We start from the raw sequence: 57671 nt of genomic DNA, 5'->3' as shown, positions 1-57671 counted from the left end.
CGCCCGGCCCGACTGCAGACTGTCGACCATCGCTTCGAAACTTCGCAAGGCAAGCGCCTTGCCCTGCTCGGCGTCGAGCCCCTTGACCTCGGTCGGCAGCCCCGCGAGGAACTGTGCGAATGCTTCGCGCTCGGCCAGTGACTTGGCATCGACGTAGGTCAGCGAGTGATACACCTCGGTGCTGTGTTCGGATGCTCCGTAGTTGATCTCCCGCACCACATAAGGCATCGGCAGAATCCGCGCCTTGGCACTGGCGAGCAGGAAATACACATGGCCGATTTCCTGCCACTGGAAACTGGTGCCTGGCGGCAACGCCGAGTGCCAGGTCTTCATCAAGTCAGTCCGGGTCACTGCATAGAACGGCGGAATGTACTGGCTCATGTAATCGATGACCCGCTCCTCAGCCTGTTCGGAGCAGTAGTCTTCCTGGACCTTCTTGTCGCGGCGGTAGTAGCTGACGCCACCAGCCAGCGCCAGGTACATCAGGCAATAGCCGTGGCACATGCCGTAATCCGGGTTGGCTTGCAGGAAACCGACCGATTCGGTCAGTGAGTCGTGCAGGATGAAGTCATCATCAGCCGCCAAAACCATGTACGGCGTGGTCAGTTGCTCGACGCCATAAGCCAGTTTGGCCTGCATGCCCCAGTACGCGAACTGCGGAACATGATGATAATCGACAGCGGAAAAATCGCCTTCCGGACGTTCCGGCGTGGAGTCCAGCACCATGATTTTGCAGGGCAGGCTGCTGTAGTACTTCACCGCCCGGCGCAAAAACGCCGGCCGATTGTGCGTAATCAGCACTACGGTCAACAGCTCGTTGAGCGGTAGCGCCAGTTCAGAACTGTACTTGCCTTGCATAACTTCTCCCCACAACCGGCGACTTGCCGAAACAACGCTGAGTAATGTTGCGAATTAACGGACGCGACGCAGATAACCGTCCGGCGCCACGGTGATCAGTAGTTTGTTCTGCAACTGCTGGTCGATTTCAAAATCCTGGTTCTCTTCCAGGTATTTCCAGACGGCGGTTTTCGGGTTGTCGCCCGGGCCCCACGGACGATCCGGGAAGAAATCGGCCGGCATGTCTTCGACCACCGTGTCCATGACCACGCAGTAGCTATCGACCGATACCAGCGGTGCGTACAGACGCAGCTCTTCCAGAACATGGTCGTGCGTGTGATTGGAGTCGAGGACCAGAATGACTTTCTTGCCTTTGGCCGCAGCCTGCACCTGGGCGGCAATGCCTGCGTCGATGCTCGAACCTTCGATCATCTTGATGCGCTTGGCCATCGGATGGCTTTCAATCGCTTCGCGGTTGTGCGGGCGGATGTCAAGGTCGATGCCCAGCACTTCGCCGTGGCCTTGCAGCTCCAGCAACGAGGCGTAGTAAATAATCGAACCGCCATGGGCGATGCCGCACTCGATGACTAGGTCCGGTTTAACCTGCCAGATGATCTCCTGCATCGCCATCATGTCTTGTGGCAGCTGAATGATCGGACGGCCCATCCACGAAAAGTGGTAGCTGTACTTGTGTCTGGCCGATTCGTTGAAGAAATCCCGGGCCAGGCCGGTCAGTTTCTGATCGTCACCTTGTTGGGCGATCTGCTCGCGGCACTCGGCTTCGAAAGCCTGGTTGATGCTGTTGTCGGTCATGTTGGTCATCTCAAGGGTCACAGGAACGAAGCGCTGTCGACGGCGTGATAGACGTAGCGTCCACCAGTCATCCGCTTGATCTCTTCGAGGTAATTGGAATTCATTACAAACAGATTGGCGCCTTCAGGCAGCGCGTCCATCGCCTCCTGCGGCGATGACACCCGCGCACCGCTCAACGGCAGATATCGCCCCTGCTTGGCCGGGTTGATATCGACCACGCGATCGACTGCGACACCGGCGCGTTGCAGGAACAGCGAATAGATCACGCCTTTGGACGAGGCGCCCCAGATCGCCGAACCCTGCTCGGGGGCGGACTGAATGATCTGCACCGCGCGGTCGAGGCTGGCGGTGAAGCCGTCCGGCAACGTCAGGCGCGGCACCGTTTGCTGCGGAGTCAGGCGCAAGGTTGCCAGGTCAGCGACGATGTACAGGTATTGGCCACCAAACAGATGACCAGCCTCGTGCACGCTGCCGAACAGACGGCGCAGGTCATCGAGGCGGAAGTAATTGACGTGCTCATAGAACAGGTCGAACCAGGCCTTGTGTTCGAGAATCCAGTCGAAGCACGGCACCTCGATGTAGATCTGCCCGCCTTGATTGGCCTCGGCGATCACGGCGAGGAAGCTCACCGGGTCCTGGATATGCTCCAGCACATGGCGCAGAACAATGGCATCGGCAGCCAGCCCCAGGCCACGGGTGAACGGTGCCTTGATCACGTCGGCGCTCTCGCCTTCGTAAGCAGGGTCAATGCCGGTGATCGAATAGCCCAGGCCCTTGAGCAGCTCGAGAAAATAGCCCTTGCCGCAACCGACCTCGATCAGTTCCTGGCCCTTGAAGTGCCTGGCGATAATGCCTTCGACGTCATTCAAGTGCTTCTGGAACTGGCCGGAATGCGCCTGCTCGTTCTGGTAATCGGCGTCGTAGTTGAGCTTGTCGGCATCGAACGCGGCATTGAAGATCAGACCGGTGTGCGCGTCCTGCACCAACAGCATGTCGGCACTCGCCGACGCCTGCGCCGAATCCGCGTCGGCAAAGGTGCGATTCTGCAACACCGGCAGGTCGGTGACCCGATACAACTCGTGCCTCATTGCGGCTCTCCCAGTAACTGTTGCAAGCGCTCGGTCACCGCCCAGAACGCCAGCGGTTCGTGGCTCGGATAAGGGTAATGACCAAGGTTCAATTCGATTGTCGCGTCGCGTTCGCGTAGACGCTGCTCAACCAGCGCGCGCACCGAAACCGCTTGGCCGCTGGCGCAGTTGATTACGCCGTTGAAATGCTGTTTTTGCACGATTGCAGCGAGGTAACCGGCTGCCTTTTCGATCGGCAGAAAATCGCGCAATTGCTCACCGGCCGACATGTTGAACGACGGCTCAGCGGCATCGATCGCCCGGTCCAGTGCCGCGAGCAGGCTGTTGGGGTTCTGTCCTACGCCGTGCAGATAGAACAACCGCACCCATTGCAGGGTGAACGGCCGTTCCTGCTGCAGATTCTGCAGAAACAGGTGCAGCGTATGTTTAGCCAGACCGTAAGGATTACTCGGGCGTGGCTCGGTTGTTTCACTGAGCGGGCCGCTCTGCATGCCGTACTCGAAGCAGGTGCCCGCGACCAGAACCTGCTTTACGCCGGCCTCGACCGCACTTTTGATAAAGCGATAATCGGCCATCAGGTTGCGCTCGAAGTGAAACAGTGCCCGATAGTTCGGCAGACCCGGCCAGGCCAGATGCGCCAAGGCTTCGATGCCAGCGGTCAACGCGTCGACATCAAGATCGGCAGCATGAATATCTGCGGCAATGAACTCGACGTCGTTAATCCACGGCATGCCTTGCGCGGTTTGCGCATCACGCGCCACCGCGCGCACTTCGCAGCCGCGTGCCAGCAACGCGGCAACCAGATGCCGACCGACAAACCCCGTAGCACCCGTGACCAGAACCTTCACAGCACTTTCAACTCAGGCACGGCGATCACGAAACGCCCGTCCCACTGACGAACCTGCGCCAATTGCTGACTGACTTCGTGCAGCAGGTTCCACGGCAGCACCAGCACGTAATCCGGTTTTTCGATATCGATCTGCGCCGGCGCCATGATCGGAATGCGGCTGCCCGGCAAAAATTTGCCCTGCTTGTGCGGGTTGGCATCGGCCACCCATGCGAGCAGGTCCGGTTTGACCCCGGCATAGTTGAGCAAGGTATTGCCTTTGGCTGCCGCGCCGTAACCGACCACCCGTTTGCCGTCAGCCTTGGCCTGCAACAGGAAGCGCAGCAAGTCATGCTTGATCCGCTCAGCGGCGGGAGCGAGGGTCGCGTAGTACTCGGTGGTTTTCACTCCAGCATCGAATTCGGCCTGGAGCTGCTGAGAAACCGCAGGCTGTACCGGACGGCGCTCACCGTCCTTGCGCTGGACGAACACCCGCAGCGAACCGCCATGGGTGCTCAAAGGGCTGACGTCGAAGACTTCCAGACCATTGCGCTCGCACAAAGTCTGTACGGCGGTCAGCGACAGGTAGGAATAGTGTTCGTGATACAGCGTGTCGAACTGTGCGCCGGCCATCAGCGTCAGCAATTGCGGAAATTCGAAGGTGGCGACGCCGCTCGGCTTGAGCAGCGTGGCGAAACCGCCGAGGAAATCGTTGATGTCCGGCACGTGGGCGAGCACGTTGTTGGCCGCCATCAGGTCGGCACCCCAGCCTTCGCTTTGCAGCTGCGCGGCGGTGTCACGACCGAAAAACAGTTCACGAATCTCCAGGCCCTTCTCACGTGCCGCCTGCGCGGTGCTGCGGGTCGGCTCGACGCCCAGACAGGCAATGCCGCGTGCGGCGACGTATTGCAGCAAGTAGCCATCGTTGGCGGCGACTTCGACTACGCGGCTGTCGGCGTGGAGACCGAAGCGTTCGACCATCTCGGCGACATAACGCTCAGCGTGAGCCAGCCAGGTACTGGAGAACGAACTGAAATAGGCGTACTCGGCATCGAACAGGCTGTCGGCGCTGGTGTAGTCCTCGGTCTGTACCAGCCAGCATTGCTGGCACACGGCGACTTTAAGCGGCACCCATTGCTCGGCCTGCTCCAGACGACCGGCATGCACGTAGGCATTGGACGGTGGCGAGGTGCCGAGGTCGATCAGCGGCAGGCTCAGCGGTGCAGCGCACCCACGGCAGTTCATAGACGCACTCCAGCAAAGTGTTGATTGAGCGCGGGATGGCTGGAATCCCGCGCTGACAAATTATTGACAGGCAGCGGCCAGGCAATCGCCAGTCGGGGATCATTTACCGACAGACCGCCCTCATGCTCCGGCGCGTAATCGGCGCTGTGCAGGTAAAGCAGTTCCGCGTCTTCGCTGAGTGTCTGGAAACCGTGGGCAAAGCCGGCCGGAATCAACAGACTGCGGCCATCGCCAGCTTTCAGATGCTCGGCATGCCAGTGCAGAAACGTCTCTGAATCCGGGCGCAAATCCACCGCCACGTCCCACACTTCGCCGCGCAGGCAAGTGATCAGTTTGGCTTCCGGGGCGTTGGCATTCTGATAATGCAGCCCACGCACACTGCCCTTCTCGCGCGTGCAGGAATGGTTGATCTGGCGGATATGAAACTCACTGCCGAATGCACTCAGACTGCCCTCGCAGAACAGCCGGGCGAAATGCCCGCGCTGGTCTTCGAAACGTTTATGCCGGACGTTGAACAGCCCGGCCAGTGGCAACGCTTCAAGGGAGAGCTCGCTCACAGCGCGCCTCGGTACAGTTTCAGCTGGCCGAGGGTGACGTTGCGCATGTCATCGCCGTTCTGCCACGCCAGATGCCAGTCGAGGGTCTGGGTCAGGCATTGCTGCAAGGTCCAGCGTGGCTGCCAGCCGAGCAACTGGCGGGCGCGACTACTGTCCAGACGCAGCAGGCCGGCTTCGTGCAGTTCGCTTTTTTCGATGCGCAGACCACGCGCCTGCGGCCAGCGGCTGGCGAGCAATTCGACGACTTCGCCGACGCTGCACATATCCGCCTCACCGGGGCCGAAATTCCACGCGCCGGCGTACTCCGGGCCTTGCTCATAAAGGCCTGCGGCCAACTGCAGGTAACCGGCCAGTGGTTCAAGGGCGTGCTGCCATGGGCGCACCGCTTGCGGGTAACGCAGGGTCACCGGCTCGTCTGCACTCCAGGCTTTGAGCACGTCGGGAATCAGGCGCTCCGGGGCAAAATCACCGCCGCCCAGCACGTTGCCGGCACGCGCGGTGGCCAAGGCTAGCCCGTGTTCGGCGTGCTTGTCCGCCGGGAAGAATGACGCGGCATAGGACTGCGCCAACAGCTCGCAACAAGCCTTGCTGCTGCTGTACGGGTCGTGGCCGCCGAGCGCTTCGTCTTCGCGGTACGGCCACAGCCATTCCTTGTTGGCGTAGACCTTGTCGGTAGTCACGAGCACGCAGGCGCGCACACCACCGACCTGACGAATCGCCTCAAGCAGGTTCAGCGTGCCCATGACGTTGCTGGAGTACGTACCGAGCGGATCGCGATAGCCCTCGCGCACCAATGGCTGGGCCGCCAAATGCAGAACGATTTCGGGCTCGGTCTCGGCGATAATCTCGAGTAAGGCGCCGAGGTCGCGCAGATCTCCGCGCTGATCGTTGATGCCCTCGTTGACCCGCGCCAGTTGGAACAGGCTCGGTTCGGTCGACGGGTCGAGGGAAAAACCGCTGACTTGCGCGCCAAGGCTTTGCAGCCACAGGGTCAGCCAGCTGCCTTTGAAACCGGTGTGTCCAGTGACGAGAACGCGTTTGCCGCGCCAGAAATCCGCACTCAGGCCCATTGCTTCCATGGGGCCTCCCCGCTCTGCCACAGCGCTTCGAGATGGTTCTTGTCACGCAGGGTGTCCATCGGATGCCAGAAACCTTCGTGTTCGAAGGCTTTCAACTGTTCGTCCGCGGCCAGACGCGCCAACGGCTCGGCTTCCCAGGTGGTGGCGTCATCGGCGATGTACGGCAACACCTTTGGCGAGAGCACGAAGAAGCCGCCGTTGATCCAGCCGCCATCGCCGCGGGGTTTTTCGGTGAAGCCCAGCACTTGATCGCCTTGACGCTCAAGGGCGCCGTAACGACCCGGCGGCTGCACAGCGGTAACGGTCGCCAGATGCCCGTGAGCTTTGTGATAGGCGACCAGTTGAGCAATGTTGATATCGGAAACGCCATCGCCGTAGGTGAAGCAGAACGCCTCTTCATCCTGCAAGTACCGGCCGGCGCGCAACAGACGGCCGCCGGTCATGGTTTCCTCACCGGTGTCGATCAGGGTGACGCTCCACGGCTCGCTGTAGTTCTGATGTACATCCATGCGGTTTTCACGCATGTTGAAGGTCACGTCGGACGTGTGCAGAAAGTAATTGGCGAAGAAGTCCTTGATTGCGTAGCCCTTGTAGCCCAGGCAGATGACGAAGTCGTGGATCCCGTGGGCGGAATACTGCTTCATGATGTGCCAGAGAATTGGCTTGCCGCCGATCTCGATCATCGGCTTGGGCTTGAGGTGCGACTCTTCACTGATGCGCGTGCCGAGGCCACCCGCCAAAATTACTGCCTTCATCGTCTCCCCTCTTGTTCTTCACCGGGCTGCGCATGGCTTTGTTAAGCGTTGCGGGCCTTGCGGCTACACCTTCTGCCGTTCCGGGCGCGGGTGCAGTGACCGCGGGCGCTCGTTTTATGGCGATTTACAAGGGACTTGCAGGAAACGCGCCAGCTCCATGAGCCCGGCGTCAACTACGTTATGAGGCATGAAAAAAGGGCTGAATCCAGTCGTGGATTCAGCCCTTTCCTTGCCCTGCGTCAACAGGTTTAGCGATTAGCCGAACATGGCGAACGCATCACCGCTGGTGGGCAGGTCATAAACCTGACCGTCGGCTGTCTGAATGTGCTCGATGTTGTTGAACCCGGCGTACCAATCCACCAGCTTCACGCCGTTATCCGGCACGCCGGTGCTGCCGTCGTTTGCGCTGTGCAGATACGCATCATCGCCGATGCGGGTGACGTTGAGCTGGCTGGCATTGGCAACCGTGTTAAGGATCAGGGTGTCATTGATGTCCCAGCCCAGGTCTTGAATGGTCACCAGGCCCGAGGTGTTCACCACGTAAGTGTCGTCGCCATTGCCGCCGTAAGCCGTACCTGCTGACATCGTCCGACCGGCAAGATTGAGGATCAGCGTGTCATTGCCGAAATCACCGGACAACACGTAACCGCTGCCGGTCCCCGTGAGCAAGTCATTACCATCACCGCCGAACGCAGAGCCGCTATTGACTGTAATGGTGTCTTCGCCCTGCTCGCCGTGGGCCACCGTTCCCACGTCATGAGCAGCACTGACGATGACATCATCACCATCGCCGCCCAGCAACGTGTCGGCTTGCGCAACGTCACTGTAGAGAGCCGATGCCAGACCGCCAAAAAGGTGATCAGCCCCGTCTCCCCCTTCGAGGATATCGTCGCCGTTACCCCCCTCCAGAACGTTGCTACTGCTATCGCCATATAAGGCATCGTTGAACTGACTGCCACGCAAGCCTTCGATGTCGTAATACATATCGCCTTCGGCCGTGCCGTTCTGGCCTATTTTCCACAGCCCGGCGATGACCCCGTCGTCACTGTCGCTGTAACTCACAACGTCAGCGCCGGCGCCCCCGAAAAAAACATCCCAGCCCGTGCCACCGTAAAACAGGTCATTGCCGACACCACCTTCGATCACGTCGTTGCCAACACTGCCGTAACCGGTGAAATCGGCTGTACCGGTGTAAGTCATTTTTTCGATGAAAGGATCCATCTTCATGACTGACGCGCTGGTGTATAGCTCGTCGTAACCTTCATCCCCTTCATGCTCGATGATAGTTACACCGGCGCTGTTGACTGTGTAGATGTCGCCGCCTCTGCCACCTTCAAACGTCACACCGCCAAAGCTGCCAGTGAAGTGATCGACAAGAATAGTGCCGACCACTTTTTCAATATTCAGCAATGTATCGCCCTCAGCGTATCCGCCGACGCCGACACCCTTGCCATCGCGCAACTCGATACTGACCGCATCATTGGAGCGGGAGTAGTCGACGGCGTCAAAGCCATCGGCGCCATCCATGACCATTGCACTTTCACCGGCAAACAGCACATCGTCGAAATTCGACCCCTGCACAGCTTCGATACTTGAGTAGGTGTCACCGAAGGCAATCCCCGTTGCTCCCCAAGTGCTCGACAGCTCAGCACTGACGCCTGTGAGACTGTCGGTGTAGCTGACGGTATCAAAACCATCGCCACCGACGAATTGGTCGCCGCCGTCCCCGCCCCACAGCCAGTCATTGCCGGCGCCACCGACAATCACGTTGCTCTGGTCATTGCCGTAACCGCTGAAATCCCCCGCACCGGTGAAGGTCATCTTCTCCAGAAAGTCAGCCATCCCGGTGATGTTAACGCTGGTGCGCAGTTCGTCATATCCACCATAACTTTCTTCAACAATGGTTACACCTGCGCTGTCGACGATGTAAACATCATCACCGTTACTGCCCTCCAGCGTTACACCGGCGATTGAGCTGGCGAGGGTATCGTCGAGGGCACTGCCAATAACTTTTTCAATGCCGACCAACGTATCGACGGAACCGTCCGCCTTGGTCACGAGCGAATGCGCTGCACTCAAATCGACACTGATTCCAGCGGGCATCACTCGGTAGTCAACAGCGTCAAAACCCTCGCCACCGTCGAGCCGATCCGTGCCTGCAGTCCCCCAGATCACGTCGTCCGATTCCAAAGCGTAGACCTCGTCATCACCCTCTGTACCGGATAGATACTCCGCTTCACTCGTTCCGTTTATTACCGCCATTTGCTATTTCCTTGCGTGGTTGTTGAAACCGGGCTTCAGCACGAACAGAGGTCCATCGAGGCGACTCACTCCAGCGACTGAACAAACCAATAAAGAGATATCGACAGGTCGCAAACAAAGCTTGAGCCGCGAGAAAAATTTCCATCGAATTCAAAATGAATATTTATTTCAGACAAAAAAAAAGGCAACCCGGAGGTCGCCTTCTTGTGGATTGATCAGCGGGTCAATCCGCCAACCAGCCATTCTCCCAATACCGCAGGTTATCGCCGCGCAGCACGTAATCGCGCATCACCACTTCACGCAACTCATCGCCCATCCGATAGCTGGCATCCGGGTCAGCCAGATGCATACGGATCGCTTGCAGCCACTCATCCGTGCTATTGGTCTTGACCCGCGTGCACGGCAGGTAACCTTGATAGGCTTCGGTGTCGGTGCAAATCACCGGATAACCGCAGGCGCCGTATTCGAGCAAACGCAGGTTGCTCTTGCAGTCATTGAAAATGTGGAACTCCAGCGGTGCCAGGGCCAGATCGAGATTCAGGCTGGCCAGTTTGGCTGGATAGACGTCCAGCGCAATCACGCCGTGGAACTCATGCATGTAGGGGCGCAGGTCATCCGGGCACATACCGAAAAACACCCAGTCGACTTCATTGGCCAGCTCACGCACGACATCAGCAATCACCGCCAGGTCGCCGTGGTGGCTGGTCCCCCCTCCCCAACCGACGCGAGGTTTTTTCGAAGTACGGCGCTGGCTGCGCAGGCCGGTCCAGAGGTTTTGCGCGAGCATGTTGGGAACCACTCGGATGTCGTGATGCATGTCGGACAGCGCATTGGCCAGCGGCTGAGTCGACACCACCACGCGGTCGCACAAGCTGACCGCCTGGCGCACCATGCGCTCCATCTCCTGCTTGTTGGGCATGTTGCGGATATGGGCGTTGCGATGGGGCACGTCGATCACATAGTCGTCCAGCTCAAAGATACGCCGGGCATGGCAAAACTTTTTCAGCGGTGGAATTTCATCGATGGCGCCTTGCGAGTAGCGCCCTTGCAACACAATGACATCAGGCGCCTGACGCTCGATTTCAATGATCGACGGCAAGCCGTAGCGAATGCACCCTTCGGCCCTGTTGGCCGCTTCCAGCTCGATCAGCGGTTGACTCATGCGGTAATGGCCAATCGCTGAGGCATTGATCGGCACGGCGAGTACATTGGGCAATTGTGGCCTGGAAAAAGCGGTCCACCCCGTACGCAGGCCCGGCTCAAGGCTGAAGCTTGTCGCGCCGACGCCCTGCAATGACAGATTGACGTTGAAGGCTGGATCACGGGCAATACGCGGCAGCCAGCGCTTGTAAAAGGTCTCCTGCTCATGTGAATGCTGCTGGCCTTCTTCGGCTGTCGCCTCGACAGTCGGTCGTACACCCTGGGCCAGCAAAGCATAGGGCGTCCACACTACCAGATAACCTTCCTGGCCGATGCGCAGGCACAGATCCACTACGTTCAGCGCCTGTTTCAAATCCTTTTCGTCGAGTCCTGCGACAGACTCGAAAACCGCCTTGCGCACCATCAGACAATCACCGCCGACAGCACTCAAGTCGTGGGCCGCCTGCAGCCGGAACATGTAACCGTCCGATTGCAGCGATTGCCCGTAAAATGGCAGCCCGACCGCCCCTTGCAACCCCAGAATCATGCCGGCGTGCAGCACACACCCATCCGGGTTGAACAATTTGGCGCCGACCACGCCAACCTCCGGGCGCTGCGCATGATTGAGCAGTTCGTCCAGCCAGTCAGCGTGGGTGATTACCGCGAACGTATTGAGCACCAGCACATATTCGCCGCGGGCCTGGGTCACAGCGAAATTATGCAGTGCCGCCATGTTATCGCGCTGCGGGAAATTCACTACGCGGATCCGATCGCCACCCAATTGCGCCATGCCGTCCAGCCATGCTCGAGCCTCGGCGGTTTCACTGCCATTGTCGACCAGTAGCAGCTCGTATTCGGTGTAAACGGTTTTTTCCAGCACGGTTTCGACACAGCGCTGCAAGGCGGCGGTCTGATCCCGGGTGACAACGATGATCGACACCAGCGGGCGCCGGGCATGCCGATAGTCGACACGATTGAGCAATTCGCAACTGCCACGGCGGATTTCATGCTCAATCCCCAAGCGTTGCAGATGCGCTTGCAGCACACGCGGGTTTTGTTCGATGACGCCCGGCTCGGCTAACCATCGCGACAGATCAAATGGCGACTCCATCAGTACCTCAGCAACATGCCCGACCACCTGGGTACCGTCGTTTTCAACCATGCGCCATAGCATGTCATGAGGTGCCAGCTCGGCAAACGTCGCGTCGAAACCACCCAGTGCCAGAAAGCGTTCGCGCTTGAACGCCAAGGCACGCCCGACATACGGGTAGCTGCGCATGAGATCAAGATTGAAATCCGGTTTGAAAGCGGGCTCGGCTGATTCACCATCGCGCAGACTGCCTTCATCGCTGTACACGCAACTGAGCGTTGACGAATGCGCAATCCGGTCAGCCATGACCAGCAACGCTGGTACCACCGGGCGATCACCGGCCTGCAACAGGTAGAACCAGTCGGCCCCTTCCAGCTGCGGCAACAATGCATTGATCTGCGCCAGCCCGTTATCCTGCAGTGGCATGCGGAACACCCGCCCATCCAGCGTCGCCTCGTTACAGGCAGCGGACAGCACCAGAATCAGTTCTGGCGCATAGTCCTGCGCCGCAAGCGCCGCCAGCGTGCGCTCGACCCCATCGCGACTGCCTTGGCCATCAATGATAATCGGCACTATCCGCGGCTGGTGCGGCCAGGCGGCGAGGGTTTCCGGCAGCAACTTGCGCTGCCCTTCGGTGAGACTGCGGCATTGCAGCCAGTGCGCATAGAGTTCGCCGAAGCTCCAGCTATCGATCCCGACACACCACTCCTGGCGACTCTGCTTGGTGCCCAGCGTACGGCTCAGCGGCAGCTCCTCCCAGACCCGCGGCGATTCGTCAGCCTTAGTCAGCGGGACATAGCGAACCCAGCCCGGCGCCGGCGCTGATTCACCGCTGCGCGCCTTGAGCATTTGCAGAATCCACTCACGTTCGACCTCAACCGCGTCCTTCATCGGCTGCTGTGCACTCAAACGCTCCGGATAAAGCCGCTCGGCACTGAGCACAGTGTTCGACATGGCAAGGTTGCCGCGCCGCAACAGGCAGACGTACAGCGCAAAATCCAGGGTCGCGACAAAGCAGTGGCCGTCCTGAGTCAGCGCCGGCAACAGTTCGGCGAGGTCCGCACGACGGAACAGGGCGTTGGTGAAACCACCCAGCACATTGACCGGGAATTTTTCAAAGATGCCCAGCAGATCGTCACCCTTGAACAGACCGCTGGCAGGTGACAGCGAAGTATTTTCCAGGCGCGCCGGCAGAATGATGTCGTCTGCGTCCCAGAACAGCCGCTGAGCCAGCACGAGGCTGACCTCGTCACGCACCATCTCGTGCGCCTGCTGCTCGATGCATGCGGCATAGAGGTGGTCGTCGTCACACAGGAACTTGACCAGCTCGCCCTGCGCCTGATCGAGACATGCCTTGAGGTTGCCGACCATGCCCAGCGTGCGCGGGTTGCGCACATATCGCACGGCAACGCCCGAACGCTCGGCCACAGCCCTGACAATCGCTTCGATCTCATGGCCACGACTGTCGTCGCAAACAATGATTTCGAGTGAAGCGTAAGTCTGGCTGACAGCACTGTTCAGCGTCCGCTCGAAAAAGCGCGGATTGAACGCGGGAATGGCAATGCTGACGAGGGGAAGTGAATTCACGGCGGGCTCACAGGCGGTACGAGCCCGCTCGGAAAAGCGAGCCCTGATTATCGCGAAAAAACATTGACTGAGGGACAGCGCAAACGGGCGCTGATGCGCCCGCTACACCGTCAGATCTTGTTGAACAGACCCAACTGGCTGATCTTGCTGAACGCCAGTTGCGCGGCTTGTAGCATGGTTTGTTGCAAGGTCAGGCGGGTCATGACTTCGGCCGGATCGGAATCGCGGATCGAGCCTTGCGTCGTGGTGTTCGCCATGCTCAGGCTGTCGTTGGTGGTGGCCTGCATGTCCAGCGCCTGGCCGCGGGCACCAATGGTGGTGACCGAGGCGCCGATCTGATTGGCGGCGGCGTCGATGTTGCCCAGACCCGCCTCCATCGCGCCTTGCAGCTTCTGCTTGGCGACCGGATCGCCATCGACCGGGATGTTCAATGCAGTAATCATCTGGCCCAACGTGTCGAGCACGTTTTGAGTCTGGTGATTGTTCGGCTGGATCGAGAACTGATCGCCAGTCGCCGGTGTACCGCCCAGCGCGAAGGTCACACCCGCCGCAGTCGCGTTGCCACCGACCACGGTGCCCGAGGACACCGGCTTGCTGTCAGCCGTCACCGGCGCTGCGTACAGATCGAAATCGGTGGCGCTGGTGAATTTGAGGACTGCGCCACCCTGCGGGAATGCTGCGGTGTAGGCGGCCTGGTCAGTAATGGTCGAGCCGGTAATTACCGAGGCCGAGGTATTGCCAGGGCTGCGCGTGGTGGTGAACGAGTCAGGCGTGCTCGACAGCTGGAAGCTGTGCCCGGCAATGACCGCATCCGGGTTGGTGTCACCGGCCTTCAGGTTGATGTTCAACTTAAGGTCAACGCCACGGAAGCTGACAGTCTGGTTAGCGCCGCTGCTGTTGCTGACCAGGCCGTTCTGACTGGCCTCGGCGGTCACATCGTTGCCCAACGCATCGGTGATTTTAAGCTGGGTGCTGCTGACGAAATCGACGGTATACGGCTGCCCGGCGGTGAACTTGGCGTCATAAGTGGCGGCAGTGCCGACAGTGCCGTTGGACAGCACGACACGCCCGTCATCCAAAGCTGGAGCGGTCATTTTGGTGTTGGTGCGACCGGTATTGATGGTCTGCTGGAAGGCATCCCAACCGGTGGTATTGGTGCCGACGGTCATGCCATCGCCAATGCCCAGATTGATGGTGGTCTGGTCGCCGTTGTAAGTGAAAGTACCGTCGGCATTTTTCGAGTACGGCGCGGTATCGGTTTTCGAACCTGAGAACAGGTAATTGCCGTTCGCATCCTTGGCGTTCATCAGGCCCAGCACTTGTTGCTGGATCTCGCCCATTTCCGAAGCGTAAGCCTGGCGATCCTTGTCGGTGATCGTGCCGTTGTTGGCGGCCAGCGCCAGCTCTTTGGCTCGCGCCAATGCGGTGGTGATCGAGTCCAGAGTGGACTCCTGCACGTTCAACGCACTCTTGGTGGTATCGACATTAGTCTTGTACTGATCAAGCATCGCCGCCTGCTGACCCAGCTGCAGCAAACGCCCGGCACCGATCGGATCATCCGCCGCGGTGTTGATACGCTGCAGGCTGCTCGCCTCGCTGGCGGTGGCAACGGCCTTGTTGAAGTTACGCTGATAGTCCGAAGCTTGCGTTCCGTAATACTGGGCGGTGGAAATGCGCATGAATTACGACTCCTTAAAGGCTGTTGATCAGCGTGGCGAAAGTTTCCTGCGCAGCTTTGATGATCTGCGAAGACGCTGTGTAGTACTGCTGGTATTTGACCAGGTTGCCGGTTTCTTCATCCAGGTTGACCCCGGACAACGAATCGCGCGCGCCTTTGGCGTTATCCAGAATCGCTGTGGTCGCGGCGCTGTCGGATTTGCCTTGGGCGGTCTTGGTACCGACGTTGGTCACCAATTTGTTGTAGGCGTCGGTCAGGCTGATGCCCTTGCTCGCCGAACCGGTGTCGACTGTCTGCTTGGTCTGCAGGCCGACCAGTGCCTGGGCGTTGCGGTTGTCCGAAGAGGCCGCGCCGGTCAGGTTCATGGTGAAGGTTTCGCCCGTCTTCGGCGTGCCGCCGACGGTGGTCTGCACGCTGAAGGTTTTCTGCACGTTCGGCGTGACGCTGGTGTCCAGCACCGGGTTGCCGTTGGCATCGACGATGCCGACTTTCAGGTCCAGGGTATTCGATTGGCCAGGCACGATGGTGCCGGTGCCCAGCGTCCCGCCCTTGGCGTCGACCAGGGTGTACGACTGGCTGCCGCCGCTGGCCGCGCCGAACACCAGTTTGACCGGCGTCGAATTCTTCAGCGCCGCCTGCATGTCAGCCTGGGCGGTCGGGTTGTAGATGTCGATCTTGTCGCTGAGCGTCGGCTGGGTGTAAGTGCCCAGACCATTGGCGCTGGCGACTCCGGTCAACGGACCTGCGGCAGCGATTTTCTTCGGATCGGTGAGTACCGTCTGGATGCTCGCGGCCGCATTGCGGGTCGGAGTGACCTTGAAGGTGTCACCGGCGCTCAAGGCGCCACCCTTGAGGGCCAGGGTGAAACCGTCGATCACCGGCGGCGGATTGGTCGTGGTGCTGAAAGTGCCGAGGTCGGTGCCGTCGGAGCGCTTGACGGTGTAGTCGGTGGCGCTGGTGAACGTGACCTGATAATCGCTGGTGGTCAGCTTGCCGGTGTCCTTGATGGTCACATCGAGGTTACCGGAGCCAGCGCTGTTGCCATCCTGGGCAATGCTGCGCTGACTGATCAGCGCGGCACTGTTGATGTTGTTGAAAATCGCCGCGCCGAAGTCACCGTTCTTGTCGATGCCCTGGGCTTGCTGGCTGTTGATCTGATCGGCAATCACCAAGGCCACACGGCCCAGCTCATTGAGCGACGGGTCGAGGACTTCCTTGCGATAGGTCAGCAGACCGCCGATTTCGCCACCGTTGATTACCGAGGTGATATCGATGGTGCTCGAACCGCGATCCATCTGGATCGACATGCGCGACGGATCGGTTTTGCTGGCGACCATGCTCAGGCTGTTGGTGGTGTTGCCAATCACCAGCGGCTGACCGCTGCCGACATAAATGTCGAAGCTGGTGCCACGCTCCACGACCTGGGCACCGGTCAGCTCCGAGAGCTGGCGCACGGCTTCGTTACGGCTGTCGAGCAGGTCGTTCGGCGCCCCACCGCTGGTGGAGATCTCGCCGATTTTCTGGTTCAGGTTGGCAATCGAAGTGGCGAGCTTGTTCACCTGGGCGGTCATGTCGCCGAGGCTGCCATTGATCGTGGTGTTCTGATCGTTCAACTGTTTGGCGAGGGTGTTGAAACGGCTGGTCAGCGCCTGCGCACCGGTCAGCACCGATTGACGGGACGTGTCATCGGTGGCCGACGTCGAGACGCCCTGCATCGACGTGAAGAATTTCTGCAGCACACCGGTCAGGCCGGTGTTGGTGTCGGACAATATGGCGTCCAGCGGCGTAGCCTGCGCCAGGTACGACGCCGCTTCGCTGTTGAGCGAGGTCGCCGTGTGCAGCTGGCTTTCCAGATACGAGTTGTACACCCGGCGCACGTCAGCCAGGGTGGTGCCCGTACCGATGAAAACGGTGCCGTACTGCTGCGACGCCTTGGTGCCCTGTACGGTTTGCTGACGTGAATAACCGGCGGTGTCGACGTTGGCAATGTTGTTGCCTGTCGTAGCCAGAGAGGACTGGCTGGCCGACAGTCCCGACATCCCGATATTGAGCAAACTCATGGTTCAGACCTTATTACCTGGTGCCTTATAAAGGCGTGGTGGAGACACCCGCCGCAGCGTAGTTTTCAAAACTGTTCATCTGCTTGGCAATTTGCGAAATCTTCGTCGCGTAGTTCGGGTCGGTCGCGTAACCGGCCTTTTGCAATTCGCGTACAAACTGTTCTGGGTTATCGGCGGACTTCAGCACTTCTTGATAGCGATTGTTGCTCTGCAACAACGTCACCAGATCGTGGAAGCTGTCCTTGTACGAGGCATAGGAACGGAACTCGGCCGTCTCCTTGACCATCGCGCCATTGCGGAACTCGCTGGTGATCGCCCGCGCGGAATCGCCCTTCCAGTTGCTGCTGGCCTTGATGCCGAACAGGTTGTGACTGCTGCTGCCGTCCTGGGCGCGCATGACCGATTTGCCCCAGCCGGTTTCCAGCGCGGCCTGGGCCACCAGATAACGCGGATCGACACCGATACGCTCGGCGGCTTCCTTGGCCATCGGCAGCATGGTGTTGACGAATTGGTCGGCGGAACTGAACGCCTTCTTCGCCGGCGCCAGCGGAATCTGCGCCATGGCGCGGCCATAAACCTGCATCTGCCCGCCCGCAGCTTTCTGCTCTTCGGCGCGGGCCAGCCAGTCGCCGTTGTACAGCGGACCGGTGCCGGTTACGGCGCTGGTCGCGGCGCGCGATGGCAGCGCGTTGGTCGGCGCCGTGGTGGCGTTCGTCGGCGCCGACGGCACCAGTCCGGCGAGCAAGCGATCGGCCAATTTCGGCGGCAGCGCCAGACGCCGCTGATTGATCAGCGCCATATCATTGCGATGAGAAATATCGGTGTTCGGCGCATTCACCGAGCGTGACGCCCACAATGGACGTTCGCCATTGAGGCGCGACAACGGACCGTTGGTGGCGACGGTGCCAGCGGCAATCGGTGTTGGCACGGCCGCAGCCTTGGCTTTGGCTTCTTCCTGCTTGGCAGCAGAAGCGGCAGCGGCTTCACCCGGCGCCATGGGTTTGTTCTTCGACATCTGGCGCATAAGCACGTCGGCCAGGCCGATACCACCGCCCTCGCGGGACATGGAAACCGCCAGTTGCTGGTCGTACATTTCCTGATACTGCTTGGCCGCCGGGGTGTTGAGCGGATTGTCCTGACCGAGCGCATCGGTGGCCGAACGCATCGACTTGAGCATCTCACCGAGGAACAGCGATTCGAACTCCTGCGCCACTTTGCGCATGTTCGCTTCGCTGTTCTTGTCGCCGACCTTGAGCTGGCTCAGACGATTGAGGTCCGAGTAAGACCCCGAATCGCTGCTGCTGACCAGACCGCTTTTACGTATATCCATGGTGAGCAGCCTCAGATCACGATCAGGTCGGCTTGCAACGCGCCGGCCTGTTTCAGTGCTTCGAGAATTGCCATCAAGTCACCTGGCGCTGCGCCGACCTGGTTCACCGCCCGGACGATTTCATCCAGCGTGGTGCCCGGGCCGAACTTGAACATCGGCTTGGCTTCCTGTTCGGCATTCACCCGCGAACGCGGCACGACAGCAGTCTGGCCGTTGGACAGCGGGCCCGGCTGACTGACAATCGGGTCTTCGGTGATGGTCACGGTCAGGCTGCCGTGGGTGACGGCGGCCGGCGAGACCTTCACGTTCTGGCCGATGACGATGGTGCCGGTGCGCGAGTTGATGATGACTTTCGCCACCGCCTGCCCCGGATCGACTTCAAGGTTTTCCAGGATCGACAGGTAGTCGACGCGCTGGCTCGGATCGAGCGGTGCGGTGACGCGGATCGAACCGCCGTCGATGGCTTGCGCGACACCCGGGCCGAGCATGTCGTTGATCTTGTCGACGATACGTTTGGCGGTGGTGAAGTCGGAACGGTTGAGGTTCAGCGTCAGGCTGTTGCCCTGGTTGAAACCGCTCGGCACCGAGCGCTCCACCGACGCACCGCCGGGAATGCGACCGGCCGAGGGAACGTTGACGGTGATCTTCGAACCGTCACGACCTTCGGCGTCGAAACCACCGACCACCAGGTTGCCCTGGGCCACGGCATAGACGTTGCCGTCGATGCCCTTGAGCGGGGTCAGCAACAGGGTGCCGCCGCGCAGGCTCTTGGAGTTACCGATCGAGGACACAGTGATATCGACCTGTTGACCCGGCTTGGCGAACGCCGGCAGATCGGCACTGATCGACACCGCCGCGACGTTCTTCAATTGCACGTTGCCCGATCCCGGCGGCACCTTGATGCCGAACTGCGAGAGCATGTTGTTAAAGGTCTGCAGGGTGAACGGGGTCTGCGTCGTCTGGTCACCGGTGCCGTTAAGCCCGACCACCAGGCCGTAGCCGATCAACTGGTTGGAGCGCACGCCGGAAATGCTGGCGATGTCTTTCAGCCGCTCGGCGTGGGCGTTGAAGGCCGCCGACATGAACAGCGCAGCGACCATAAGGCTTTTCAGATTCAACGTAGCCACCTAGAAAGGGAACAGCGGGCTGAGGAAGAAACGGTCGAACCAGCCTGGCTGACTCGCATCGGCAAACGCGCCAGTGCCCGAGTAGGTGATGCGTGCATCGGCGACACGGGTCGACGACACGGTGTTGTCGGTGGCGATGTCATCGGCGCGGACCAGACCGGCGATGCGCACCAGTTCGTCACCGGTATTGAGCGTCAGCCACTTCTCGCCACGCACGGCGATGATGCCGTTGGGCAAAACGTCGGCCACGGTCACGGTGATCGAACCGGTCAGGCTGTTGCTCTGTCCGGACTTGGCGTCGCCCTTGGTCGAACGGTCGGCGCTGTAGCCGGCGTTCAGGCTCAAGTCACCGCCACCAATCGGGTTGTTGGTGGTCAGGCTGGAGCCGAACAGCGAGGTCAGGCCGACCGAGTTATCGCTGTTCTTGTCCATCTGCGAGTTGGCGTTCTTGCTCGCCTGGGTGCGCTCGTTCAGGGTGATGGTGATGATGTCACCGACGCGGAACGCCTTGCGGTCGCTGTACAGGTTCTGCTCGAAGCCGGCCTGATAGATCGAGCCATTGTTGGCCGCCGCCGGCAACGGCGTGCGCGGCAACACCGGCGCGTAGTAAGGGTCATTGGGCTTGGGCGTCGGAGCGACGCAGCCCGCGAGCGAGACGACCCCACTCAATGCCAGAACAGATACAAAGCGATTCATGACCCTACCTCACGGTGTTGCCGGCGACCCTGCGGTCGCCCCAAAGACTTGATTACAGATTCTGCGTTACGAACGAGAGCATCTGGTCGGCGGTGGAGATCACCTTGGAGTTCATCTCGTAAGCGCGTTGCGTGGTGATCATGTTGACCATCTCTTCCACGGTGCTGACGTTGGAGGTTTCCAGGGTGTTCTGCAGCGTGGTACCGAAACCGGCCAGGCCAGGTGTGCCGACTTGCGGTGCGCCGGAAGCCGCGGTTTCGAGGAACAGATTGTTGCCCACGGCTTGCAGACCGGCCGGGTTGATGAAGTCGGCGGTTTGCAGGTTGCCGATCACTTGCGACGCCGGGTTGCCGGCGATGGTGACGGAAACGGTGCCGTCGCGGCCGACGGTGAAGGTCTGCGCGTCGTTCGGGATAACAATCGCCGGCTCCAGAGCGAAACCGCTGGCGTTGACGATCTGGCCATTGGAGTCGAGGTGGAAAGTACCGTCACGGGTGTAGGACGTGGTGCCGTCCGGCTGCAGAATCTGGAAGAAACCGCGACCGTCGATGGCCATGTCCAGCGGCTGCTCGGTGGTTTGCAGGCTGCCGGCAGTAAAGTTTTTCTGCGTGCCGACAATGCGCACGCCGGTACCCACTTGCAGGCCCGACGGCAATTCGCTGTCCTGGGTCGACTGGGCGCCTGGCTGACGCTTGATCTGATAGAGCAGGTCCTGGAACTCGGCGCGGTCACGTTTGAAACCCGTGGTCGAGACGTTCGCCAGGTTGTTGGAAATGGTGGTCAGGTTGGTGTCCTGGGCGGACAGACCGGTTTTGGCAACCCATAGAGCCGGAAGCATTCGATTCTCCTCGTGCGCCTGTTTTACGGCGCGACGTTCTGATAATTAGCTGATCTGCAAGACCCGAGCCATGGCCTGGTCGTCGTCTTTGGCGGTGTTCATCATCTTGACGTGCAACTCGAACTGCTTGGCCAGGGCCAGCACCGAGGTCATTTCTTCCACGGCATTGACGTTGCTCGATTCAAGGAAACCCGAAACCAGTTTGACGTTGGCATCGGCCTGGGCCGGCTGGCCGTCCTTGGTGTAAATCGAACCGTCGAGGCCTTTGTTCATGTTCTTGATGTCCGGGTTGACCAGCTTGATGCGGTCGACTTCGGCCATGACACGCGGGCCTTCGCCCATCGCCCGGATGCTGATGGTGCCGTCTTCGCCGACTTCGACCTGCTGCTCCGGCGGCACGGCAATCGGTCCGCCATTGCCGATCACCGGCATGCCGTTGCCGGCGCGCAAGACGCCGAGGGCATCAATGTTGAGACTGCCGGTGCGCACGTAGCTTTCGCCACCGTTGGGGTTCTGCACGGCGATAAAACCGTTGCCGGTCACAGCGACATCGAGGTCGCGACCGGTTTCCACCAGCGAGCCTGGCGAGAAGTCAGTGGCCGGCCGTTCGCTCATGGCAAACGCGCGCGCCGGAAAGCTGTCACCAAATACCGGCATCGAACGCGCCTGCTCCAGGTCGCGCTGAAAACCGTTGGTGGAGATGTTCGCCAGGTTGTTGGCATGCGCCCGCTGCGCCAGTGCGTTCTGGCTGGCGCCGGTCATTGCCACATAAAGGTACTTGTCCACGCTCTTTCCTCTGCATGCCGGACGTTTGCCGCCCACTGCTGTACTGCTGAGCCATAAGCAATTTGCAGACCAACTTTTTATTGGCGGACGAAGGACCGGTAAACAAAGGACTTGAGGGGCTTACAGGGGAAATTTGAAATATGTCGAAGACGAAAAACCGGCGGTGTCATGCCGCTTCGCGGCAATCCCAAGTTTGGCGGGTGACGGAGATTTGTGGCGAGGGGATTTATCCCCGTTCGGCTGCGCAGCAGTCGCAAAGCCTGCAAATGAGGTCGTCCTGCAGGAAAACCGGGGCGGCTTCGCCACCCAACGGGGATAAATCCCCTCGCCACAGAGACTGCATTCAGCTTTCGGAGGTTTTGCCAACTTCATACTCACGCAGCTTGTTGGCAATGGTGGTATGCGAAACGCCGAGCCGCTTGCCCAACTGGCGACTGCTCGGATGCTCGGAATACAGGCGCTCCAGCACCGCTTTTTCGAAGCGCCCGACGATCTCGTCCAGGCCACCCTCCAGCGAAAAATCGCCAAGCGGCTGACGCACGCCGTAATCCGGCAGACGAATATGCTCGGCCTTGACCGTACCGCCCTCGCACAGCGACACCGCTTGAAACAGCACGTTCTCCAATTGCCGCACGTTGCCCGGCCAGTGGTAATGACTAAGGCGATCCATCGCCGCCGGGGCCAGTTTCGGCAACGGACAACCGATCTGCCGGCTGGCCTGATCAAGAAAGTGTTCGACCAGCGGCGTCAATCCGTCGAGGCACTCGCGCAGCGGCGGGATATGCAGCGACAAGACGTTCAGGCGGTGGTACAGGTCCTGGCGAAACTCGCCGCGCGCGCACAATTCAGACAAATCCACTTGGGTTGCGCAGATCACCCGCACATCCAGATAAACCTCTTCGTCGCTGCCGACGCGGCGGAAGCAACCGTCCTGCAAAAAGCGCAGCAGTTTCACCTGCAAACGCGGGCTCATCTCGCCGACACCGTCGAGAAACAGCGTGCCGCCTGCGGTCAATTCCAGCAGGCCAAGTTTGCCTTCGGCACGCGCGCCTTCGAAAGCCCCGGGGCCGTAGCCGAACAATTCGGTCTCGGCCATCGATTCCGGCAGCCCTGCACAGTTGAGCGCCATCAACGGCGACTGCCCGCGCGGACTCGCCAGGTGACAGGCGCGCGCCAGCAATTCCTTGCCGGTGCCGGTTTCGCCTTCAATCAATAACGGCGCGTCCAGTGGTGCCATGCGCCGCGCTTCACGGACCACGGCAGCCATGACTTTGGAACTCTGAAAGATGCTGTCGAAGCCGCGCAGTTCCTGCTTGCGCACGTTATAGATGCGCTCGCCGACGCGGTCGGCGCGATGCAGAGTCAGAACGGCTCCGGCCATGGCCTCGCTGTCGTCATGCTCCGATTGCAACGGCGCGATGTCGGCGAGAAAGACGTCGCCCTTGACCTTGACTCGCATGCCGTTGATCCGCGACTTGTTCGCGCGCACCAACTCCGGCAAGTCGAAATCCTCGGCGTAGCGCGACAGCGGAATCCCCGGCACCTCATCGACGCGTACTCCAAGCAACTGCGCCGCCGCGCGGTTGGCCGCGACAATCGAGCCGCCCATGTCGATCGACAGCACCGGAAACTCCAGCGCCCCAAGCAACGCGTTCAACTCCATGTGCCGACGCTCGCTGGGCATCAGCCCGACGCGCTTGACGCCAAACACCCCGGCAATCGCCTCGAACTTGGGGCGCAAGGCCTGGAACTGAATGTTGATCAGGTTCGGGCAATGCAGATAGATCGCGTTGCCATGCTCGCCGCCAACCTCACCGCGCGCGACGTTGATGCCGTACGCCACCAGCAGATTAAGGATGTCGCGCAGGATGCCGATGCGGTTCTGGCAGTGGACTTTGATGCGCATAAAAACACCTGAATGAACGACGGAGAACCTGTAGGAGTGAGCCTGCTCGCGATAGCGGCATATAAGTAACATAATTTTTAGCTTGCCCACCGCTATCGCGAGCAGGCTCACTCCTACAAGGGATTGGTGCCCGACTTTCTGTCGAGGCACGCAGATAGTTGTCAAGATTATGTGACAGCACTAGCCCTTTTCAAACCTGCCAATCACTGTAAATGCTGATTACCCGACAAAGCGTAACGATAACTTTACGAAATTAGCCGAAATTTCCTACATGATTGCGTTTCAACGTGCTGCATCTCCGGCCACTCTCGGGTAATCCTTGAGCCATCGCTGGACATAACAAAAACGAATTCCCCTAGCAGGAGAGCAGCATGAAGCAGACGCAATACGTGGCCCGCGAGCCCGATGCGCAAGGTTTTATCGACTACCCCGCCGAAGAACACGCGGTGTGGAACACGCTGATCACTCGCCAGTTGAAAGTGATCGAGGGCCGTGCGTGCCAGGAATACCTGGACGGTATCGAAAAACTCGGTCTGCCCCACGACCGCATCCCGCAGCTCGGCGAGATCAATAAAGTGCTCGGCGAGACCACCGGCTGGCAGGTCGCCCGAGTGCCGGCGCTGATTCCCTTCCAGACCTTTTTTGAACTGCTCGCCAGCAAGCAATTTCCGGTGGCGACTTTCATTCGCACCCGCGAAGAACTGGACTATCTGCAAGAGCCGGATATTTTCCACGAGATCTTCGGCCACTGCCCGCTGCTGACCAACCCGTGGTTCGCTGAATTCACCCACACCTACGGCAAACTCGGCCTGCAAGCGACCAAGGAAGAGCGCGTGTACCTGGCGCGGCTGTACTGGATGACCATCGAATTCGGCCTGGTCGACACTCCGCAAGGCAAGCGCATTTACGGTGGCGGAATTCTGTCCTCGCCGAAAGAAACCGTTTACTGCCTGTCGGACGAGCCTGAGCATCAAGCCTTCGATCCGCTGGAAGCCATGCGCACGCCCTATCGCATCGACATCCTGCAACCGCTGTACTTTGTCCTGCCGAACCTCAAGCGCCTGTTCGACGTCGCTCATGAAGACATCATGGCCATGGTCCGCCAGGGCATGCAGCTGGGCTTGCACGCGCCGAAATTTCCGCCGAAACCCAAAGCCGCCTGAACCGCGACTTTTGCTGACAATTGCGTCTGTCAGTCGCCGTCACTTTGCTTTAGCGTGACGGCATATACGCTTTAATAAAAAAAACACACTCGATTTCAGGAATACACCATGTCCACTTTGAACCAAGCCCACTGCGAAGCCTGCCGCGCCGATGCGCCACAAGTCAGCGACGAAGAACTGCCGATCCTGATCAAGCAGATCCCTGACTGGAACATCGAAGTGCGCGACAGCATCATGCAGCTGGAAAAAGTCTTCCTGTTCAAGAATTTCAAACACGCACTGGCTTTCACCAATGCCGTCGGCGAGATTTCCGAGGCCGAAGGCCACCACCCGGGCCTGCTGACCGAATGGGGCAAAGTCACCGTGACCTGGTGGAGCCATTCGATCAAAGGCCTGCACCGCAACGACTTCATCATGGCCGCGCGCACTGACGAAGTGGCCAAGACCGCAGAAGGACGCAAGTAATGCACTTCGACGCCATCGCCCGGGTGCCCGGCGACCCGATCCTCGGCTTGATGGAGGCGTATGCGCAGGACAGCAATCCGCGCAAGTTCGACCTCGGCGTTGGCGTCTACAAGGATGCCCAGGGCCTGACGCCGATCCCTGAAGCGGTGAAAATCGCCGAAGCGCGGCTGGTCGAAAGCCAGGACACCAAAACCTACATCGGTGGCCACGGCAACCCATTGTTCGGCAAGGTCATCAACGAGCTGGTGCTGGGCGCCGACTCGCCACTGATCAGAGAACAACGCGCCGGCGTCACACAGACCCCGGGCGGCACCGGTGCGTTGCGTCTGGCTGCGGACTTCATCGCTCAATGCCTGCCGGGCAAGGGCGTGTGGTTGAGCAACCCGACCTGGCCGATCCACGAAACCATTTTCGCTGCCGCCGAGGTCAAGGTCAGTCACTACCCGTACGTGGGCAGCGACAACCGCCTCGATGTCGAAGCCATGCTCGCCGTGCTCAAGGAAGTGCCCAAGGGTGACGTGGTGCTGCTGCATGCCTGCTGCCACAACCCGACCGGTTTTGACCTGAGCCATGACGACTGGAAGCGTGTGCTTGAGGTGGTGCGCAGCCGTAATCTGCTGCCGCTGATCGACTTTGCCTACCAGGGCTTTGGCGATGGCCTGGAGCAGGACGCGTGGTCGACGCGCTTGTTCGCCGCCGAAATTCCGGAGGTGCTGATCACCAGTTCTTGCTCGAAGAACTTCGGCCTCTATCGCGACCGCACCGGTGCGCTGATCGTCTGTGCAAAAAGCGCCGACAAGCTCATCGACATCCGCAGCCAACTGGCCAACATCGCCCGCAACCTGTGGTCGACGCCGCCGGATCACGGCGCGGCGGTAGTCGCGACCATCCTCGCCGATCCAGAGCTGAAAGCGCGCTGGGCCGATGAGGTGGAGGCCATGCGACTACGTATCGCGCAGTTGCGCAGCGGTCTGGTCCAAGCGCTGGAACCGCATGGTTTGCGCGAACGCTTTGCGCACATTGGTGTGCAGCGCGGAATGTTCTCCTACACCGGCCTGTCGCCGGCGCAAGTGAAGACTCTGCGTGAGCGGCACAGCGTGTACATGGTCAGCTCTGGCCGGGCAAACGTCGCCGGCATTGACGCCACCCGCCTCGCATTACTGGCCGACGCCATCGCTGACGCCTGCAAATAGTTTCTGCAATACACAACCCTGTGGGAGCGGGCTTGCTCGCGAAGTCGGTGTGTCATTCAACGCAAATGTTGCCTGACACACTGCCTTCGCGAGCAGGCTCGCTCCCACATTGGTTTTATGGTGAGCCTTCCTCCCTGCGGCCATCTGTCGCATTATTTTGAATTAAAAGTCTGATTGTCATTTTTCCTGCTGTATCCTGCGCAGGCTTTGTAAAAGCGCGGAGCACCTGATCTATCAACAGACTTAGCGAGGAGCGCGACCATGCACGAGATTCCTAATCTCCCCTTCCCAAGCCTGCACGTACCTGAGCAGACGACCCCGCAACACGCCGGTGCCCAACAGCCCGAGCCGCAAGAAGCCGCTGACAGCCGCAACGCCGACAGCGAAGAGTAAAGTCCCCGCCGTACAGACCGTGTGGAAAGCGCTAAGATGCGCTTTCCACACTGCCTGAAGCCGAGACCGCCATGACCGATGAATTTTCTGAAAGCCAAGCTGCCGTGCTGATCGGCGCCACCGAGAAAATGATCGAGATCTGGAATCGCCTTCCCCCTGAGAAACAGGCCGCCCTGCTCGAACGTTTCGGCAGCGAAGAAAACGCCCTCGCCGCTCTCGTCACCACGCAATTGGTCGCCCCGGCGAAATCCTGAAAGCGCCGCCCGGCAAATAGTTTTACTTTTCCCCGCCCTTGATCGTTTCACGCCGGTATCATGAGCAGCCTATCTAATCTGCTGCTCCCGTGGATCGTTACCCATGTCGCCCTCTGTATCCGAACCCCAGCGCCCCTTCGCGGTTACGCTGCAAGTGGTTTCCATCGTCCTCTTCACCTTTATCGGTTACCTGAACATCGGCATTCCGCTCGCCGTGTTGCCGGGCTATGTGCACAGCGACCTGGGCTTTGGCGCAGTGATCGCCGGGCTGGTGATCAGCGTGCAATACCTCGCCACCCTGCTCAGCCGTCCGTATGCCGGCAAGATCATCGACAACCAGGGCAGTAAACGGGCAGTGATGATTGGCCTCGCCGGATGCGGCTTGAGCGGTGTGTTCATGCTGATTTCGGCGTGGACGCACAGCCTGCCGATGCTCAGCCTGATCAGCCTGCTGATCGGCCGACTTGTGCTGGGCAGCGCGGAAAGTCTGGTCGGTTCCGGCTCGATTGGCTGGGGCATCGGCCGTGTCGGCGCGGCGAACACGGCCAAGGTGATTTCCTGGAACGGCATCGCCAGTTATGGCGCGCTGGCGATCGGCGCGCCGTTTGGCGTGTGGCTGGTCAGCCGGCTGGGCCTGTGGAGCATGGGCGTAAGCATCATCCTCCTCGCCCTGCTCGGCCTGGTGCTGGCGTGGCCGAAGATGGCAGCGCCGATCGTCTCCGGTGAACGCCTGCCCTTCATGCATGTGCTCGGCAAAGTTTTTCCCCACGGCTGCGGACTGGCGCTGGGCTCGATCGGTTTCGGCACCATCGCCACCTTCATCACCCTGTATTACGCCACGCAGCATTGGGACAACGCGGTGCTGTGCCTGAGCCTGTTCGGCGCCAGCTTCATCGGTGCACGGCTGTTGTTCGGCAACCTGATCAACCGCCTCGGCGGCTTTCGCGTGGCGATCGCTTGCCTGTCGGTGGAAACCCTGGGCCTGTTGCTGCTGTGGATTGCACCGGACGCTAATTGGGCCTTGGCCGGCGCGGCGCTGAGTGGCTTCGGCTTCTCGCTGGTGTTTCCGGCGCTGGGCGTGGAAGCGGTGAATCTGGTGCCTGCTTCCAGCCGCGGTGCGGCGGTCGGTGCCTATTCACTGTTCATTGATTTGTCGCTGGGGATCACCGGGCCGTTGGCCGGGGCGATTGCGGCGGGGTTCGGTTTTGCCTCGATCTTTCTGTTTGCCGCTCTTGCGGCCCTGAGCGGTCTGGCGTTGAGCGTGTATCTGTACAAGCACACGGCGAAGTATCGCGAGGATTAGAAGTCGACCTTGCCGCGTCCGGCCTTGATACTGCCGCGCTTGGTCTTCGATTCGAGGCGGCGCTTCTTCGAGCCGAGGGTCGGCTTGGTCGGGCGGCGCTTCTTTTCCACTTTGGTGGCGCTTTGAATCAACTCGACCAACCGCTCCAGCGCATCGGCACGATTGGCTTCCTGCGTGCGGTATTGCTGGGCCTTGATGATCAGCACGCCGTCGCTGGTGATGCGACTGTCACGTAGCGCCAGCAGGCGCTCCTTGTAGAACTCCGGCAACGAGGAGTTGGGAATGTCGAAGCGCAGGTGCACGGCGCTGGAGACCTTGTTGACGTTCTGCCCGCCAGCGCCCTGGGCGCGGATGGCCGTCAGTTCGATCTCGGCATCGGGCAGATGCACGTTGTTGGAAATCACCAGCATGGAAAAGCGTCCGTGTTCAGAGGGTGCAGGATAACCTGAAACAGCGCTGAAGCATGACGCAGATCCCCTGTAGGAGTGAGCCTGCTCGCGATAGCGGTATATCAGGTTCATATTTATTGACTGAGACACCGCTATCGCGAGCAGGCTCACTCCTACAGGGGATTTGTGTGAGGCTGGAAATGACAAACCCGGCACGCTGGCCGGGTTTGTCGTTTCTGCCTGCGAGGTTATTTCGCCGTCGCCGGCACCACCGGCTGCACACTGCGTTTGTTCTTGACCACGTAGCAGACCCACATGAACACGACCCACACCGGAATCGCGTACACCGAGATCTGAATCCCCGGGATCAGTAACATTACGCCGAGGATGAACGCAACGAACGCCAGGCAGATGTAGTTGCCGTACGGGTACCACAGCGCCTTGAACAGCGGCGTCTGCTTCGTCTTGTTCATGTGCTGGCGGAACTTGAAGTGCGAATAGCTGATCATCGCCCAGTTGATCACCAGCGTTGCAACCACCAGCGACATCAACAGTTCCAGCGCGTGCTGCGGGATCAGGTAGTTGAGCAGCACCGCCACCAGCGTCACCGCCGCCGAGGCCAGGATCGACCGCACCGGCACGCCGCGCTTGTCGATCTTCGCCAGGCCTTTCGGCGCGTCACCCTGCTCGGCCATGCCCAGCAACATGCGGCTGTTGCAGTAGGTGCCGCTGTTGTACACCGACAATGCGGCGGTCAGCACGACGAAGTTGAGGATGTGCGCGGCGGTGTTGCTGCCGAGCATCGAGAACACCTGCACGAACGGGCTGCCGCTGTAGGAGTCGCCGGACGCATTCAGGGTTTCCAGCAGGCTGTCCCACGGGGTCAGCGACAGCAGGATTACCAGCGCGCCGATGTAGAAAATCAGGATACGGTAGATCACTTGGTTGATCGCTTTCGGGATCACGGTTTTCGGCTTGTCGGCTTCAGCCGCGGTGAAACCGAGCATTTCCAGGCCACCGAAGGAGAACATGATGATCGCCATGGCCATCACCAGACCGCTCACTCCGTTGGGGAAGAAACCGCCGTGGGACCACAGGTTGCTGACCGATGCTTGCGGGCCGCCGTGGCCGCTGACCAGCAAGTAACTGCCCAGGGCAATCATGCCGACGATGGCGACGACTTTGATGATCGCGAACCAGAATTCGGCTTCACCGAAGACTTTGACGTTGGCCAGGTTGATCGCGTTGATCAGCACGAAGAACGCCGCTGCAGAGGCCCAGGTCGGAATGTCCGGTGCCCAGTAATGGATGTACTTGCCGACCGCGGTCAGCTCCGACATGCCCACCAGAATGTACAGAATCCAGCAGTTCCAGCCCGACAGGAAACCGGCGAAACCGCCCCAGTACTTGTGCGCAAAATGGCTGAAGGAGCCGGCCACCGGCTCTTCGACGATCATTTCGCCCAACTGGCGCATGATCATGAAGGCGATGAAGCCGCAGATGGCGTAGCCAAGGATCATCGACGGACCGGCGGATTTCAGCACGCCGGCAGATCCCAGGAACAGGCCGGTACCGATCGCGCCACCGAGGGCGATCAGTTGAATGTGGCGATTTTTCAGGCCGCGCTTAAGCTCGCCTGATTGCGAGGGTTGTCCACTCATGAAAAAGGTCTCACGCAAGGTTTGATGATGTTCAGTAGACGTTGCTGCAAGGTTGCGATTTCAGGCAGCCCCGATCAAACCCCAGCGCAGGCACCAGGAGTTCAGCTCATTTACAACGGTCATGCGTCACCTGTTTGTTTTTATCTGTGACGAAATCGAACCCGACACGCTTGTGGCGCGGCGGAGTGAACAAGGCGGATAGCCTTGAGATTGGCGCGATTACGCAGAGGGTCACAGTTAAAACGCGGCGCATTGTACACCGCTAACCCCCTGCTGCCAGACCCCGCTGGATCAGCGTGGCGGTTGCCGGGATTGCGTGTATCCGCCTCGAGACACTCGGGCGGCTGCAAAAATTGAGTCAGGCCTTTGCAGGCCATCGGCGTGGACGAGGAACAAACCGTCCCACGGGGAGAAGTGGAAATCAGTCGCGGCGTTCATTGCGCCTCCTTCTTGTTATGCGCCTGCACGACAGGCATGGGGCGCATATCACCGCGCAAACGCCGCTGAAACAAGCGCGCCAGAGCCACGCGCAGCCCCTGCCCGGCAGCGCTTCGGCAGTTTTTCCTTACAGCGGCCCGATGGCCCTCGATTGGCTCGGCTTCAGGCGCGTTTTCGTAAGGTTTTCTTGACAGCGCGTAACGAAAAATTTCCGTTTCAGAATTTTCCGTAGGCCGTCTGCATATTGACGGTAGCTAGCTCACTAACGAAAGTAGGCGCTTAGTTTTATGTTTTTAAATAAGAAAAACGCCGGCCAAAAACAGAATAAAAAATCTATTTAAAAATTAAATAAACATTTTTTTGCATTCTAAAAGGCTCTGAACTAGGTTTTTCACGTCTCACCGGCCACCTCGACCGGTCAGTCATAAACCGTGAAAGTCATCTAGGAGATCGACCATGCAAGCACTGGAAAAAGACTTGGATACCGAACTGCAACTGGACGAATGGTTTGAAGCACCGACCCATGAGGCCGCCGTGGAAATGATGCAAGCCGATGCGGTGGTTCCGTTCGGCACGGCGATGTGGCCTCTGTAACACATCCCGGGCAGGCACGGTCCGGCCGGTCGTGCCTGCCGCTTTCGTCACGGTCAGTCAGGGAGGATTCATGGATAAGTCCCGCGCGATCTCGCATTTCCTTTACTACCTCGAACATCACCCCGCCCTTGCCGGCCTCGACTCGGCGAAGGTATTGCTCGGCCACACTGCCGACTACGAAGCCCTGACCGGCGCCATCGCCGAACAGGCCGGCGAGCATCCGCGCTTTCGCTTCAGCGCGCGACGCCTGGACCTGGAAAGCACCGCAGCGCTGGCCGAGGCAATTGCCGACAGCGATCTGTACATTTTCTTCTACGACTCTTCCACCCTGCCCAACCCGCGCCCCGACGGCCCGGAGTTCGTCCGCGCTCTGCAAGCGGTGATGGCGGACAACTGGAAGAAGTCGCTGCTGTTCAAGGATTACGGCGACTATTTCTATGACACTTTCAGCATCGCCCCGCAGCGCATCGCCGGGCTCAATAGTCACCTGATCCAGCGCATGTCCCAAGCGACCACGCTGAGCTTCAAGGATGACCACGGCTCGTGGTTCGAAACACCGATGAGCAGCATCAAGAAGTGGACCGACATCAACGGCGTCGGCAACTTCGACCTCGCCCCCGGCGAAATCGCCACCCACAGCGAAGCCATTAACGGCCACGTTAAATTCAAGGGCACCTTTCTCAGTACTATTCCGTTTGCACGCAAATACGGCGTGCTGGAGTCACCACTGGAGTTGTGGATCGAAAATTCGACCATCAGCCGCATCGCCACCGACGTACCGGGGCTGGAGCATGATTTCAACAAATACCTGGACGCCAACCCGTCGAACCGGCGGATCGAAGAACTGGGGATTGGCACCAATGAAGGCGTGAAAGACCTGTATGCGCGCAATGCCGGGTTTGAAGAGCGGCATTGTGGCTTGCATCTGGGATTGGGCGGTGGCGCCAAGGGCAGCCATCATCTGGACCTGATCTTCTCCGGCGGGGTGTTGGCGCTGGATGACAAGCCGGTGTTTGATGGGCGCTTTGTGTTTTAGGCGACTGACGCCTTCGCGAGCAGGCTCGCTCCCACAAGGATTTGTGTACGCCGCAGATCCAATGTGGGAGCGAGCCTGCTCGCGAAAGAGCCCTGTCAGACGCTGCATGAGTTGCGCCAGACGAAAAAAAACGCCAACCCTGCGGTTGGCGTTTTTTCATTCGGCGCTAAACCCGATCACTCCGGTTTCTTGCGTCCAAACCCCGGGCGCTGACCCGAGCCGGCCGGTGCACCGCGACGCTTGCCGGATGGCTTGTCCCCATCGACCAGTTTGATCCCCGGACGCTTCGGCGCAGGTTTGGCCGGACGCTTATTGGTGGTGTCCGCTGGACGATCAGCCACCGGCGTACCGCGACCGGCAGGCGCGCCACGCTCGGTACGGCCATTGGCCGGACGCGGTGCGCGCTCGCCGTCACGGGCAACCGGCTTGCGACCTGGACGCTCGCCTTCGATCTGCGGCTCGCGGCCCGGACGTGGACCGGTCGGTGTGCCAGCGGCTGGGCGCAAGGTGCGCACGCGCTCGGTCTTGGCCATCGGCCGCGACGATTTACGCTGCATACGCTCCAGCTTGTCCTTGCTCTTGGCGTTCAGTTGCGGCATCGCCACCGGCGTCAGGCCGACTTCAGCACTGAGGATGTCGACTTCGTACTGGCTCATTTCGCGCCAGCGGCCCATCGGCAAGTCGGAGTTGAGGAACACCGGACCGAAGCGCACGCGCTTCAGACGGCTGACCACCAGACCCTGCGATTCCCACAGACGACGCACTTCACGGTTGCGGCCTTCCATTACCACGCAGTGATACCAGTGGTTGAAGCCTTCGCCACCCGGCGCCTGCTTGATGTCGGTGAACTTGGCCGGGCCGTCTTCCAGCACCACACCGGCCTTGAGGCGTTCAATCATCTCGTCGTCAACTTCACCACGGACACGCACGGCGTACTCGCGGTCCATCTCGTAGGACGGGTGCATCAAACGGTTGGCCAGTTCACCGTCAGTGGTGAACATCAGCAGACCGGTAGTGTTGATGTCGAGACGACCGATGTTGATCCAGCGGCCTTCTTTCGGACGCGGCAGCTTGTCGAACACGGTCGGACGGCCTTCCGGGTCGTCACGGGTGCAGATTTCGCCGTCGGGTTTGTTGTACATGATCACGCGGCGCACCGATTCGGCAGCCTCTTCGCGTTTGATCACCTTGCCATCGATGGTAATGGCGTCGTGCATGTCGACGCGCAGGCCGAGGGTGGCGTCTTTGCCATTGACCTTGATCCGGCCCTGGCTGATCCAGGCTTCGACGTCACGGCGCGAGCCGACGCCGATACGGGCGAGGACTTTCTGCAGTTTTTCGCCTGCTGGGCCGATTTCCTGGTCGTCTTTCTGATTGATGTCACTCATCTGGGCACCTCCCGGTGTGGTCTGTTCAGGCGGCGCCTGAAGCATTGAAAACTGTGTTTTCGGGCGAAGGGATCGCCGAAGGGTCGCGAATCATACGCGGATGTGCGCCATCGCGCATCAGAGACTAGCTGATCGATCGACAGTTATTTCTTTTTCCGCCGACCGGCACCGCCCAGTTTGATCAGGCGCAACGCGGCTTCGGCCAGCACCGTGCGCTTGTCGTCCTTGTCGAGCTTCTTCCAGGCCTTGATCTCGCGCTTGCTGCGGCCGCAACCGAGGCAGATGTCGTCGGAGAATTTGCAGAGGCTGATGCAGGGGTCTTTGGTTGAGCTCATCGCGTTCTCCAGAAAAACACAGATCCCTTGTAGGAGTGAGCCTGCTCGCGATTGCGGTGTGTCAGTCGACATCTTCTTGTCAGAGACACTGCTATCGCGAGCAGGCTCACTCCTACAAGGGATGGCGGTGTTCTTGTGATCGGGTCAGTCCTCGAATTCGCGCCGTTCGGCTTCGATGGCTTCGGCCAGCGCTCGGGCTTCGGCTTCTTCTTCGCTAAGTTCGGGTTCTGGCAGTTCGAGGGCGGCAACGGCAGCCAGGAGTTTCTCGCGGGCCTCGGCGACACCGAGAATGTCTTCCTCCGGTTCGGCTTCAGGCGGTTCAACTTCTACCGCCGGCTCGGTGATCTCGGGCTCAGACACCGGCGCTTCGCCATCCGCCGCATCGCGCAGCAAATCGTCGAAATCGGTCTTGATCCCCTCTTCCATGCTGTCCAGTTCCAGCAGCAAACTGTGGAAACTGGTTTCTTCCTTCTCTTCCTCCGGCTCGGCGCTGGCATCGGCCAGTTCCTGCAGATTCTGCGGCACCGGCGCGTCGTCGAAATCCAGCACCGGCTCGGCTTCCATCTCGCGCAGTTCGGCCAGCGGCGGCAGGTCCTCAAGGTTTTTCAGGTTGAAGTGATCGAGAAACGCCTTGGTCGTGGCAAACATCGCCGGTTTGCCCGGCACGTCGCGGTAGCCGACGACGCGAATCCACTCGCGCTCCAGCAGAGTCTTGACGATGTTGCTGTTGACCGCCACACCACGTACGTCTTCGATTTCGCCACGGGTGATCGGCTGGCGGTAGGCGATCAGCGCAATGGTTTCCAGCAAGGCACGCGAGTAGCGTTGCGGGCGCTCTTCCCACAGTCGACCGACCCAGGGCGAGAACTTCTCGCGGATCTGCAGGCGATAGCCCGACGAGACTTCCTTGAGTTCGAAGGCGCGGCCCTCGCAGGACTTGCCGAGCAGGGTCAAAGCTTTCTTGAAGACCGCCGGCTCCGGCCGCTCGCCTTCTTCGAACAGTTCGAACAGGCGCTCAAGTGATTGCGGTTTTCCCGAGGCCAACAGAAAGGCTTCAAGCAGGGGCGCCAGCTCGCGGGGTTCAGTCAGGTTCATGTTTGGACTCGTTATTCGGCTCGGGCTCGCACGTGGATCGCGGCGAACGGCTCATTCTGCACCAGCTCGACCAAGGATTCCTTGACCAGTTCAAGGATCGCCATAAAGGTCACTACCACACCGAGGCGGCCCTCTTCGGCGGTGAACAGCTCGACAAACGGCACGAAACCGCCGCCCTTGAGCCGTTCCAGCACATCGCTCATGCGCTCGCGCGTAGACAGCGCCTCGCGGCTGACCTGGTGACTTTCGAACATGTCGCCACGGCGCAGCACTTCGGCCATGCACATCAGGATTTCTTCCAGCGCGACATCGGGCAACAGCTTGCGCGCCCGCGCTTCTGGCGCGTCGAGTCTGGGCACGATCACATCGCGGCCGACCCGGCTCAGGCCATCGATACCTTCGGCGGCCGCCTTGAAGCGTTCATATTCCTGCAAGCGGCGGATCAGTTCGGCGCGCGGGTCGTCCTCTTCGTCTTCGACGGTTTCGGCGCGAGGCAGGAGCATGCGCGACTTGATCTCGGCCAGCATCGCGGCCATGACCAGGTATTCGGCGGCCAGTTCCAGGCGCACCGACTGCATCAACTCGACATAGCCCATGTACTGGCGGGTGATCTCCGCCACCGGGATGTCGAGGATATTGATGTTCTGTTTGCGGATCAGGTACAGCAGCAAGTCGAGCGGGCCCTCGAACGCTTCAAGGAAGACTTCCAGCGCATCGGGCGGAATGTACAGGTCCAGCGGCATTTCCATGACCGCCTGGCCATAAACCATGGCAAACGGCAGCTCCTGTTGAGCGCCGGCCTGGGGATCGACCACGGTTTCCACTGCGGACATTCAGGCCTCGACCATGAACGGCGTCGGATCGCCGCAACCGACACGGACCACTTCCGGGTCGTCGCCGGTCAGATCGATGACCGTCGAGGCCTTGATACCGCCGAAGCCGCCGTCGACGATCAAGTCCACTTGGTGCTCAAGCAACTGGCGCATTTCGTACGGATCGCTGAGCGGGTCTTCGTCGCCGGGCATGATCAGGGTCACGCTCATCAGCGGCTCGCCGAGTTCGGCCAACAGCGCCAGGGCAATCGGATGGCTTGGCACGCGCAGGCCGATCGTGCGTTTCTTCGGATGCAGCAACAGACGCGGCACTTCACGGGTAGCGTTGAGAATGAAGGTGTAAGGCCCCGGCAGATGCGCCTTCAGGATACGGAAGGTGCCGGTGTCGATCTTGGCATAGTTACCCAGTTGCGACAGGTCGCTGCAGATCAGCGCGAAGTTGTGCTTTTCATCGAGCTGGCGCAGGCGGCGTACACGCTCGATGGCAGTCTTGTCGCCGATCTGGCAACCGATGGCGTAGGACGAGTCCGTGGGATAAACCACCACCCCGCCCTTGCGAATGATCTCGACCGCCTGTTTGATCAGGCGCGCTTGCGGGTTTTCCGGATGTATCTGGAAAAATTGACTCACATTCTCTACCTGTTCAGACGGCGGCAATATCTGTGTCATGTTTGAACCGACACCACAGGGGTGGAAGGTCCTCGGGAACCGGCCGGTACTGGCCGATCTCGGACCAGCCGCCAGGGCCATGGAAGTCACTGCCGGCGCTGACCAGCAGACCGAACTCACGGGCAAGGATCGCCAGGCTGCCCACCTGCTCCGCAGGCTGATGGCCGTTGACCACCTCGATTGCGTGCCCGCCTGCTTGAATATAGTCGGCAATCAGCTTCCGGCGCTTGCTGCGGGTGAAATCGTAGTGCCAGGGATGCGCCAGGCTGACCCAGGCACCCGCGGCGCGCAGCGTGCCAACGGTGTCTTCCAGGGTCGGCCAATGCAGCTTGACGTCGCCGAGCTTGCCGGCGCCGAGCCATTTGCGAAACGCCTCGGCGCGATCCTTTACAAAACCTTCACGCACCATCCAGTCGGCAAAATGCGGGCGGGCTGGCGCGTTACCGCTGTCGCCCAGTTCCTGCTGGACCTGTCGGGCGCCCTCGAGGGCACCGGGCATGCCCTTGAGGGCGAGCTTGCGGCTTATTTCTTCCGACCGTAGCCAGCGGCCATCGTGCAATTTGGCGATGGCCTCAACCAGCGGTGCAGCGTTGACGTCGAAACCGTAGCCCAGCACATGAATGGTCGCCCCGCCCCAGGTGCAAGACAATTCGACGCCATTGACCAGTTGCATGCCCAGCTCGTTGGCGGCCGTACGCGCTTCGGCGAGGCCTTCGAGGGTGTCATGGTCGGTCAGGGACAAGACTCGCACGCCGTTCTCGAACGCACGCGCAACCAGTACCGCGGGCGCCAGGGCGCCGTCGGAGGCCGTGCTGTGGCAGTGCAAATCAACATTCACGGGGAGTTGTAACCTCAAATCAGCCGGCGCTATCGCGCGCCCATATGTTTGTTATTATGCCGACACATCCAGCTTCTGGCTCTCACTGTGAAACAATTCATCGATTTCATCCCGCTTCTGCTGTTCTTCATCGTTTACAAACTTGACCCTCGGGTCGTCGACATCGCCGGGCATGAAGTGACCGTAGGCGGAATCTACAGCGCTACGGCGATGCTGATCATCAGTTCTCTGGTGGTGTACGGCGCCCTGTTCATCAAACAGCGCAAGCTGGAAAAGAGCCAATGGCTGACGCTGATTGCGTGCCTGGTGTTCGGTAGCCTGACGCTGGCCTTCCACAGCGAAACCTTCCTGAAATGGAAAGCGCCGGTGGTCAACTGGCTGTTCGCCGCGGCCTTCATCGGCAGCCACTTCATCGGTGACCGCCTGCTTATCAAGCGCATCATGGGCCACGCGCTGACATTGCCGGACCCGGTGTGGACGCGCCTGAACATCGCCTGGATCGGCTTTTTCCTGTTCTGCGGCGCGGCCAACCTGTTCGTTGCCTTTACCTTCCAGAGCATCTGGGTCGACTTCAAGGTGTTCGGCAGCCTGGGCATGACGGTGCTGTTCCTGGTCGCGCAAGGCATCTACCTGTCTCGTCACCTGCACGACGCCGACACTACAACACCGAAAACCGAGGACTGACATGCTCTACGCCATCATTGCCACCGACGTCGCCAACTCGCTCGAAGCACGCCTGGCTGCACGCCCGGCGCATCTGCAACGCCTGCAAGCACTCAAGGGCGAAGGCCGCATCGTCCTGGCCGGCCCGCACCCGGCCGTCGACAGCAATGATCCGGGCGCAGCGGGGTTCACCGGCAGCCTGATCGTTGCCGAGTTCGACTCGCTGAACGCCGCGCAAGCCTGGGCTGACGCCGACCCGTACATCGCCGCTGGCGTCTACGCAAACGTGATCGTCAAACCTTTCAAACAAGTCTTACCGTAATCCCCACTGTGGCGAGGGAGCTTGTCGAATCGTCGCACCGTCCCGCTGGGGAGCGAAGCGCCCCCCGCTTTTTCAACTCAAAAGCAGTGGGACTGCTGCGCAGTCCCGCGGGAGCAAGCTCCCTCGCCACAGTTTCAACATGTGCCATCCCTCTGCATTACTCGCAGCACTGAACCTTCTCGGTTCATCGCCCTCTCAATCGCTCATTATTCTCGTTTGCCTGCCGACAACCTGCCCAATATCCATTTGGAAACAGGTGTCGCGATGCGCAAGGGTCCGTTGTGTCTGATGTTGCTCACGTTGTCGATCATGGCGCCCGCCCATGGTGAGGAAACCACCGAGGGTGGCAGCTCCACGCCATTGTCGCTGAGTGCCGGCAGTCAGATCACCGAGTTGCAGCAGCGCCTCAAGGCCAGCGAGCAGCAACGCGAAGAACTGAACAAACAACTGCAAAATGCCGACAACACCCGCGAAAGCGCCCAACTCGCCCGGCTGCGCCAAGAGAATCAGCGCTTGAAGCTGCAACTCAAGGAAGCCCAGGCGAGTCCGTTGCCGCGTCTGCTGACCGATCAGCAGCAGTGGTTCGTCACTGGCGCTGGAGTAGCGCTATTGGCGCTGCTCTGCGGTATCTTTGCCAGTGGTGCAAGCCGAAAACGTCGGCAGTGGCTAAATTGAGTGAGTCATGAGCGAGCTGTTACTGATTGATGATGACCAGGAGTTGTGTGAACTCCTGAGTAGCTGGTTGAGCCAGGAAGGCTTCCAGGTGCGCGCCTGCCACGATGGCCAGAGCGCCCGCAAGGCCTTGGCCGAAACCGCCCCCGCGGCGGTGGTGCTGGACGTGATGCTGCCCGACGGCAGCGGTCTGGAACTGCTCAAGCAATTGCGCAACGACCACGCCGACCTGCCGGTGCTGATGCTTTCAGCGCGTGGCGAACCGCTGGACCGTATCCTCGGCCTCGAACTGGGCGCCGACGATTACCTGGCCAAACCCTGCGACCCACGCGAACTGACCGCCCGCCTGCGCGCCGTATTGCGCCGCAGCCACCCGGCCGCCGTGTCGACGCAGCTTGAGCTGGGTGATTTGAGTTTCAGCCCGGTGCGCGGCGTGGTCAGCATCGACGAAAAAGAACTGACCCTGACGGTATCCGAGAGCCGCCTGCTCGAAGCCCTGCTCAAGCAGCCCGGCGAGCCGCTGGACAAGCAGGAGCTGGCGCAACTGGCGCTCGGCCGCAAGTTGACCCTGTACGACCGCAGCCTCGACATGCACGTCAGCAACCTGCGCAAAAAGATCGGCCCCCACCCCGACGGCCGCCCGCGCATCGTTGCGCTGCGTAGCCGGGGTTACTACTACAGCCTCTAGGAAACACTCAGGCCTCTGTGGCGAGGGAGCTTGTCGAATCGTCGCACCGTCCCGCTGGATTGCGCAGCAATCCCTCTGCTGTTGAGGCGGACAGCGAGGCCGCTTCGCTGCCCAGCGGGAGCAAGCTCCCTCGCCACAAAAATGTATTGTCAGGCTGATGACGAAGCGTCTTTACCGAAGCTTTACCCAGCGCTGACCGCCGCTGACCTTGATCTGCGTAATCTGCACTCATCCGGAACGTACCGGGAACGAGACAAGGAGATACACCATGCGCAAGACTCTTATCGCTCTGATGTTCGCTGCCGCTCTGCCAACCGTGGCCATGGCCATGCCGCAGGATGGCGGTCCGCTGGGTGGTCCGCTTGACGGCCCGCGCCACGGCGGTCAGATGCACGGCGGCATGCACGGCAAAGGCCCGTACAGCCAGCTCGACCTGTCCCGCGAACAACGCGAGCAGATCCGCAAGATCATGGGCGAGCAGATGCACGAGCGTAAGCAAGTGGTCGACAAGTACCTGGAAAAACTCTCGCCGGCCGACCAGAAAGCCATGAAGGACGAGATCGCGGCCAACCACAAGAAAGCCGAGTCCGAGGTGCGTGGGCTGCTGAAGCCGGAGCAACAGAAGCAGTTCGACGAGATCCAGAAGAAACGCGCCGAACGCCGCGCCGAATGGGCCGAGTTCAAGGCCTGGAAAGCGCAGCAGGCACAAAAGGCGCAATAATGCGTTAACCCTAGGCCCGACGGCTTACCCCGTCGGGCCTGTTTCCACCGATCCAACTGTAGGAGTGAGCCTGCTCGCGATAGCGGTGTGTCAGATAAGCATTAATTGACTGACCCACCGTTATCGCGAGCAGGCTCACTCCTACAATGGTTTTTATGTTGTCAGAGGAATTTCTGTGCGTTCACTGTTCTGGCGAATTCTCGCAAGCTTCTGGCTGGCCATCGCTCTGGTAGCCGGGCTGTCGATTCTGCTCGGGCACATGCTCAACCAGGACGCGTGGATTCTCAGCCGCCATCCGGGCCTCAACACACTCGCCGCGCAGTGGACGCAAACCTACGAAACCCAGGGCGAAGACGCCGCGCAAGACATCCTCGAACAACGCAAACGCCAGTACCACATCGACGTTCAAGTGCTCAACGAAACCGGCGATCCGGTGGTCCGCGGTACCTTCCCGCGTCGCGCCGCTGCCTTCGAAGCGCGGCAGAATAACGATGACCGTCGCCTGCCGTGGCGGCGTCTGACCGACGAGTTCACCAGTGCAAAAACCGGTGACACTTATTTGTTCATTTATCGCATCCCGCATCCGGAGCTTGATTCGTGGCACCGCGAAAGCCTGCTCTGGCCGCTGAGTGCACTCGGCATCGCCTTGGTGGTACTGACCTTGTTCAGCTTGCTGGTGACCCTATCCATCACCCGCCCGCTCAGCCGTCTGCGCGGCGCGGTGCATGATCTGGGGCAAACCACGTATCAGCAGAACAGCCTGGCGAAGCTGGCCAACCGCCGTGATGAGTTCGGCGTACTCGCGACCGACTTCAACCGCATGGGCGCGCGCTTGCAAAGCCTGATCAGCAGTCAGCGCCAATTGCTGCGCGACGTGTCCCATGAATTGCGCTCACCACTGGCGCGCCTGCGCATTGCCTTGGCACTGGCGGAACGGGCCAGTCCTGAAGAACGCGAAAAGCTCTGGCCACGACTGACCCGCGAATGCGATCGCCTCGAAGCGCTGATCAGCGAAATTCTGGTGCTGGCGCGGGTCGATGCCGACAATGCCAGCGCCGAAGACGTGGATTTGAACGCGCTCCTCGCCACGCTGCAGAAGGACGCACAACTGGCGTCGCCGGAACAGGTCGTGCAACTCAATGCCGAGCCGCCACTGAACCTCAAGGGCTGGCCGACGATGATCGAACGCGCCGTCGACAACTTGCTGCGCAATGCCCAGCGTTTCAACCCGCCGGATCAGCCGATTGAACTGCAGGCCTCACGCCAGGGCGAGCGGATGGTCATCAGCGTGCGCGACCACGGGCCCGGGGTGCAGGCTGAGCATCTAAGTCAGTTGGGCGAGCCGTTCTATCGGGCGCCGGGGCAAACGGCGGCCGGCCATGGGTTGGGACTGGCGATTGCCAAGCGGGCGGCGGAACGGCATGGCGGCACCCTGACGCTGGCCAATCATCCGCAGGGCGGGTTTGTGGCGAGTCTGGAATTGCCGCTGGTGCCGGGGGTCGTGCCCCAGCCCTGAAGCAAAAAAAATGTGGGAGCGAGCCTGCTCGCGAAAGCGGTGTGTCAGTCAACGAATATGACAACTGACACTCCCTCTTCGCGAGCAGGCTCACTCCTACATTTGATCGGGGTATCAGGCGTTACCGGGCCAGGCGCTGACGAATTGCGCCACATCAACCTTCTCCGCTACCCGCGGCTCCTTCTGCGGCGTGCCGAGGTAGAGAAACGCAATCACCTCCTCGTCCGCCGCCAGTCCCAAGCCATTGGCGACATGCTTCGAATAAGCCAGCTCGCCCGTACGCCAAACCGCGCCAATCCCCTGTGCATACGCCGCCAGCAGGATCCCGTGAGCCGCGCACCCGGCGGCCAGCAGTTGCTCGGCCTTCGGATATTTGACGTGTTCCTGCAATCTGGCGATCACCACGACCACCAGCGGCGCACGCAACGGGCCGTTGCGGGCCTTGTCGATCATCGCTTCGGTGACTTCGCCTTCCTGCATTTGCGCAGCCTCGGCCAGCAACTCGCCCATCTGCTCACGAGCCGCGCCTTCGACGGTCAGAAAGCGATACGGCTGCAAGTGGCCGTGATCCGGTGCACGCATGGCCGCCCGGAACAGGGCTTCGCGCTGCTCGGCAGTCGGGGCCGGTTCGACCAGTCGGGGAACGGAAACACGGTTGAGCAACGCGTCGAGAGCCTGCATCGGCCACCTCCTGAAAAAAATGTGCGGCTATTCTAGCTTTAACTGCGCACCGCCTGCCGGTTTACATGCCCTGCCCCACAGGTAGAATGGCGCCCTTCCCACATCAGCCCGAGCGGACTCCATGGCGTTGCCGACCTTACGGATCATTGGTTTTATCATCGGCATCTTCCTGATCACCCTGGCTGTCGCCATGGTCGTGCCGATGGCCACCCTGGTGATTTTCGAGCGCACCAGCGATCTGCCGTCGTTCCTCTGGGCGAGCATGATCACCTTCGTCGCCGGCCTGGCCTTGGTGATTCCCGGCAGACCCGAACACATCCACCTGCGCCCGCGGGACATGTATCTGCTGACCGTCAGCAGTTGGCTGGTGGTGTGTATCTTCGCCGCGCTGCCGTTTCTGCTGACCCAGCACATCAGCTACACCGATTCATTTTTCGAAAGCATGTCCGGCATCACCGCCACCGGGGCGACAGTGCTCAACGGCCTCGACAACATGTCGCCCGGCATCCTGATGTGGCGTTCGTTGTTGCACTGGATCGGCGGCATCGGCTTTATCGGTATGGCGGTAGCGATTCTGCCGCTGTTGCGCATCGGTGGCATGCGCCTGTTCCAGACCGAATCCTCGGACCGCTCGGAAAAAGTCATGCCGCGCTCGCACATGGTGGCGCGGCTGATCGTGGCGGCATATGTCGGCATTACCATTCTCGGCAGCCTGGCGTTCTGGTGGGCGGGGATGAGCCCGTTCGATGCGATCAACCACGCGATGTCGGCCATCTCCACGGGCGGGTTCTCGACGTCCGACCAGTCGCTGGCCAAATGGACGCAACCGGCGGTGCACTGGGTGGCGATTGTCATCATGATCCTCGGCAGCCTGCCGTTCACCCTGTACGTGGCGACACTGCGCGGCAACCGCAAGGCGCTGATCAGGGATCAACAGGTACAGGGTTTGCTGGCGATGCTGCTGGTGACCTGGCTGGTGCTCGGCACCTGGTACTGGTGGACCACCCAACTGCATTGGCTGGAGGCGCTGCGGCATGTGGCGCTGAACGTGACCTCAGTAGTTACCACCACCGGGTTTGCCCTGGGCGATTACAGCCTGTGGGGCAATTTCTCGCTGATGCTGTTCTTCTATCTGGGCTTTGTCGGCGGCTGCTCGGGATCGACCGCGGGCGGGATCAAGATCTTCCGTTTCCAGGTCGCCTATATCCTGCTCAAGGCCAACCTTAACCAACTGATTCACCCGCGCGCGGTGATCAAGCAGAAGTACAACGGCCACCGCCTCGACGAAGAAATCGTGCGCTCGATTCTGACCTTTTCGTTTTTCTTCGCCATCACCATCTGCGTGATCGCCCTGCTGCTGTCGCTGCTCGGCGTGGACTGGATGACGGCATTGACCGGCGCCGCCAGCACCGTCTCCGGCGTCGGCCCGGGTCTGGGCGAAACCATCGGCCCGGCGGGCAACTTCGCCACGCTGCCGGATGCGGCCAAGTGGATCCTGTCGTTCGGCATGCTGCTCGGGCGACTGGAGATCATTACCGTGTTTGTGCTGTGTATTCCGGCGTTCTGGCGTCATTGATCGTGCCCGGTGCCTGCAACAGCCGGGTCCGGTAATCGCCGGGCGTGGTGTTGAACCAGCGGCGAAAGGCACGGAAGAAATTGCTCGGATCGGCGAACCCCAGCAGGTAGGCAATTTCCAGCAAGGTCATGCCCGGTTGCGCCAGATACTGCTCGGCCAGTTCACGTCGGGTGTCGTCGAGCAACTGCTGAAAACTCGTCCCCTCCTCTTGCAAGCGTCGCTGCAGAGTGCGCTGGGACAGGTGCAAGGTCTGCGCCACGGTATCGCGCTTGGGTTCGCCCTGAGGCAGCAGCCGACAAAGCACCTGTCGCGCCTTGTGGGTCACGCGGCTTTCGGAAAAACGCGCCAGGTATTCCCCGGCAAAACGGTCGTGCAACAGCGCCATCGCCTCATTGGCCGTTGGCAGCGGCGCCTCCATGTCGGCCCGTTCGAAAATCAGCGCATCGTACGGCGCGCTGAAGGTCATCGGTGCGTGAAAGGCTAGCTTGTAAGGCTCCAGGTCAGCCGGTTCATCGCCCTGCATCAAGACTTTCACCGGGTGCAGCGTGCGCCCGCTCAGCCAGCCGCAAAGCGCCAGGGCGCAGGCCAGTGACGCTTCGGCACTTTGCCGGGTCGGCGGCAGATGATCGCCGTGAACCGTCAGGATCAGGCCATACCCTTCATCGAGCAAACGAAAACTCAGGTCGGCACTTTCGGCGATGATGCGCTGATAACGCACCAGCCGTTGAAAGCCTTCGGCCAGGGTGTTGCTCGACATGAGCGCATAGCCGGCGACATGAAACGAGGCCGGTCGCACCACCTTGCCCATGTTCAGGCCGATCGCCGGGTTGCCGGACAAGTCGACCGCGCGTTGCCAGAGCCGGGTCATGGAGTCTTGCGGGAAGCGCGCGTCCGGATCGTCCAGCGCTGCGTAATCGAGCCCCAGTTGCTTGAACAGAACCCGGCAATCCAGGCCGTCCATCTCCAGCGCTTTGACAATCCCCATCGCCCAGCTTGCAGAAGTCGTTCGTTCGCTCATGGCGTCTTATTCTTTTACATGATGGGCTGCATCTTGCGAGCCGATTTGCGAAGGATACTAAAGTGGCGCCGATTGTCACTGGCCCACCCCCATGATCACTCTAGACTCAAATAAGCTACCCGCCGCACAACTCGTCGCCAGAACAATAACCACAGAGATCGCAGTCGTGGAAAACGTAAAGCAATTCAACAGCTTCGCTGAGTTCTACCCGTATTACCTCAGCGAGCACAGCAACAGCACCTGTCGGCGCTTGCATTTCATCGGCACCAGCCTGGTGATTTTCATCCTCGCCCTGACCGTCGCCAAAGGCGCGTGGCTGCTGTTGCTGGCCCTGCCGCTGGCCGGCTACAGCTTTGCCTGGATCGGGCATTTCTTCTTTGAAAAGAACCGACCGGCGACTTTCCAGCATCCGCTGTACAGCCTGCTCGGTGACTTTGTCATGTACCGCGACATGATTCTGGGTCGCGTAGCGTTCTGAAGGAGGCTCTGCCCGTGAATGCCACTGCCCGCTTTACCCATATGAAGGACGGCACCGAGGAAGACTGGGCGATCATCGCCGCCGACTTCAGCGCCTATGCCAGACAGCTACCGGCGCGGATCATCACTCATTTGAAATTGCTCGAAGGCGACTTCGGTGGTTTCCCCGTGGATCGCCTGACCCACTCGTTGCAAACCGCAACCCGTGCCTTTCGTGATGGCCGCGACGAGGAGTATGTGGTTTGCGCGCTGCTGCACGACATCGGGGACACCCTCGGCTCCTACAACCACCCGGACATTGCTGCGGCGATTCTCAAGCCGTTTGTCAGCGCCGAAAATCTGTGGATGGTCGAGAAGCACGGGATCTTTCAGGGGTACTACTTCTTTCATCACCTGGGCATGGATCGGCACCTGCGCGAGCAGTTCAAGGACCATCCGCAGTTTCAAGCGACGGCCGAGTTTTGCGCCAAATACGATGCGGCGGCGTTTGATCCGAATTACGAAAGCCTGCCGTTGAGCTTTTTCGAGCCGATGATGGAGCGGCTGTTTGCGCAGCCAAAGAACTCGATTTACAAGGTGGCGATGGAGCAACACAGCCCGGCCTGAGCACACCGCAGATGAAGAAATGTGGGAGCGGGCTTGCTCGCGAAAGCAGTGTGTCAGTTGATATTTCCTTGTCTGACACAGCGAATTCGCGAGCAAGCCCGCTCCCACATCTGGATCTGTGTGGGTCAGGCGATTTCGGCAACCCTGGCCGCTTTCAACTGCGCCTCGCGCGCCTGCGCATCCGCCAGCCGATACAACTCGATCGTGCCATCCCAATGCTCGATCAGCGCCGTGCACGATTCCACCCAATCGCCGCAGTTGAGGTAATCGACCTCGCCCACCTTGCGAATCTCGGCATGGTGAATGTGTCCGCAAACCACCCCATGCAGTCCACGCTTCACGCATTCATGGGCGATGGCTTCCTCAAAGTCGCTGATGAAACTCACCGCCGTCTTGACCTTGTGCTTGAGGTACGCCGACAACGACCAGTACCCGTAGCCATACCGCGCCCGCCAGTGATTGAGCCAGCGATTGAGGGTCAAGGTGAATTCATAGGCGGAGTCGCCGAGAAAGGCCAGCCAGCGGTGATAACGGGTGATCACGTCGAACTGATCGCCGTGAATCACCAGCAAATGCCGGCCATCTGCCGTGACATGCACCGCCTCGTCGACCAACTGGATATTGCCGAGAATCAGCTTCGAATAGCGTCTTAAAAATTCATCGTGGTTGCCGGTGACATAAATTACCTCGGTGCCGCGCTTGCTCATCGTCAGCAGACGACGAATCACGTTGGTGTGTGCCTGAGGCCAGTACATGCCGCCGCGCAGTTTCCAGCCGTCGATGATGTCGCCGACCAGGTAGATCTTGTCGGCATGATAGCCCTTGAGAAACTGCGATAAATGCTCGGCCTGGCAATCGCGCGTGCCCAGGTGCACGTCGGAGATCCACAGGGTTCGCACCCGTTGTTTGCGGCTGGGTCTGGCGAGCTCGGCGCTGGTCATGGGCAACCCTCTGCGATGTTTTCGCCAGCTTGCGCGCGTCCGGTTAATCGACCGTGACAGGCGTGCGTCAGTCGTGTGACAGCGCACATCGTTCACAAATTGAGGATTCGGATGACAGACGCGACGGCGCCAGCGCTTTAGACTGGCGCTCTCTTGATGATCGTTCCCATGCTCCTGCATGCAGCCGTGACGCTCCGCGTCATTGGACGCAGAGCGTCCCTGGAGGCATTCCTTTGCTGCGCGTGGGAACGATCAAAACTGTGTCTGGATCAAGGATTGCAATGACTCCGCGTACCGCCCTCGGCGCCCTGCATATCGGCGCTTTGATGTTCGGCCTGACCGGTGTGTTCGGCAAACTCGCCGCCGCGTCGCCGGCAGTTATCGTCTTCGGCCGCGCCGCGTTTGCCGTGCTCGCGCTGGCTTTCTTCGCCCGTTTCGCCAGCCAGAACGGCTGGCAAAAACTGCAAGCGGTGGACTGGCGGCGCCTGGCGCTCAGCGGCGTGTTGCTGGCCGGACACTGGGTGAGTTTTTTCGTTTCGGTGAAGATTGCCGGTGTCGCCATCGCCACGTTGGGCTTTGCCAGTTTTCCAGCCTTTACGGTGATTCTCGAAGGGCTGATTTTCCGTGAGCGCATCCGCGCCAATGAAATCGTGCTGGTGGTGCTGGTAAGCCTCGGGCTGGTGCTGGTGACGCCGGCGTTCGACCTGGGCAGTGGCGCGACCGTCGGTTTGCTCTGGGCGGTGCTGTCCGGCCTGCTGTTTTCCCTGCTGTCGCTGACCAATCGCGCCAGCTCAGGGCGCATCCCGGCGGTGCAGGCGGGGCTGTGCCAGAACGTGGTGGTCGCGTTGTGTCTGTTGCCAGTCGCAGCGCCACAACTGAGTGAGGTCCGCGCTTTGGACTGGCTGTGGATCGCTCTGCTCGGGGTGTTCTGCACGGGCGTGGCGCACAGCCTGTTCGTGGCCAGCCTGGCGGTGATCAAGGCGCGCACGGCGGCGGTGGTGTTCGCCATGGAGCCGGTTTACGGAATCACCATCGCCTGGTTGCTGTTCAGTGAGACCCCGACGCTGCGCATGCTCATCGGTGGCGCGTTGATCATTATCGCCATCGTGGTGTCGGCGCGGATGTCAGGCTCGGCCAACAAGAAAACCGTCGCTGCCGAGTCCGCATCTCACTGAGCGCGGTCGTTGTGCCCAAGATCACGGTCAGGATCAATCTGATCGCGAACCCGCTGTTTCAACACTTTGGCTTCGGGGAAACCGCCATCGGCCTTGCGTTCCCAGATCTGCACACCCGCGCAGGTGATGTGAAACACCCCGCCGGTGCCGGGCACCAGTGAGACTTTGCCGAGATCATCGGCAAACGTGCTGAGCAACTCCTGCGCCAGCCACGCGGCGCGCAGCAGCCACTGGCATTGGGTGCAATAGGTGATAACAACTTCTGCTTTGGCGACAGTCATGTTCGCTGGACTCATGAGACAGAGGGCGCCGCTATAATAGCCGGCTTTACCGCTTGCCCCGAGACTCACAATGCGCCGTTTGCTGTTCTGCCTGCTGCTTGGTTTGCTTCCCGTGTTGGTTTACGCCGGTGAAACACCGCGACCGAAAGTCGGCCTGGTGTTGTCCGGTGGCGCGGCGCGCGGGCTGGCGCACATTGGCGTGCTCAAGGCCCTGGAAGAGCAAGGCATCAAGATCGATGCAATCGCCGGCACCAGCATGGGCGCGGTGGTCGGCGGACTGTACGCCTCGGGCTATCAGATCGATGAACTGGAAAAACTCGCGCTGAACATCGACTGGCAAGCCGCGTTGTCCGACGCCCCGCCCCGAGAAGACGTGCCGTTTCGACGCAAGCAGGACGACCGCGACTTTCTGGTCAAACAGAAACTCAGCTTTCGCGACGACGGCAGCCTCGGCCTGCCGTTGGGGGTGATTCAGGGCCAGAACCTGGCGCTGTTGCTTGAGAGCCTTTTAGCGCATACCAGCGACACCCGGGATTTCGACAAGCTGCCCATTCCGTTCCGCGCCGTGGCGACGGACATTGCCAACGGCGAGAAAGTGGTGTTTCGCAAAGGTCATCTGCCCCAGGTGATCCGTGCCAGCATGTCGATCCCGGCAGTATTCGCCCCGGTGGAGCTCAACGGCCGCCTGCTGGTGGACGGCGGCATGACCGACAACATCCCTCTGGATGTCGCGCGGGAAATGGGCGTCGACATCGCCATCGTCGTCGACATCGGCACGCCGCTGCGCAACCGCAAACAGTTGAGCACCGTGGTCGATGTGCTGAATCAGTCGATCACCCTGATGACCCGCAGCAACTCTGAAGAACAATTGGCCAACCTCAAACCCACCGACGTGCTGATCCAGCCGGCGCTGGCAGCGTTTGGCGTGACCGATTTCGGCAAAGCCCAGGAAATGATCGACGCCGGCTACCGCGCCACCCGAATCCTCGACACGCGCCTGGCTCAGCTCAAACCCGACGAATCCCAGGATGCCGAACTCAACGCCGCCCGCTCGCCAGGTCAGCGCACGCCGGTCATTACCGCGATCCGCGTCGAAAACGATTCGAAAGTCGACGATGACGTGATTCGCTACTACATCCGCCAGCCCGTCGGCGAACCACTGGACCTGAGCCGCTTGCACTCGGACATGGGCACCCTGTACGGCCTCGACTATTTCGAGCAGGTGCAATACCGCGTGGTGCACAAGGGTAACGATCACACGCTGGTCATCAGCGCGCGCGGCAAACGCAGCGGCACCGACTACCTGCGAGTTGGCCTGAACCTGTCGGACGACATGCGCGGCGACAGCGCTTTCAATCTCGGCGCCAGCTATCGCGTCAACGGTATCAACCGCCTCGGCGCCGAATGGCTGACCCGCGCGCAGATTGGCGACAAACAGGAACTGTACAGCGAGTTTTATCAGCCGCTGGACGTCGGTTCGCGCTATTTCGTCGCGCCCTACGCCGCGTTTGAAGCACAGAATGTCGATTCAGTGCTCGATAACGATCCGGTCGCGCAATATCGCGTCGAGCGCTATGGCTTCGGCCTCAACCTCGGCCGCCAGATCGGTAACAATGGCGAAGTGCGTTTCGGCGTCGGTCAGGCCTGGGGCAAGGCTGACGTGCGCATTGGTGATCAGGACCTGCCGAGCGAAAGCTTCAACGAGGGTTTTTACTCGCTGAAGTACTCTTACGATTCGCTGGATAACGTGTATTTCCCTCACGAGGGCAAGGACGTCAGCCTGACCTTTGCGCAGTTCGAGCCGGGCCTGGGTTCCGACACACGTTACCGGCAGTGGGAGTTCAAACTCGACAAAGCCATGAGCCATGGCCCGGACACGCTGATTCTGGGTGGGCGCTACGGCCGCACGCTGGATGACGCCAATGTGGTGACATCGAGCTTCCTGCTCGGCGGTGCGCGGCAGTTGTCAGGCTTTCGCGAAGACGCCATTTCCGGGCAGAACGTCAGCCTGATGCGCGCCGTGTATTACCGTCGGCTGACGCCGCGATCATACCTGCCACTGGACTTCCCACTGTACGCCGGTGCTTCGCTGGAACGCGGCCGGGCGTGGAACAACGATAATGAATTCGACAGCGGCTACATCAACGCAGCCAGCGTGTTTATCGGTTTCGACACGCCGTTGGGGCCGTTGAACTTCAGCTATGGACTCAATGATGCGGATGAACAGGCGGTGTATCTGAATCTGGGACAGACCTTTTAATCACGTCGCTTGGCAATCAGCCATCGCGAGCAGGATCACTCCTACATTTGAACGGTGTTCAGAGATCCAATGTAGGAGTGAGCCTGCTCGCGATAGCGGTTCCAGACACACCACCAACAATCGGTTCTCAACGAATCCCGGCCAACAACGTCCGCGCCGTTTGCTTCAGCGGTTCATCGCCCTCCTTGAGCAATTCAGTGAGCAAGGCAATCGCACTGTCGATATCGCCGTCATCGATGCAGGTTTGCGCCTGCTCCAGCTTTTCCGAACCAGCGGCCGGCTCCCCCATCAGAGGTCGCTGCGAATCATCGAACTCATTGAGAAAGTCATCATCCAGCGGCTGCGCGTCCGGCTCGGAGAACCATTCGAGTTCCACGTCGTCCTTGCTAGCCACCTCTCCCAGGTCGAAACCTTCCGGCAATACTTGCAGGTCTGACAGTGAGACGTTTTCGTCCGCCACGGGCGGAACGGACGTTTCTTTACTCGCTTCCAGGTCCCAATTGGCATCCATCGACAGCTCACCCAGATTCAGCTCGAAATCATCTTCGGGGGCTGTTGGAACGGAACCACCGTCGGGGGCGAGCGCCACAACCGGCGCCAACGCGGCAGTGCTGACCAGTTTGGCATGGCGAATGCGTGCTTCCTGAAGTTGCCGGTCCTCGACACCCAGGTCGCGCAAACGGCTTTCCTGCCGATCGTAGGCGGCGCTGTCGCCCTGACGACCGTACACTTCGAGTAATTGCAGGCCGAGGTCAATGCGCTCCGGCTCCTTTTGCAAGGCATCGCGTAACAGCCCGGCGGCTTCCCCGAGCCTTCCGTAAGCCAGATAAATGCCCACGGCTTCGAGTACATCACCCGCGCCCGGCTCTTCGCGGGGGTCGGGCGTCACGTTGGTGGTGACGGGCGCGGCAGCGTCGACGGGGTCGGCGTCAGGCTCGGGCCCCTGCGGCAATAGCGTCAGCGGCTCGCCCGCTTGCTCTGTTTGCTGGCGCCGACGCTGCACGAACAACACGCCCAGCGCCCCGAGCGCCAACAACAGGCCGGCGAGCAGTGGCCAGTTCACACCGCCCTCAGGCTCGGCAGCAGGTGCAAGCGCTGACGGAGGTGCAATCGGCGCAGCGACGGGCACTGGTGGCGGTTGTTGCAATTGCGCCAGACGGGTTTGCAAGTCACTGACCTGCTTCCTGCCGTCGGCAATCTGCGCCTCCTGTGCCTGCAACCTCGCGTTCTGTTCATCCACGGTTTTCTGCAGTTGTTGATTCAGCAACACACTGGCGGCCAGTTGCTCGGCCAGGCCATCGTTGACGGGAGTCGTTGCCGATGGCGGCGACGCGGGCGCGGCTTCACGCTTGCCCTGTGCCGCCTGGGGCTTCGCTGTAGCGGGTTCGACCGCAGGAAACCCGGAAGTCTGCGCCGGCGGATCCGGCTCATCGGTGGCCGGCACGATACCGGGCGAACCCGGCGGGTCGATCAGCACGGTGTATTCGCGCAACAGGCGGCCATTGGGCTGGTCGAGTTGCACAAGGAAATTCAAAAACGGTTCGCTGACCGGTTTACGAGACGTCACCCGGATCATCTGGCGCTTGCCACGCAGAATCGGTGTGAACCTGAGATCGTTGAGAAAGAACACGCGCTCGACGCCGGCCCGGCCGAATTCCTCCGCCGAGGCCAGGCTGGCCGAGAGATCGTTTTGCGTCAAAGTGCCGACATCGGCCAACGCGATGTCGGCTTTGAACGGCTGATTGAGGGCTGAGTGAACCGTTATTTCGCCCAACCCCAACGCCATCGACCAGGTCGAATAGCTGAATACGCCCGCGAATAGCAGCCATTTGGCGCCCTCGCGCAGCACGTGCCGACTTGCAAGCATGGGCATCCCTTAAATAAGCAAAACCGGTTTCCAGGCGTTCGTACATCCGGTACGAACACGATATTGCCCAGTAGTTCTTATAGTCTGCTCAGCGCGATCCCTCAAAAAACCGGTGCGGTGTTATGCCTCAGGATTTTTCCAGATTGGCCAAAATGTGCCCGTGAACGCGCATGCACACCTTTAAATCCGCCTCGTCGACGCCATCGAACAATTCGTGGCGCAGCTGTGTGGCAATGGTTTCAATTTGTTCGATCAACGGCAGCGCAGGTGCGCACAGGACTATTTTTTTCGCCCGGCGGTCTTCGAGCACGGACTGGCGTTGCACCAGCCCCTGGCTTTCAAGACTATCGAGCAAGCGTGCCAGAGTCGGGCCTTCGACGCCGACGCTCTGCGCCAGTTCACGTTGGGTCGGCGCTTCTTCAAAGCGCGCCAGGTGCAGCAGCACCAGCCAGCGCGCCTGGGACAGCCCGAGGCCAGCAAGGCGCCGGTCCAGTTCGGCACGCCAGCCACGGGACATCTGGGCCAGTTGCATGCCAAAGCGGTGTTGATCGGTTAACGGCATAAAACACTCACGGTTAGACTGAAAATACGGAAAATCTAATTATTAGTCAGCTAAGCATGAGCGGCAGTTATAGGCAAGAGACGCTCTGTACTGAATCGTTACAACTGCACAGGGCTTGGCGCAAACGCCGTCTCACATCTCAAATTCAGACTGCAACGCCGCCCGCACACAATAAAGCACACCCTCGGGCACCCTCCCGGCGAACAGCTCTGCAATTTCGGCGACCGGCGGCAACTCGCCCTCCCCATCGAGAAACGCGTCCTGCACCTCACCCATCAGCTCTTCAGGCAAGTCCAGCGCCTGCTCCAGCGACAGCTGCTGCTTGCCGATGGCCTCGGCGAGCATGCTGTAAACGTTCTTCTCCGAGCACTGCAACTGCCCGGCGATCTGCATCGGCGTCATCCCGGCGCGGGCCAGGGTAATCAGCTCGTGGCGTACGTCGGCCACCACCTTCGGCGCCTCCGCCTCGCCGCCGAGCACTTCGAGGAAGGCCTCGCCGTAGCGCTCCAGCTTGCGCGCGCCAACACCGCTGACCCGGGCCATTTCCGCCAGCGAGGTCGGTTGGCTGCGGAGCATTTCCAGCAAGGTCGAATCGGGAAAAATAACGTACGGCGGCACACCGTGTTCTTCGGCCAGTTTACGCCGCAGGGCGCGCAAGGCTTCCCACTGTTCGCGCTCTTCGCCGCGCACCAACTGACTGGCCGGGCTCTTGCTGGTGGTCTTGGCGGTGACCTGCGGTTTGAGATCGCGGCGCAACTCCAGGGTCACTTCGCCCTTGAGCAGCGGTCGGCAGCTGTCGTTCAGGCGCAGACCGCCGTAGCCCTCGTGATCGACATCCGCCAACCCGCGCGCCACCAACTGGCGGAACAGCGAGCGCCATTCGCTCTCACTCAGGGCCTTGCCGACACCGTACACCGACAGGTGCTGATGGCCGAAGCTGCGGACTTTTTCGTTGTCCTTGCCCAGCAACACGTCGACCAGATGGCCGACGCCATAGCGCTGCCCGGTGCGGAAAATCGCCGACAACGCCTGGCGCGCCGGCTCGGTCGCGTCCCAGGTCTGCACGCCATCGACGCAGTTGTCGCAGTGGCCGCAGGGTTCAGGCATGTCTTCGTCGAAGTAGGCCAGCAGCGTCTGGCGGCGGCAGCGGGTTTCTTCGCACAGCGAGAGCATGGCGTCGAGCTTGTGCTGCTCCAGACGCTTGTGCCGCTCGTCGCCTTCGGAGTTTTGCAGCATCTGCTTGAGCATCACCACGTCTTGCAGGCCGTAGGCCATCCACGCATCCGCCGGCAGGCCGTCACGACCACCGCGACCGGTTTCCTGATAATAGGCTTCAAGGGATTTCGGCAGATCCAGGTGGGCGACAAAACGCACGTTGGGCTTGTCGATACCCATGCCGAACGCCACGGTGGCGACCATGATCAGGCCTTCCTCGTTGAGAAAGCGCTTTTGGTGATAGGCGCGCAAATCATTGGGCAGGCCGGCGTGGTAAGGCAGCGCCGGAAAGCCCTGCTCACTGAGGAACGCCGCGACTTCCTCGACCTTCTTGCGCGACAGGCAATAAACGATGCCGGCATCGCTGCGCCGCTCGGCGAGGAACGCCAGCAACTGCTTGCGCGGCTGCTCTTTGGGGACGATGCGGTAGAAGATGTTCGGGCGGTCAAAACTCGACAGGAAACGTTCGGCGTTCTGCAAGTGCAGACGGGTAACGATTTCTTCGCGAGTGCGCTTGTCGGCGGTGGCCGTCAGGGCGATACGCGGCACATTGGGAAACATCTCGGCCAACTGGCCCAGTTGCAGATATTCCGGACGGAAATCATGGCCCCATTGCGATACGCAGTGGGCTTCGTCAATCGCGAACAAGGCGATGTCCAGGCCCTGCAGGAACGCCAACATGCGCGGCTGCACCAGACGCTCGGGCGCCAAATAGAGCATTTTCACTTCACCGCGCTTGATCCGCACCGCCAGATCGCGCTGCTGCTCGGCGCTCAGCGTGGAGTTCAGCGCGGCAGCGGCCACGCCCAGCTCTTCAAGGGTGGCGACCTGATCGTCCATCAATGCGATCAGAGGCGAAACCACCACCGCCAAACCTTCACGCAACAGCGCCGGCACCTGGAAGCACAAGGACTTGCCGCCACCGGTAGGCATCAGCACCAGCGCATCACCGCCGCTGGCCACACGCTCAATGATTGCACCCTGACGGCCACGGAAACTGTCGTAGCCGAAGATGTCCTTGAGGACGCGTTGAGCCTGTTCGAGCATAAAAACTCCAAAAATCTACCGATACATCCCTGCTCAGGCTGGTTCAGAACAGCCGGGGCTGCTTAAACAAAACGTAAGAACGCATTGCATGAAACGCACAATGCGAGCAGGAATCGCAAAACGCGGCAGTATACCCGAGGCCTTCACTGCGCAGGGTGCCGCTGATAAGACACACTCTGCAATTCGCCTCAGAACCCTGTGGGAGCGAGCCTGCTCGCGAATACGGTGGGTCAGTTGAGACAAACGTGCCTGACACGCCGCCTTCGCGAGCAGGCTCGCTCCCACAGGGTTATTCGTGCGTCGCGTAATTGGGCCAAATCTGCCATGCGGCTGGCTAGAGCGCGCAAGAAGGCCTAGAATTCCCGCATTGTTTATTCCCCAAGGTAGCCCCGTAATGTCCTTCGCTGAGCAACTGACCCGCCTGCAAGTCTTCCTCGACGCCGACGAGCTGCACGAAGAGGCGCTGGATTACGTCGCCGCCCACGGTTACCTGACCGCGCTGTCGATCTGCTCCGAAGACGTCCCGGAGCGCGAGTGGATCGACGCGCTGTTTGCCGAAGAGCCGCACTACAGCGACGAAGCCCAGCGCGCCGAAATCGAAGCCACGCTGATCGGCCTCAAAGCCCACATCGCCCGTCAACTGGCCTCGGATGAAGAATTCGAACTGCCTTGCGAACTGGACCTGGGTGAAGAGCCGGACGACTCGGATCTGCGCGGCTGGTGCATCGGCTTCATGGAAGGTGTGTTCCTGCGCGAAGCGGCCTGGTTCGAAACCGCCGAAGAAGAAGTCAGCGAAATGCTCCTGCCGATCATGGTCGGTTCCGGCCTGTTCGACGAACAGCCAGAGTTCGAAGACATCGCCAAGGACGCCAACCTGATGGACGATATGATCGTACAGATCCCGGAAGCGCTGACCGCGCTGTACCTGCTGTGCCAGGCACCTGACGAAAAACCGGCGATTCTCAAGCCACGCCACCACTAAGACCCGGCCTATGGACAATCCCATAGGCAACCGTCCCCTGATGTTGCGCTACGTCCTGCTGGCTATCGGCTGGCTCAGCGTGGCATTGGGGGTGATCGGCATCTTCCTGCCCGTCCTGCCCACCACCCCTTTCCTTCTGCTCGCCGCGGCCTGTTTCGCGCGCAGCTCTCCGCGCTTTTACCAATGGCTGGTCGAGCATCCTCGGCTCGGACCGTGGATCCGTGATTACCTTGAGGGCAACGGCATTCCGCTCAAGGGCAAGGTTTATGCGATCGGGCTGATGTGGGTGAGCATTCTGTTCTCGTGTTATCTGGTGCCACTGCTGTGGGCGCGGGGATTCATGTTGACCAGTGCGGTGTTGGTAACGGTTTATATTTTGCGGCAGAAGACACTCCATAAGCGCTGAGTTGTAATTAAGTTGCGCGCAACAACAGCGCCCCGTTGATACCGTTCATCTCAAGAGCGCCCGCACCTGTCAGATCTGACAGGTGCGCAAGCCCTCCAATACGCGTTAACTCACTCCGTCGCCTTTGCCCACGGAGTCAGCGCCATGTCCAGCCCCAGCGAGCCTCTCGTCCTCGCGGAACTCGATATCCCTGGTCGCACCGGCCCGGTAGCGGAAACTCCGGTGAAAATCTGGGGCATCAACATCGC

Annotated in this window: 54 protein-coding genes (1 of these 54 running past the window's edge); 21 read left to right on the top strand and 33 right to left on the bottom strand. The window is 60.4% G+C overall.

Features of this window, described 5'->3' with window-relative positions; genetic code table 11:
• The 18 genes from HU755_RS22275 to HU755_RS22190 all read right to left on the bottom strand — a co-directional run.
• Positions 1 to 858: the start of a TIGR00180 family glycosyltransferase gene (locus HU755_RS22275; protein WP_186636580.1), read on the bottom strand. It extends 2055 nt beyond the left edge of the window; only the first 858 of its 2913 coding nucleotides appear in the window; its start codon is at positions 856 to 858; the stop codon falls past the left edge of the window.
• Positions 859 to 912: 54 nt separating this feature from the next.
• Positions 913 to 1650, bottom strand: a complete 738-nt coding sequence (locus HU755_RS22270) for a cephalosporin hydroxylase family protein (RefSeq protein ID WP_186636578.1) — start codon at positions 1648 to 1650, stop codon at positions 913 to 915.
• Between the two features lie 17 nt (positions 1651 to 1667).
• Positions 1668 to 2738: a class I SAM-dependent methyltransferase gene (locus tag HU755_RS22265; protein WP_186636576.1), complete on the bottom strand. Its 1071-nt coding sequence runs from the start codon at positions 2736 to 2738 to the stop codon at positions 1668 to 1670.
• Positions 2735 to 3586, bottom strand: a complete 852-nt coding sequence (locus tag HU755_RS22260; RefSeq protein WP_186636573.1) for an NAD-dependent epimerase/dehydratase family protein — start codon at positions 3584 to 3586, stop codon at positions 2735 to 2737. The genes HU755_RS22265 and HU755_RS22260 overlap by 4 nt, the downstream gene beginning before the upstream one ends.
• Entirely contained in the window at positions 3583 to 4809 is a 1227-nt protein-coding gene (locus HU755_RS22255) for a class I SAM-dependent methyltransferase (protein ID WP_186636570.1), read from the bottom strand. Before HU755_RS22255 ends, HU755_RS22260 begins: the two co-directional genes overlap by 4 nt.
• On the bottom strand, positions 4806 to 5366 hold the full coding sequence (gene rfbC / locus HU755_RS22250) for a dTDP-4-dehydrorhamnose 3,5-epimerase (protein WP_186636567.1): 561 nt from the start codon (positions 5364 to 5366) through the stop codon (positions 4806 to 4808). The genes HU755_RS22255 and rfbC overlap by 4 nt, the downstream gene beginning before the upstream one ends.
• Positions 5363 to 6445 carry a CDP-glucose 4,6-dehydratase gene (rfbG, locus tag HU755_RS22245; protein WP_186636566.1) on the bottom strand — a complete coding sequence of 361 codons (1083 nt, stop codon included), beginning with the start codon at positions 6443 to 6445 and terminating at the stop codon, positions 5363 to 5365. The genes rfbC and rfbG overlap by 4 nt, the downstream gene beginning before the upstream one ends.
• Positions 6427 to 7200 carry a glucose-1-phosphate cytidylyltransferase gene (rfbF, locus tag HU755_RS22240; protein ID WP_186636560.1) on the bottom strand — a complete coding sequence of 258 codons (774 nt, stop codon included), beginning with the start codon at positions 7198 to 7200 and terminating at the stop codon, positions 6427 to 6429. The genes rfbG and rfbF overlap by 19 nt, the downstream gene beginning before the upstream one ends.
• 255 nt (positions 7201 to 7455) lie before the next feature.
• Positions 7456 to 9462 carry a calcium-binding protein gene (locus tag HU755_RS22235; RefSeq protein WP_186636559.1) on the bottom strand — a complete coding sequence of 669 codons (2007 nt, stop codon included), beginning with the start codon at positions 9460 to 9462 and terminating at the stop codon, positions 7456 to 7458.
• A gap of 223 nt (positions 9463 to 9685) precedes the next feature.
• On the bottom strand, positions 9686 to 13279 hold the full coding sequence (locus HU755_RS22230; protein ID WP_186636558.1) for a glycosyltransferase: 3594 nt from the start codon (positions 13277 to 13279) through the stop codon (positions 9686 to 9688).
• A gap of 110 nt (positions 13280 to 13389) precedes the next feature.
• Positions 13390 to 14958, bottom strand: coding sequence for a flagellar hook-associated protein 3 (locus HU755_RS22225; RefSeq protein ID WP_186636556.1), 1569 nt, complete (start codon positions 14956 to 14958; stop codon positions 13390 to 13392).
• 13 nt (positions 14959 to 14971) lie between these two features.
• On the bottom strand, positions 14972 to 17017 hold the full coding sequence (flgK, locus tag HU755_RS22220) for a flagellar hook-associated protein FlgK (protein WP_186636554.1): 2046 nt from the start codon (positions 17015 to 17017) through the stop codon (positions 14972 to 14974).
• Between the two features lie 25 nt (positions 17018 to 17042).
• A complete protein-coding gene (flgJ, locus tag HU755_RS22215; RefSeq protein ID WP_186636552.1) occupies positions 17043 to 18347 on the bottom strand; it encodes a flagellar assembly peptidoglycan hydrolase FlgJ in 1305 nt (434 codons plus the stop codon).
• Positions 18348 to 18358: 11 nt separating this feature from the next.
• Positions 18359 to 19447, bottom strand: a complete 1089-nt coding sequence (locus HU755_RS22210) for a flagellar basal body P-ring protein FlgI (protein WP_238350033.1) — start codon at positions 19445 to 19447, stop codon at positions 18359 to 18361.
• Between the two features lie 27 nt (positions 19448 to 19474).
• Entirely contained in the window at positions 19475 to 20170 is a 696-nt protein-coding gene (flgH, locus tag HU755_RS22205; protein ID WP_186550772.1) for a flagellar basal body L-ring protein FlgH, read from the bottom strand.
• A gap of 52 nt (positions 20171 to 20222) precedes the next feature.
• Positions 20223 to 21008 (bottom strand): flagellar basal-body rod protein FlgG, encoded by a 786-nt coding sequence (gene flgG, locus HU755_RS22200; RefSeq protein WP_186550774.1) that lies wholly within the window; start codon positions 21006 to 21008, stop codon positions 20223 to 20225.
• A gap of 45 nt (positions 21009 to 21053) precedes the next feature.
• Positions 21054 to 21794: a flagellar basal body rod protein FlgF gene (locus HU755_RS22195; protein WP_186550776.1), complete on the bottom strand. Its 741-nt coding sequence runs from the start codon at positions 21792 to 21794 to the stop codon at positions 21054 to 21056.
• A 343-nt stretch (positions 21795 to 22137) separates the two neighbouring features.
• Positions 22138 to 23700, bottom strand: a complete 1563-nt coding sequence (locus HU755_RS22190) for a sigma-54-dependent transcriptional regulator (RefSeq protein ID WP_186636548.1) — start codon at positions 23698 to 23700, stop codon at positions 22138 to 22140.
• A gap of 371 nt (positions 23701 to 24071) precedes the next feature.
• Here HU755_RS22190 and phhA point away from each other — a divergent pair, with 371 nt between their 5' ends.
• The 6 genes from phhA to HU755_RS22165 all read left to right on the top strand — a co-directional run bounded on the left by phhA (position 24072) and on the right by HU755_RS22165 (position 28471).
• Positions 24072 to 24863, top strand: a complete 792-nt coding sequence (gene phhA, locus HU755_RS22185; RefSeq protein WP_186550780.1) for a phenylalanine 4-monooxygenase — start codon at positions 24072 to 24074, stop codon at positions 24861 to 24863.
• A gap of 108 nt (positions 24864 to 24971) precedes the next feature.
• Positions 24972 to 25328: a 4a-hydroxytetrahydrobiopterin dehydratase gene (locus HU755_RS22180; protein WP_003222798.1), complete on the top strand. Its 357-nt coding sequence runs from the start codon at positions 24972 to 24974 to the stop codon at positions 25326 to 25328.
• Positions 25328 to 26521 carry an amino acid aminotransferase gene (locus HU755_RS22175; RefSeq protein ID WP_186636546.1) on the top strand — a complete coding sequence of 398 codons (1194 nt, stop codon included), beginning with the start codon at positions 25328 to 25330 and terminating at the stop codon, positions 26519 to 26521. The genes HU755_RS22180 and HU755_RS22175 overlap by 1 nt, the downstream gene beginning before the upstream one ends.
• Positions 26522 to 26782: 261 nt before the next feature.
• Entirely contained in the window at positions 26783 to 26914 is a 132-nt protein-coding gene (locus HU755_RS27720; RefSeq protein WP_264082146.1) for a hypothetical protein, read from the top strand.
• Positions 26915 to 26985: 71 nt separating this feature from the next.
• Complete coding sequence (locus tag HU755_RS22170; protein WP_186636544.1) at positions 26986 to 27168, top strand: hypothetical protein; 183 nt, start codon at positions 26986 to 26988, stop codon at positions 27166 to 27168.
• A gap of 103 nt (positions 27169 to 27271) precedes the next feature.
• On the top strand, positions 27272 to 28471 hold the full coding sequence (locus tag HU755_RS22165) for an MFS transporter (RefSeq protein WP_186636542.1): 1200 nt from the start codon (positions 27272 to 27274) through the stop codon (positions 28469 to 28471).
• Here HU755_RS22165 and arfB read toward each other — a convergent pair.
• Positions 28468 to 28881 (bottom strand): alternative ribosome rescue aminoacyl-tRNA hydrolase ArfB, encoded by a 414-nt coding sequence (arfB, locus tag HU755_RS22160; RefSeq protein WP_186550788.1) that lies wholly within the window; start codon positions 28879 to 28881, stop codon positions 28468 to 28470. The genes HU755_RS22165 and arfB overlap by 4 nt on opposite strands.
• Before the next feature lie 227 nt (positions 28882 to 29108).
• On the bottom strand, positions 29109 to 30521 hold the full coding sequence (locus HU755_RS22155) for an amino acid permease (protein ID WP_186621750.1): 1413 nt from the start codon (positions 30519 to 30521) through the stop codon (positions 29109 to 29111).
• Positions 30522 to 31415: 894 nt separating this feature from the next.
• On the opposite strand from HU755_RS22155, the gene HU755_RS22150 reads away from it, so the two are divergent.
• Both HU755_RS22150 and HU755_RS22145 read left to right on the top strand, forming a co-directional pair.
• The gene (locus tag HU755_RS22150; RefSeq protein ID WP_003222780.1) at positions 31416 to 31553 is read left to right on the top strand and encodes a hypothetical protein; all 138 of its coding nucleotides are present in this window, start codon (positions 31416 to 31418) and stop codon (positions 31551 to 31553) included.
• A 70-nt stretch (positions 31554 to 31623) separates the two neighbouring features.
• Positions 31624 to 32589 (top strand): leucyl aminopeptidase, encoded by a 966-nt coding sequence (locus HU755_RS22145; protein ID WP_186636540.1) that lies wholly within the window; start codon positions 31624 to 31626, stop codon positions 32587 to 32589.
• 176 nt (positions 32590 to 32765) lie between these two features.
• Here HU755_RS22145 and rluB read toward each other — a convergent pair whose 3' ends face one another.
• The 6 genes from rluB to HU755_RS22115 form a co-directional block, all read right to left on the bottom strand.
• Entirely contained in the window at positions 32766 to 33977 is a 1212-nt protein-coding gene (gene rluB, locus HU755_RS22140) for a 23S rRNA pseudouridine(2605) synthase RluB (protein WP_186636538.1), read from the bottom strand.
• 143 nt (positions 33978 to 34120) lie between these two features.
• Positions 34121 to 34312, bottom strand: coding sequence for a DUF1289 domain-containing protein (locus HU755_RS22135; RefSeq protein ID WP_016771121.1), 192 nt, complete (start codon positions 34310 to 34312; stop codon positions 34121 to 34123).
• A 144-nt stretch (positions 34313 to 34456) separates the two neighbouring features.
• Positions 34457 to 35407 carry an SMC-Scp complex subunit ScpB gene (scpB, locus tag HU755_RS22130; protein WP_186636527.1) on the bottom strand — a complete coding sequence of 317 codons (951 nt, stop codon included), beginning with the start codon at positions 35405 to 35407 and terminating at the stop codon, positions 34457 to 34459.
• An 11-nt stretch (positions 35408 to 35418) separates the two neighbouring features.
• Entirely contained in the window at positions 35419 to 36117 is a 699-nt protein-coding gene (locus tag HU755_RS22125) for a ScpA family protein (protein WP_174245102.1), read from the bottom strand.
• A 123-nt stretch (positions 36118 to 36240) separates the two neighbouring features.
• Positions 36241 to 36870 (bottom strand): L-threonylcarbamoyladenylate synthase, encoded by a 630-nt coding sequence (locus HU755_RS22120; protein ID WP_038363745.1) that lies wholly within the window; start codon positions 36868 to 36870, stop codon positions 36241 to 36243.
• Positions 36871 to 36883: 13 nt separating this feature from the next.
• Entirely contained in the window at positions 36884 to 37747 is an 864-nt protein-coding gene (locus HU755_RS22115) for a PHP domain-containing protein (protein WP_186636522.1), read from the bottom strand.
• A gap of 87 nt (positions 37748 to 37834) precedes the next feature.
• Here HU755_RS22115 and HU755_RS22110 point away from each other — a divergent pair, with 87 nt between their 5' ends.
• The 6 genes from HU755_RS22110 (at position 37835) to HU755_RS22085 (ending at position 42329) form a co-directional block, all read left to right on the top strand.
• Positions 37835 to 38431 carry a septation protein A gene (locus tag HU755_RS22110; protein WP_186550800.1) on the top strand — a complete coding sequence of 199 codons (597 nt, stop codon included), beginning with the start codon at positions 37835 to 37837 and terminating at the stop codon, positions 38429 to 38431.
• A gap of 1 nt (position 38432) precedes the next feature.
• The gene (locus tag HU755_RS22105) at positions 38433 to 38732 is read left to right on the top strand and encodes a YciI family protein (protein ID WP_186636519.1); all 300 of its coding nucleotides are present in this window, start codon (positions 38433 to 38435) and stop codon (positions 38730 to 38732) included.
• Between the two features lie 264 nt (positions 38733 to 38996).
• Positions 38997 to 39407: a translation initiation factor 2 gene (locus HU755_RS22100; RefSeq protein ID WP_039761083.1), complete on the top strand. Its 411-nt coding sequence runs from the start codon at positions 38997 to 38999 to the stop codon at positions 39405 to 39407.
• A 7-nt stretch (positions 39408 to 39414) separates the two neighbouring features.
• Positions 39415 to 40092 carry a response regulator transcription factor gene (locus tag HU755_RS22095; RefSeq protein WP_016771129.1) on the top strand — a complete coding sequence of 226 codons (678 nt, stop codon included), beginning with the start codon at positions 39415 to 39417 and terminating at the stop codon, positions 40090 to 40092.
• A gap of 268 nt (positions 40093 to 40360) precedes the next feature.
• On the top strand, positions 40361 to 40813 hold the full coding sequence (locus HU755_RS22090) for a Spy/CpxP family protein refolding chaperone (protein ID WP_186550808.1): 453 nt from the start codon (positions 40361 to 40363) through the stop codon (positions 40811 to 40813).
• A 175-nt stretch (positions 40814 to 40988) separates the two neighbouring features.
• Positions 40989 to 42329 (top strand): ATP-binding protein, encoded by a 1341-nt coding sequence (locus tag HU755_RS22085; RefSeq protein WP_186636504.1) that lies wholly within the window; start codon positions 40989 to 40991, stop codon positions 42327 to 42329.
• Between the two features lie 114 nt (positions 42330 to 42443).
• Here the strand turns inward: HU755_RS22085 and HU755_RS22080 are convergent, their stop codons facing one another.
• Complete coding sequence (locus tag HU755_RS22080) at positions 42444 to 43010, bottom strand: NAD(P)H nitroreductase (protein WP_186636502.1); 567 nt, start codon at positions 43008 to 43010, stop codon at positions 42444 to 42446.
• A 121-nt stretch (positions 43011 to 43131) separates the two neighbouring features.
• On the opposite strand from HU755_RS22080, the gene HU755_RS22075 reads away from it, so the two are divergent.
• On the top strand, positions 43132 to 44586 hold the full coding sequence (locus HU755_RS22075) for a TrkH family potassium uptake protein (RefSeq protein WP_186550814.1): 1455 nt from the start codon (positions 43132 to 43134) through the stop codon (positions 44584 to 44586).
• Here the strand turns inward: HU755_RS22075 and HU755_RS22070 are convergent.
• On the bottom strand, positions 44543 to 45604 hold the full coding sequence (locus HU755_RS22070; protein ID WP_202883675.1) for an AraC family transcriptional regulator: 1062 nt from the start codon (positions 45602 to 45604) through the stop codon (positions 44543 to 44545). The genes HU755_RS22075 and HU755_RS22070 overlap by 44 nt on opposite strands.
• Before the next feature lie 166 nt (positions 45605 to 45770).
• On the opposite strand from HU755_RS22070, the gene HU755_RS22065 reads away from it, so the two are divergent.
• Positions 45771 to 46082, top strand: a complete 312-nt coding sequence (locus tag HU755_RS22065) for a DUF962 domain-containing protein (RefSeq protein ID WP_186550816.1) — start codon at positions 45771 to 45773, stop codon at positions 46080 to 46082.
• Between the two features lie 14 nt (positions 46083 to 46096).
• Positions 46097 to 46687: an HD domain-containing protein gene (locus tag HU755_RS22060; protein WP_186636500.1), complete on the top strand. Its 591-nt coding sequence runs from the start codon at positions 46097 to 46099 to the stop codon at positions 46685 to 46687.
• 125 nt (positions 46688 to 46812) lie between these two features.
• Here the strand turns inward: HU755_RS22060 and HU755_RS22055 are convergent, their stop codons facing one another.
• Complete coding sequence (locus HU755_RS22055) at positions 46813 to 47628, bottom strand: UDP-2,3-diacylglucosamine diphosphatase (RefSeq protein WP_186550820.1); 816 nt, start codon at positions 47626 to 47628, stop codon at positions 46813 to 46815.
• A gap of 281 nt (positions 47629 to 47909) precedes the next feature.
• Between HU755_RS22055 and HU755_RS22050 the strand changes: the two genes are divergently transcribed.
• Positions 47910 to 48803, top strand: coding sequence for a DMT family transporter (locus HU755_RS22050; protein WP_186636498.1), 894 nt, complete (start codon positions 47910 to 47912; stop codon positions 48801 to 48803).
• Here HU755_RS22050 and HU755_RS22045 read toward each other — a convergent pair.
• Complete coding sequence (locus HU755_RS22045; RefSeq protein ID WP_160768200.1) at positions 48797 to 49084, bottom strand: SelT/SelW/SelH family protein; 288 nt, start codon at positions 49082 to 49084, stop codon at positions 48797 to 48799. The genes HU755_RS22050 and HU755_RS22045 overlap by 7 nt on opposite strands.
• Positions 49085 to 49154: 70 nt before the next feature.
• On the opposite strand from HU755_RS22045, the gene HU755_RS22040 reads away from it, so the two are divergent.
• On the top strand, positions 49155 to 51344 hold the full coding sequence (locus tag HU755_RS22040) for a patatin-like phospholipase family protein (protein WP_186636497.1): 2190 nt from the start codon (positions 49155 to 49157) through the stop codon (positions 51342 to 51344).
• 127 nt (positions 51345 to 51471) lie between these two features.
• Here the strand turns inward: HU755_RS22040 and HU755_RS22035 are convergent, their stop codons facing one another.
• The 3 genes from HU755_RS22035 to recQ form a co-directional block, all read right to left on the bottom strand.
• A complete protein-coding gene (locus HU755_RS22035; protein ID WP_186636484.1) occupies positions 51472 to 53211 on the bottom strand; it encodes a FimV/HubP family polar landmark protein in 1740 nt (579 codons plus the stop codon).
• 127 nt (positions 53212 to 53338) lie between these two features.
• Positions 53339 to 53773, bottom strand: coding sequence for a MarR family transcriptional regulator (locus tag HU755_RS22030; protein ID WP_186621733.1), 435 nt, complete (start codon positions 53771 to 53773; stop codon positions 53339 to 53341).
• Positions 53774 to 53905: 132 nt separating this feature from the next.
• Positions 53906 to 56035: a DNA helicase RecQ gene (gene recQ / locus HU755_RS22025; RefSeq protein ID WP_186636481.1), complete on the bottom strand. Its 2130-nt coding sequence runs from the start codon at positions 56033 to 56035 to the stop codon at positions 53906 to 53908.
• A 394-nt stretch (positions 56036 to 56429) separates the two neighbouring features.
• Between recQ and HU755_RS22020 the strand changes: the two genes are divergently transcribed.
• Positions 56430 to 57017, top strand: a complete 588-nt coding sequence (locus HU755_RS22020) for a YecA family protein (protein WP_186550834.1) — start codon at positions 56430 to 56432, stop codon at positions 57015 to 57017.
• Between the two features lie 10 nt (positions 57018 to 57027).
• On the top strand, positions 57028 to 57423 hold the full coding sequence (locus HU755_RS22015) for a YbaN family protein (protein WP_186636478.1): 396 nt from the start codon (positions 57028 to 57030) through the stop codon (positions 57421 to 57423).
• The last annotated feature ends 248 nt before the right edge of the window (positions 57424 to 57671 follow it).

Source organism: Pseudomonas sp. SWRI111, assembly GCF_014268555.1.
Classification (GTDB): Bacteria; Pseudomonadota; Gammaproteobacteria; order Pseudomonadales; family Pseudomonadaceae; genus Aquipseudomonas; species Aquipseudomonas hamedanensis.
The sequence above is the reverse complement of the archived record's forward strand: the minus strand, read 5'-3'. Positions and strand labels throughout refer to the sequence as shown.

Excerpts from the sequence above, each read along its gene's own strand:
- HU755_RS22190 (WP_186636548.1), bottom strand. The coding sequence starts at position 23,700 with ATGCGCATCAAAGTCCACTGCCAGAACCGCATCGGCATCCTGCGCGAC.
- HU755_RS22210 (WP_238350033.1), bottom strand. The coding sequence starts at position 19,447 with ATGGTCGCTGCGCTGTTCATGTCGGCGGCCTTCAACGCCCACGCCGAG.
- HU755_RS22035 (WP_186636484.1), bottom strand. The coding sequence starts at position 53,211 with ATGCTTGCAAGTCGGCACGTGCTGCGCGAGGGCGCCAAATGGCTGCTA.
- HU755_RS22040 (WP_186636497.1), top strand. The coding sequence starts at position 49,155 with ATGCGCCGTTTGCTGTTCTGCCTGCTGCTTGGTTTGCTTCCCGTGTTG.
- HU755_RS22255 (WP_186636570.1), bottom strand. The coding sequence starts at position 4,809 with ATGAACTGCCGTGGGTGCGCTGCACCGCTGAGCCTGCCGCTGATCGAC.
- HU755_RS22135 (WP_016771121.1), bottom strand. The coding sequence starts at position 34,312 with ATGAGCTCAACCAAAGACCCCTGCATCAGCCTCTGCAAATTCTCCGAC.
- flgJ (WP_186636552.1), bottom strand. The coding sequence starts at position 18,347 with ATGGATATACGTAAAAGCGGTCTGGTCAGCAGCAGCGATTCGGGGTCT.
- rfbF (WP_186636560.1), bottom strand. The coding sequence starts at position 7,200 with ATGAAGGCAGTAATTTTGGCGGGTGGCCTCGGCACGCGCATCAGTGAA.
- HU755_RS22155 (WP_186621750.1), bottom strand. The coding sequence starts at position 30,521 with ATGAGTGGACAACCCTCGCAATCAGGCGAGCTTAAGCGCGGCCTGAAA.
- HU755_RS22100 (WP_039761083.1), top strand. The coding sequence starts at position 38,997 with ATGCGCAAGGGTCCGTTGTGTCTGATGTTGCTCACGTTGTCGATCATG.
- phhA (WP_186550780.1), top strand. The coding sequence starts at position 24,072 with ATGAAGCAGACGCAATACGTGGCCCGCGAGCCCGATGCGCAAGGTTTT.
- HU755_RS22150 (WP_003222780.1), top strand. The coding sequence starts at position 31,416 with ATGCAAGCACTGGAAAAAGACTTGGATACCGAACTGCAACTGGACGAA.
- HU755_RS27720 (WP_264082146.1), top strand. The coding sequence starts at position 26,783 with ATGCACGAGATTCCTAATCTCCCCTTCCCAAGCCTGCACGTACCTGAG.
- HU755_RS22070 (WP_202883675.1), bottom strand. The coding sequence starts at position 45,604 with ATGAGCGAACGAACGACTTCTGCAAGCTGGGCGATGGGGATTGTCAAA.
- recQ (WP_186636481.1), bottom strand. The coding sequence starts at position 56,035 with ATGCTCGAACAGGCTCAACGCGTCCTCAAGGACATCTTCGGCTACGAC.
- HU755_RS22170 (WP_186636544.1), top strand. The coding sequence starts at position 26,986 with ATGACCGATGAATTTTCTGAAAGCCAAGCTGCCGTGCTGATCGGCGCC.
- HU755_RS22075 (WP_186550814.1), top strand. The coding sequence starts at position 43,132 with ATGGCGTTGCCGACCTTACGGATCATTGGTTTTATCATCGGCATCTTC.
- HU755_RS22175 (WP_186636546.1), top strand. The coding sequence starts at position 25,328 with ATGCACTTCGACGCCATCGCCCGGGTGCCCGGCGACCCGATCCTCGGC.
- arfB (WP_186550788.1), bottom strand. The coding sequence starts at position 28,881 with ATGCTGGTGATTTCCAACAACGTGCATCTGCCCGATGCCGAGATCGAA.
- scpB (WP_186636527.1), bottom strand. The coding sequence starts at position 35,407 with ATGAACCTGACTGAACCCCGCGAGCTGGCGCCCCTGCTTGAAGCCTTT.
- HU755_RS22265 (WP_186636576.1), bottom strand. The coding sequence starts at position 2,738 with ATGAGGCACGAGTTGTATCGGGTCACCGACCTGCCGGTGTTGCAGAAT.
- HU755_RS22050 (WP_186636498.1), top strand. The coding sequence starts at position 47,910 with ATGACTCCGCGTACCGCCCTCGGCGCCCTGCATATCGGCGCTTTGATG.
- HU755_RS22055 (WP_186550820.1), bottom strand. The coding sequence starts at position 47,628 with ATGACCAGCGCCGAGCTCGCCAGACCCAGCCGCAAACAACGGGTGCGA.
- HU755_RS22045 (WP_160768200.1), bottom strand. The coding sequence starts at position 49,084 with ATGACTGTCGCCAAAGCAGAAGTTGTTATCACCTATTGCACCCAATGC.
- HU755_RS22235 (WP_186636559.1), bottom strand. The coding sequence starts at position 9,462 with ATGGCGGTAATAAACGGAACGAGTGAAGCGGAGTATCTATCCGGTACA.
- HU755_RS22270 (WP_186636578.1), bottom strand. The coding sequence starts at position 1,650 with ATGACCGACAACAGCATCAACCAGGCTTTCGAAGCCGAGTGCCGCGAG.
- HU755_RS22030 (WP_186621733.1), bottom strand. The coding sequence starts at position 53,773 with ATGCCGTTAACCGATCAACACCGCTTTGGCATGCAACTGGCCCAGATG.
- HU755_RS22095 (WP_016771129.1), top strand. The coding sequence starts at position 39,415 with ATGAGCGAGCTGTTACTGATTGATGATGACCAGGAGTTGTGTGAACTC.
- flgH (WP_186550772.1), bottom strand. The coding sequence starts at position 20,170 with ATGAATCGCTTTGTATCTGTTCTGGCATTGAGTGGGGTCGTCTCGCTC.
- HU755_RS22145 (WP_186636540.1), top strand. The coding sequence starts at position 31,624 with ATGGATAAGTCCCGCGCGATCTCGCATTTCCTTTACTACCTCGAACAT.
- HU755_RS22020 (WP_186550834.1), top strand. The coding sequence starts at position 56,430 with ATGTCCTTCGCTGAGCAACTGACCCGCCTGCAAGTCTTCCTCGACGCC.
- HU755_RS22090 (WP_186550808.1), top strand. The coding sequence starts at position 40,361 with ATGCGCAAGACTCTTATCGCTCTGATGTTCGCTGCCGCTCTGCCAACC.
- flgK (WP_186636554.1), bottom strand. The coding sequence starts at position 17,017 with ATGAGTTTGCTCAATATCGGGATGTCGGGACTGTCGGCCAGCCAGTCC.
- rluB (WP_186636538.1), bottom strand. The coding sequence starts at position 33,977 with ATGAGTGACATCAATCAGAAAGACGACCAGGAAATCGGCCCAGCAGGC.
- HU755_RS22165 (WP_186636542.1), top strand. The coding sequence starts at position 27,272 with ATGTCGCCCTCTGTATCCGAACCCCAGCGCCCCTTCGCGGTTACGCTG.
- HU755_RS22105 (WP_186636519.1), top strand. The coding sequence starts at position 38,433 with ATGCTCTACGCCATCATTGCCACCGACGTCGCCAACTCGCTCGAAGCA.
- HU755_RS22015 (WP_186636478.1), top strand. The coding sequence starts at position 57,028 with ATGGACAATCCCATAGGCAACCGTCCCCTGATGTTGCGCTACGTCCTG.
- HU755_RS22180 (WP_003222798.1), top strand. The coding sequence starts at position 24,972 with ATGTCCACTTTGAACCAAGCCCACTGCGAAGCCTGCCGCGCCGATGCG.
- rfbG (WP_186636566.1), bottom strand. The coding sequence starts at position 6,445 with ATGGAAGCAATGGGCCTGAGTGCGGATTTCTGGCGCGGCAAACGCGTT.
- flgG (WP_186550774.1), bottom strand. The coding sequence starts at position 21,008 with ATGCTTCCGGCTCTATGGGTTGCCAAAACCGGTCTGTCCGCCCAGGAC.
- HU755_RS22080 (WP_186636502.1), bottom strand. The coding sequence starts at position 43,010 with ATGCAGGCTCTCGACGCGTTGCTCAACCGTGTTTCCGTTCCCCGACTG.
- HU755_RS22225 (WP_186636556.1), bottom strand. The coding sequence starts at position 14,958 with ATGCGCATTTCCACCGCCCAGTATTACGGAACGCAAGCTTCGGACTAT.